Source organism: Streptomyces marinisediminis, from assembly GCF_026262575.1.
Lineage (GTDB): Bacteria > Actinomycetota > Actinomycetes > Streptomycetales > Streptomycetaceae > Streptomyces > Streptomyces marinisediminis.
Genome location: NZ_JAPKFL010000005.1, coordinates 1 through 55184, shown reverse-complemented (window position 1 = coordinate 55184; position 55184 = coordinate 1). Strand labels below are relative to the sequence as shown.

Annotated in this window: 50 protein-coding genes (1 of these 50 running past the window's edge); 16 read left to right on the top strand and 34 right to left on the bottom strand. The window is 76.2% G+C overall.

Going from position 1 to position 55184, the window contains the following annotated elements; genetic code table 11:
* Positions 1-487, top strand: partial view of a hemerythrin domain-containing protein gene (locus OSB71_RS05690; RefSeq protein ID WP_265944873.1) — the 3' portion only. The gene continues 74 nt to the left of window position 1, outside the view; 487 of the gene's 561 nt are visible here — the last part of the coding sequence; its start codon lies beyond the left edge, outside the window; it ends in the stop codon at positions 485-487.
* Positions 488-608: 121 nt separating this feature from the next.
* Here the strand turns inward: OSB71_RS05690 and OSB71_RS05685 are convergent, their stop codons facing one another.
* From OSB71_RS05685 to OSB71_RS05670, 4 genes are read right to left on the bottom strand one after another with little or no spacing between them, the layout of a single operon-like run.
* Positions 609-1121 (bottom strand): DUF3574 domain-containing protein, encoded by a 513-nt coding sequence (locus OSB71_RS05685; RefSeq protein WP_265944872.1) that lies wholly within the window; start codon positions 1119-1121, stop codon positions 609-611.
* Between the two features lie 2 nt (positions 1122-1123).
* Positions 1124-2062, bottom strand: coding sequence for an NsdA family TPR-like regulatory protein (locus OSB71_RS05680; RefSeq protein WP_265944870.1), 939 nt, complete (start codon positions 2060-2062; stop codon positions 1124-1126).
* Positions 2063-2102: 40 nt separating this feature from the next.
* On the bottom strand, positions 2103-3323 hold the full coding sequence (locus OSB71_RS05675; protein ID WP_265944868.1) for an MAB_1171c family putative transporter: 1221 nt from the start codon (positions 3321-3323) through the stop codon (positions 2103-2105).
* 3 nt (positions 3324-3326) lie between these two features.
* The gene (locus tag OSB71_RS05670) at positions 3327-3830 is read right to left on the bottom strand and encodes an ImmA/IrrE family metallo-endopeptidase (protein WP_265944866.1); all 504 of its coding nucleotides are present in this window, start codon (positions 3828-3830) and stop codon (positions 3327-3329) included.
* Positions 3831-4212: 382 nt separating this feature from the next.
* On the opposite strand from OSB71_RS05670, the gene OSB71_RS05665 reads away from it, so the two are divergent.
* Both OSB71_RS05665 and OSB71_RS05660 read left to right on the top strand, forming a co-directional pair.
* Positions 4213-6261: a hydantoinase/oxoprolinase family protein gene (locus OSB71_RS05665; protein ID WP_265944864.1), complete on the top strand. Its 2049-nt coding sequence runs from the start codon at positions 4213-4215 to the stop codon at positions 6259-6261.
* Positions 6258-8069 (top strand): hydantoinase B/oxoprolinase family protein, encoded by a 1812-nt coding sequence (locus tag OSB71_RS05660; protein WP_265944862.1) that lies wholly within the window; start codon positions 6258-6260, stop codon positions 8067-8069. Before OSB71_RS05665 ends, OSB71_RS05660 begins: the two co-directional genes overlap by 4 nt.
* Here the strand turns inward: OSB71_RS05660 and OSB71_RS05655 are convergent.
* The 6 genes from OSB71_RS05655 to OSB71_RS05630 all read right to left on the bottom strand — a co-directional run bounded on the left by OSB71_RS05655 (position 8010) and on the right by OSB71_RS05630 (position 14497).
* Positions 8010-9584, bottom strand: coding sequence for a PucR family transcriptional regulator (locus OSB71_RS05655; RefSeq protein ID WP_265944860.1), 1575 nt, complete (start codon positions 9582-9584; stop codon positions 8010-8012). The two genes, OSB71_RS05660 and OSB71_RS05655, sit on opposite strands and share 60 nt — an antisense overlap.
* The gene (locus OSB71_RS05650; protein ID WP_265944858.1) at positions 9581-10687 is read right to left on the bottom strand and encodes a DUF917 domain-containing protein; all 1107 of its coding nucleotides are present in this window, start codon (positions 10685-10687) and stop codon (positions 9581-9583) included. The genes OSB71_RS05655 and OSB71_RS05650 overlap by 4 nt, the downstream gene beginning before the upstream one ends.
* Positions 10684-12039 carry a hydantoinase/oxoprolinase family protein gene (locus tag OSB71_RS05645; RefSeq protein ID WP_265944856.1) on the bottom strand — a complete coding sequence of 452 codons (1356 nt, stop codon included), beginning with the start codon at positions 12037-12039 and terminating at the stop codon, positions 10684-10686. Before OSB71_RS05645 ends, OSB71_RS05650 begins: the two co-directional genes overlap by 4 nt.
* A gap of 40 nt (positions 12040-12079) precedes the next feature.
* Positions 12080-12670, bottom strand: a complete 591-nt coding sequence (locus tag OSB71_RS05640) for a hypothetical protein (RefSeq protein ID WP_265944854.1) — start codon at positions 12668-12670, stop codon at positions 12080-12082.
* 545 nt (positions 12671-13215) lie between these two features.
* Positions 13216-13749, bottom strand: a complete 534-nt coding sequence (locus OSB71_RS05635) for a DUF309 domain-containing protein (RefSeq protein ID WP_265944852.1) — start codon at positions 13747-13749, stop codon at positions 13216-13218.
* Positions 13742-14497: a TetR/AcrR family transcriptional regulator C-terminal domain-containing protein gene (locus tag OSB71_RS05630; RefSeq protein ID WP_265944850.1), complete on the bottom strand. Its 756-nt coding sequence runs from the start codon at positions 14495-14497 to the stop codon at positions 13742-13744. Before OSB71_RS05630 ends, OSB71_RS05635 begins: the two co-directional genes overlap by 8 nt.
* Positions 14498-14850: 353 nt before the next feature.
* On the opposite strand from OSB71_RS05630, the gene OSB71_RS05625 reads away from it, so the two are divergent.
* On the top strand, positions 14851-16404 hold the full coding sequence (locus tag OSB71_RS05625; RefSeq protein WP_265944848.1) for an ATP-dependent DNA ligase: 1554 nt from the start codon (positions 14851-14853) through the stop codon (positions 16402-16404).
* A gap of 50 nt (positions 16405-16454) precedes the next feature.
* Here OSB71_RS05625 and OSB71_RS05620 read toward each other — a convergent pair whose 3' ends face one another.
* Positions 16455-16874, bottom strand: a complete 420-nt coding sequence (locus OSB71_RS05620) for an HIT family protein (protein ID WP_265944846.1) — start codon at positions 16872-16874, stop codon at positions 16455-16457.
* A gap of 195 nt (positions 16875-17069) precedes the next feature.
* Between OSB71_RS05620 and OSB71_RS05615 the strand changes: the two genes are divergently transcribed.
* Positions 17070-17306, top strand: a complete 237-nt coding sequence (locus OSB71_RS05615; protein WP_265944844.1) for a metallothionein — start codon at positions 17070-17072, stop codon at positions 17304-17306.
* Between the two features lie 62 nt (positions 17307-17368).
* Here OSB71_RS05615 and OSB71_RS05610 read toward each other — a convergent pair whose 3' ends face one another.
* Together OSB71_RS05610 and OSB71_RS05605 are read right to left on the bottom strand one after the other, a co-directional pair.
* The gene (locus OSB71_RS05610; protein WP_265944842.1) at positions 17369-19288 is read right to left on the bottom strand and encodes an AMP-dependent synthetase/ligase; all 1920 of its coding nucleotides are present in this window, start codon (positions 19286-19288) and stop codon (positions 17369-17371) included.
* A gap of 121 nt (positions 19289-19409) precedes the next feature.
* Complete coding sequence (locus OSB71_RS05605) at positions 19410-20726, bottom strand: acetyl-CoA C-acetyltransferase (protein WP_265944840.1); 1317 nt, start codon at positions 20724-20726, stop codon at positions 19410-19412.
* Between the two features lie 75 nt (positions 20727-20801).
* On the opposite strand from OSB71_RS05605, the gene OSB71_RS05600 reads away from it, so the two are divergent.
* Entirely contained in the window at positions 20802-22145 is a 1344-nt protein-coding gene (locus OSB71_RS05600) for a 3-oxoacyl-ACP reductase (RefSeq protein ID WP_265944838.1), read from the top strand.
* 5 nt (positions 22146-22150) lie between these two features.
* Positions 22151-23083, top strand: a complete 933-nt coding sequence (locus tag OSB71_RS05595) for a MaoC family dehydratase (protein ID WP_265944836.1) — start codon at positions 22151-22153, stop codon at positions 23081-23083.
* 42 nt (positions 23084-23125) lie between these two features.
* On the opposite strand, the gene OSB71_RS05590 is transcribed toward OSB71_RS05595, so the two are convergent.
* Positions 23126-23821: a TetR/AcrR family transcriptional regulator gene (locus OSB71_RS05590; RefSeq protein ID WP_265944834.1), complete on the bottom strand. Its 696-nt coding sequence runs from the start codon at positions 23819-23821 to the stop codon at positions 23126-23128.
* Positions 23822-23912: 91 nt separating this feature from the next.
* Here OSB71_RS05590 and OSB71_RS05585 point away from each other — a divergent pair, with 91 nt between their 5' ends.
* From OSB71_RS05585 to OSB71_RS05575, 3 genes are all read left to right on the top strand, one after another.
* A complete protein-coding gene (locus tag OSB71_RS05585; RefSeq protein WP_265944832.1) occupies positions 23913-24374 on the top strand; it encodes an SCP2 sterol-binding domain-containing protein in 462 nt (153 codons plus the stop codon).
* Positions 24375-24402: 28 nt separating this feature from the next.
* Positions 24403-25617: an acyl-CoA dehydrogenase family protein gene (locus tag OSB71_RS05580; RefSeq protein WP_265944830.1), complete on the top strand. Its 1215-nt coding sequence runs from the start codon at positions 24403-24405 to the stop codon at positions 25615-25617.
* Positions 25618-25686: 69 nt separating this feature from the next.
* Entirely contained in the window at positions 25687-26952 is a 1266-nt protein-coding gene (locus tag OSB71_RS05575) for a PucR family transcriptional regulator (protein ID WP_265944828.1), read from the top strand.
* A gap of 92 nt (positions 26953-27044) precedes the next feature.
* Here OSB71_RS05575 and OSB71_RS05570 read toward each other — a convergent pair whose 3' ends face one another.
* The 3 genes from OSB71_RS05570 to OSB71_RS05560 all read right to left on the bottom strand — a co-directional run bounded on the left by OSB71_RS05570 (position 27045) and on the right by OSB71_RS05560 (position 31531).
* Positions 27045-28271 (bottom strand): lipase family protein, encoded by a 1227-nt coding sequence (locus OSB71_RS05570; protein WP_265944826.1) that lies wholly within the window; start codon positions 28269-28271, stop codon positions 27045-27047.
* Between the two features lie 7 nt (positions 28272-28278).
* Positions 28279-30036 (bottom strand): polyketide synthase dehydratase domain-containing protein, encoded by a 1758-nt coding sequence (locus OSB71_RS05565; protein ID WP_265944825.1) that lies wholly within the window; start codon positions 30034-30036, stop codon positions 28279-28281.
* 379 nt (positions 30037-30415) lie between these two features.
* Complete coding sequence (locus tag OSB71_RS05560) at positions 30416-31531, bottom strand: DUF6801 domain-containing protein (RefSeq protein ID WP_265944823.1); 1116 nt, start codon at positions 31529-31531, stop codon at positions 30416-30418.
* A gap of 516 nt (positions 31532-32047) precedes the next feature.
* On the opposite strand from OSB71_RS05560, the gene OSB71_RS05555 reads away from it, so the two are divergent.
* Positions 32048-33343 (top strand): DUF6801 domain-containing protein, encoded by a 1296-nt coding sequence (locus OSB71_RS05555; RefSeq protein ID WP_265944821.1) that lies wholly within the window; start codon positions 32048-32050, stop codon positions 33341-33343.
* An 839-nt stretch (positions 33344-34182) separates the two neighbouring features.
* Here the strand turns inward: OSB71_RS05555 and OSB71_RS05550 are convergent.
* The 17 genes from OSB71_RS05550 to OSB71_RS05470 form a co-directional block, all read right to left on the bottom strand.
* The gene (locus OSB71_RS05550) at positions 34183-35238 is read right to left on the bottom strand and encodes an HTTM domain-containing protein (RefSeq protein WP_416237198.1); all 1056 of its coding nucleotides are present in this window, start codon (positions 35236-35238) and stop codon (positions 34183-34185) included.
* Between the two features lie 185 nt (positions 35239-35423).
* Entirely contained in the window at positions 35424-36119 is a 696-nt protein-coding gene (locus OSB71_RS05545) for a DUF5819 family protein (RefSeq protein WP_265944817.1), read from the bottom strand.
* A 9-nt stretch (positions 36120-36128) separates the two neighbouring features.
* Entirely contained in the window at positions 36129-36761 is a 633-nt protein-coding gene (locus OSB71_RS05540; RefSeq protein ID WP_265944815.1) for a hypothetical protein, read from the bottom strand.
* A gap of 49 nt (positions 36762-36810) precedes the next feature.
* The gene (locus OSB71_RS05535) at positions 36811-37554 is read right to left on the bottom strand and encodes a hypothetical protein (protein WP_265944813.1); all 744 of its coding nucleotides are present in this window, start codon (positions 37552-37554) and stop codon (positions 36811-36813) included.
* Between the two features lie 25 nt (positions 37555-37579).
* On the bottom strand, positions 37580-38131 hold the full coding sequence (locus OSB71_RS05530; protein WP_265944811.1) for an Rv1363c family protein: 552 nt from the start codon (positions 38129-38131) through the stop codon (positions 37580-37582).
* A gap of 9 nt (positions 38132-38140) precedes the next feature.
* A complete protein-coding gene (locus OSB71_RS05525; RefSeq protein ID WP_265944809.1) occupies positions 38141-38800 on the bottom strand; it encodes a hypothetical protein in 660 nt (219 codons plus the stop codon).
* The gene (locus OSB71_RS05520) at positions 38797-39318 is read right to left on the bottom strand and encodes an Rv1363c family protein (RefSeq protein ID WP_265944807.1); all 522 of its coding nucleotides are present in this window, start codon (positions 39316-39318) and stop codon (positions 38797-38799) included. The genes OSB71_RS05525 and OSB71_RS05520 overlap by 4 nt, the downstream gene beginning before the upstream one ends.
* Positions 39315-40532, bottom strand: a complete 1218-nt coding sequence (locus OSB71_RS05515; protein ID WP_265944805.1) for an MCE family protein — start codon at positions 40530-40532, stop codon at positions 39315-39317. The genes OSB71_RS05520 and OSB71_RS05515 overlap by 4 nt, the downstream gene beginning before the upstream one ends.
* 7 nt (positions 40533-40539) lie before the next feature.
* Positions 40540-41733 carry an MCE family protein gene (locus tag OSB71_RS05510; RefSeq protein WP_265944803.1) on the bottom strand — a complete coding sequence of 398 codons (1194 nt, stop codon included), beginning with the start codon at positions 41731-41733 and terminating at the stop codon, positions 40540-40542.
* Positions 41730-42878, bottom strand: coding sequence for an MCE family protein (locus tag OSB71_RS05505; RefSeq protein ID WP_265944801.1), 1149 nt, complete (start codon positions 42876-42878; stop codon positions 41730-41732). The genes OSB71_RS05510 and OSB71_RS05505 overlap by 4 nt, the downstream gene beginning before the upstream one ends.
* On the bottom strand, positions 42875-43888 hold the full coding sequence (locus OSB71_RS05500) for an MCE family protein (protein ID WP_265945201.1): 1014 nt from the start codon (positions 43886-43888) through the stop codon (positions 42875-42877). The genes OSB71_RS05505 and OSB71_RS05500 overlap by 4 nt, the downstream gene beginning before the upstream one ends.
* A gap of 113 nt (positions 43889-44001) precedes the next feature.
* The gene (locus tag OSB71_RS05495; protein ID WP_265944799.1) at positions 44002-45030 is read right to left on the bottom strand and encodes an MCE family protein; all 1029 of its coding nucleotides are present in this window, start codon (positions 45028-45030) and stop codon (positions 44002-44004) included.
* Complete coding sequence (locus OSB71_RS05490) at positions 45027-46397, bottom strand: MCE family protein (RefSeq protein ID WP_265944797.1); 1371 nt, start codon at positions 46395-46397, stop codon at positions 45027-45029. The genes OSB71_RS05495 and OSB71_RS05490 overlap by 4 nt, the downstream gene beginning before the upstream one ends.
* Positions 46394-47275 (bottom strand): MlaE family ABC transporter permease, encoded by an 882-nt coding sequence (locus OSB71_RS05485; RefSeq protein WP_265944795.1) that lies wholly within the window; start codon positions 47273-47275, stop codon positions 46394-46396. Before OSB71_RS05485 ends, OSB71_RS05490 begins: the two co-directional genes overlap by 4 nt.
* Positions 47276-47277: 2 nt before the next feature.
* Entirely contained in the window at positions 47278-48078 is an 801-nt protein-coding gene (locus OSB71_RS05480) for an MlaE family ABC transporter permease (protein WP_265944792.1), read from the bottom strand.
* Complete coding sequence (locus tag OSB71_RS05475; RefSeq protein ID WP_265944790.1) at positions 48075-49166, bottom strand: ABC transporter ATP-binding protein; 1092 nt, start codon at positions 49164-49166, stop codon at positions 48075-48077. The genes OSB71_RS05480 and OSB71_RS05475 overlap by 4 nt, the downstream gene beginning before the upstream one ends.
* A gap of 58 nt (positions 49167-49224) precedes the next feature.
* Entirely contained in the window at positions 49225-50778 is a 1554-nt protein-coding gene (locus tag OSB71_RS05470) for a DUF6801 domain-containing protein (RefSeq protein ID WP_265944789.1), read from the bottom strand.
* A 615-nt stretch (positions 50779-51393) separates the two neighbouring features.
* On the opposite strand from OSB71_RS05470, the gene OSB71_RS05465 reads away from it, so the two are divergent.
* From OSB71_RS05465 to OSB71_RS05445, 5 genes are all read left to right on the top strand, one after another.
* Positions 51394-52641 carry a PucR family transcriptional regulator gene (locus OSB71_RS05465; protein ID WP_265944788.1) on the top strand — a complete coding sequence of 416 codons (1248 nt, stop codon included), beginning with the start codon at positions 51394-51396 and terminating at the stop codon, positions 52639-52641.
* A 352-nt stretch (positions 52642-52993) separates the two neighbouring features.
* The gene (locus OSB71_RS05460) at positions 52994-53263 is read left to right on the top strand and encodes a DUF1876 domain-containing protein (protein WP_265944787.1); all 270 of its coding nucleotides are present in this window, start codon (positions 52994-52996) and stop codon (positions 53261-53263) included.
* A gap of 59 nt (positions 53264-53322) precedes the next feature.
* Positions 53323-53967: an IucA/IucC family C-terminal-domain containing protein gene (locus tag OSB71_RS05455; protein ID WP_265944786.1), complete on the top strand. Its 645-nt coding sequence runs from the start codon at positions 53323-53325 to the stop codon at positions 53965-53967.
* Between the two features lie 19 nt (positions 53968-53986).
* On the top strand, positions 53987-54196 hold the full coding sequence (locus OSB71_RS05450; RefSeq protein ID WP_265944785.1) for a DUF2277 domain-containing protein: 210 nt from the start codon (positions 53987-53989) through the stop codon (positions 54194-54196).
* Between the two features lie 654 nt (positions 54197-54850).
* A complete protein-coding gene (locus OSB71_RS05445; RefSeq protein WP_265944784.1) occupies positions 54851-55165 on the top strand; it encodes a hypothetical protein in 315 nt (104 codons plus the stop codon).
* Positions 55166-55184: the final 19 nt, after the last annotated feature.

The following is a 55184-nucleotide window of genomic DNA, read 5'->3' as shown; positions in this document are numbered from 1 at the left end:
CGAGGCGCTGCCGCCCGGTGACGGCCAGCGCAAGACCTACGCGGAGCAGGCCACCATCGAGCTGGTGCGGCACTCCGTCGCCGAGGAGGAGTACCTCTACCCGGCCGTCCGCAAGCACGTACCGGGCGGGGACTCCATCGCGGACAAGGAGATCGCCGACCACGCGGAGGTCGAGCAGGTCATGAAGGACCTGGAGCGCTGCGAGGCGGACGACCCGGAGTTCGACCGGCTCGTGGGCAAGCTGATGGCGGAGGTGCGCGAGCACGTCAGGGACGAGGAGGAGAACCTCTTCCCCGCGCTGCGCGCGTCGACCACGCCCGACGAGCTGGACCAGCTCGGCGAGAAGGTGCGCACCGCCAAGAAGACGGCGCCCACCCGGCCGCACCCGGCCGCGCCGGACACGCCGCCCGGCAACAAGCTGCTCGCGCCGGGCGCGGGCATGGTCGACCGGATGCGCGACGCGCTCTCGGGCCGCGGCAAGTCCTGACCGCGCGCGGCCCGACCGCCGCGCGGTCCGACCGCCACACGGCCTCGCGGGGGCCGGACCACGGGTCCGGCCCCCGCGGCGCGTGCGACCGCCACGTCCCCGGCGGAGCCGGCCAGGCGCCCTACCAGGACACGCGGACCTCGTCGTCCACCCGGCCCACCGACTCCATGCCCCAGCGCTCGGTGTACCGCGCGCGGATCTCCTCGATCAGCTTGTCGCTCTCCTTCGCCTTCGTGGCCGGATAGAGCAGGACCAGCTCGTAGGAGCGCTCGCTGTTGATGTCGCCGGCCCGGTCCCGCCACTGGCCGTAGCCCTCCTGCAGCGTGAGCCCGGCCGGGAAGCGCGGCGTGATCTCACTGTCCAGGAAGGCGTGGAACTGCTGTTCGGTGACGGGCGGTTCGCCGCCGTGCCGACCGGTGCCGAAGAACAGGCGGGTCTCCACGTAGGGCTCGCCCGGCGCGGGGCCCGCGCTCGGCGGCGCGCCGGACCCGGCGCGCGCCGGGGGCGCGGACTGGCCGCCCCAGGCGTTCGTCCCGGCGGCGGCCAGCGCCAGGCACAGCGCCGACGCGCAGACGGCGAGCAGGAGGACGAGCCGGGTTCGGTGGCGGCGCGGCGCTGCGGACAGGATGGACACGTTCAGGTGCTCCTTGCGGTCGGACCGTCGCTCGGACGCAGGTGTGCGTCGAGCCAGTGCACCGCCTCCCGCACCCGCGGCGGGACGGCGGGCGCGAGGTGTGGCGCGGCGAGCAGGGGTCGGTAGGCGCGGTACAGGGCGGCGACGGCGCGGCCCGAGCCGAGGGTGCGGGCGCGCGGGGCGAGCCGCGCGGCGAGTCCGCAGGCCTCGTCCCACGCCCCGCCGCGGAGCTGGGCGGCCAGGAGCTCGGCGTCGAACAGCGCCCGGAAGCCCTGCGCCCCCGTCACCGAGGTGAGCTGGTCCACCGCCCGGTGCCAGGCGCCCAGTGCGGCGTAGGTGAGGCCGAGGTGGCCCGCGGCCTCCTCCGCGTCCACCCACCAGGCCCACGCGGGATCGCGGCGACTGGGCCCGTCCAGGACCAGGCTGTGCGCCCGGCGCGCCGCCCGCAGCGCCGGCTGCGCCAGGCCCCGGCGCGCGTGCGCCTGAGCCTGGCGCAGCCGGAAGACGGCGGCGACCCGGGGCGTCAGCCGGGGCGCCGCCAGCGCGGTGTCGGCCAGCCGGAGCGCGGCACCGGGGCGGCCGAGGTGGGCGGCCTGCATGCTCAAGGTGGCGAGGGCGAGGTGCTCGCTGGCCCGGTCGCCACTGGCTCGGGCGAGGGTGAGGGCGCATCGGCTGAAACGATTCGCCCCGAGGTGGCGCTCGGCGTCGAACAGCAGCCACCCGGTCACCTGGGTGAGTTCGGCCAGCGCCGCCCCGGCGTCGCTGCCGGGGCGCAGCCCCCCGTCCGCCGGCCGGTCGGCGGCGGCCAGCGCCCGGGCGGACAGCCGGGCGGCCGCACCGGCCGCCGCGAGCGCGCCGGCGGACGCCTCCAGCGCGAGGACGCGGCGGGTGGCGCGGCGCACCCGGCAGGCGTAGGCGGCCTCGCGCGCGGCGGACGTCATGCGCGGGCTCCTCCTTCGCGTACCGGTGCGGCGTGCGCGGTCACCCGGTGCGGGAGCCGGCCGGGACGCGCGCCGGGTCCGCGGGGGCGGGACCGGCGTCCAAGAGCCTGAAATGCCGCGCGACCTGTGTCAACCACGCGACCTCCTCGGCGATGTCACCGTCCGGCGCGTGGGTGACCGGCTCCGCCGCGCCGCCGGGCGCGGTCACCCCGGCGGCGCGGGCGCGCAGGGCGCAGCGCAGCAGCAGCGCCTCGCGCGCGGTGGGCTCGGTGTCCGCGGGCAGCCCCAGGCGCGCCGCCGCGGCGCGGACGGCCGCCGGGTCCATGTAGGGACGCAGGGCCAGTTGCCCGTCGCGGATCTCGATGACGCGCCGGTAGAGGCGGTACTCCAGGTCGCGCGGCGGCACCCGGCCGAGCAGGCCCGTGCGGGGCGCGTCCAGCGCGATGCCCGGAGCCGCCTCGTACAGCGCCAGCCACAGCGGCCGCAGCCGCCGGTAGGCGCGGTAGGAGGCCGGCCAGCGCGCGGCTTCGGACAGGCGCGGGCCCCAGGAGGGCACCGTCCAGCCGACGACCTGGCAGATCGAGCCGACGCTCCCGGCGATCCAGTACAGGTCGCTCCACGGCTCGGGCAGGCCGGTGTGGAGCGCGGCGATCTGCAGGTAGCGGATCAGGCAGTAGGCCAGGATGAGCGTGCCCCCGACGGCCACCGCCCACATGCCGAACCGCAGCCACGAGCGGTTGGCGATCCCGGCGTAGCGCAGGGACAGCCGCACCGCCTCCACCTGGCCGACGGCGCAGACGGTCAGGTAGAGGGCGAAGTAGCCCGCGTAGGCGGGGTTGTGGAGGTTGAGCAGGACGGCGACCTCGGCGGTGCCCTGCCGCGTCGGCGGGTTGACGAAGAAGAACAGCACGGCCAGGGTCAGCAGCGCCGCGCCGTAGCCGAGCAGGCGGCGGCGGGCCTTGCGGCGGGCCGTGTCCGGCGGGTGCGCCCAGTGCACGAGGACGACCTGCTGGGCAGCGGTGAGGGCGACGACGAACGCCTGGCACAAGAACGTGGTGATGTTCGGGTAGTGCAGGAACGCGGCGATGTGCCCGCGCAGTTGGTCCAGCTCCACGAAGAAGCTGAGCCCGGAGCACAGGAAGTACACGCACAGGGCGATGAAGGCGGCGTCGCCGCGGTGCCGGGGCAGGGCGGGCAGCTTGTACAGGACGGCCACCAGGCCGACCAGCGCGCTGGTCCAGGACAGGATCTGGTAGGCCATGGCTCAGCCGCGCTCCTGGGGGGAGTCCAGCCCGATGACGCTCTCGATCCGGGCGATGGTGGGGCCGGCGTCGTCCGGCGGCGCCCACGTCGTCTCGGCCGAGCGGCGCTGGACGCGGGTGAGCAGCAGGGAGGCCATCAGCTCCGCCTCCTGCTCCTCGGCCGCCAGGTAGCCGCAGCGCCCCAGCATGCCCCGCACGGTGGCCGGTTCCAGGCTGGGGAAGAGCGCCTGGAGGGTGGCGTCGTCCAGCGCGCCGTCGCGGTGGTGGTCGCACAGGATGTGCGCGAGTTCGTGGGCGACGATGTGCTCTTGGTGCAGGCGGCTGGTGCGCGCCTCGTAGAGCACGACGTCCTCGGCGTGGGTGGCCAGCCACAGGCCGTAGACGCCGGTGGCGCGCAGGTCCACGGGTGCAAGGCGCACCGGGCGCGAGCGCCGCTCCCCCACCACCGCGCACAGCTCGAACACGTCGCCGACGCCGGCGCCGTCGAGCTGGAGGGCGTCCAGCATCCGGGCGCAGTCCTGGCGCAGCCGTCTGAGGTGTCGCCCTCGGTGGTGCCGTGCGTGCCTGCGAGAAGAGGCGGCGTTCATCGCGTGCTCCGTCGGCTGGTGCGGGCCTCGTCGGGAGCTCCAGCGTAGTGCGGTCGCGGGCTCCGTGGGATCGGTTCGCCGCGTCACCCGGGCGGGCCGGGCGGCGGCGGCCCGGTGCGGCGCCGGTGCGTCCCGGGTCGCGGCGGACTGCCGTGCCTCCCGGGGCCTGTCTCGGCCGCCCCTGCGCCACCTGGGCCCGCCCGGGCGCGACATGGCCGGGAAAGCGCGCCCGCCCCCCGCCCCGGCGACCGCCGGACGCGTAGCCTGGGCGGGGCGCCAGGCGAGGTGAGGAGGAGCGCCGATGGGTGACTTACGGGTGGCGATGGACATCGGGGGCACGTTCACCGATGTCGTGGTCTACGACGAGGGGACGGGGGGCTACCGCGCGGGCAAGGCCGCCACGACGCCGCAGGATCTGACGCGGGGCGTGGTGACGGCCCTGGAGTCCGTCGTGGGCCCGGGCGACGAGGTGGGTTTCCTGGTGCACGGCACCACTCAGGGGCTCAACGCCCTGCTCCAGCGGACCGGGGCCCGCGTCCTGCTGCTGGCCAGTGCGGGCGCGGCCGACACCTACCACATCGCGCGCGGCCCGCGCGAGCGGCTGTACGACCTGCACTACCGCAAGCCCGAACCGCTGGTGCCGCTGCGGGACGTCGTGGCCGTGGGCGGGCGGCTGGACGCGGCGGGCGCGGAGATCGAGCCGCTGGACGAGGACGCGGTGCGCCGGGCCGCCGCGCGGTTCCGCGCCGAAGGCTTCACCGCCCTCGCCGTGGGCTACCTGTTCAGCCACGTCAACCCCGCCCACGAGCTGCGCACCCGGGAGCTGCTCGTCCAGGAGCTGGGCGAGGACCTCACCGTGTCGCTCTCGCACGAGGCGGCCAACGAGTGGCGCGAGTACGAGCGGACCTCGTCGGCGGTGCTGGAGGCGTACATCGGCCCGGTGGTGCAGCACTACCTGACCGGGCTCACCGGCACGCTCACGCGGCGGAAGGCGACGGCCGGGGCGCCGCTGCACGTGATGCAGTCCTCCGGCGGCGTGATCAGCGCGGAGACCGCGCGCCGGCGCCCGCTGCAGACGCTGCTGTCCGGGCCGGTCGGCGGCACGATGGGCGGGGTCGCCCTGGCCCGCACGCTGCGGCGGCCGAACCTCGTCTGCGTGGACATGGGCGGCACCTCCTTCGACGTGTCCCTGGTGGTCGACGGCGCTCCGGACGTGGCCGCCGAGGCCCGGCTGGAGGGCCTGCCGGTGCTGATGAGCGTGGTGGACATCCACACGATCGGCGCGGGCGGCGGCTCGGTGGCGTACACCGAGGCGGGCGGGCTGCGGGTGGGCCCGCGCTCGGCCGGCGCCGACCCGGGGCCGGTCTGCTACGGGCGCGGCGGCACCGAACCGACGGTCACCGACGCCAACCTGGTGCTGGGCCGGCTGGACGGCGCCGGGTTCGCGGGGGGCCGGCTGCCGCTGGACGCCGACCGGGCCGAGGGGGCGCTCGGCGCGCTGGGCGAGCGGCTCGGCCTCTCGGCGCGGGCCATGGCCGAGGGCGTGTGCGACGTGGCCAACGCCAAGATGGCGCAGGCCATCCGCACGATCACGGTCTCGCGCGGCATCGAGCCGAATCGTTTCTCTTTGGTCGCCTTCGGAGGCGCGGGTCCGATGCACAGCGTCTTCCTGGCCCGGGAGCTGGGCATCGGGGAGGTCATCGTGCCGCGCTTCCCCGGCGCGCTGTCCGCCTGGGGCATGCTCCAGACCGAGATCCGGCGCGACTTCGCCGAGCCCTACCTCAGTCGGGACGCCGACCTGGACGGCGCCGACCTCGCGGCCCGGCTGACCCGGGCCGCCGAGCGGGCGCTGCGCTCGCTGGACAGCGAGGGCGTCCCCGCCGACCGCCGCCGCGCCCGGGCCTTCGTCGACATCCGCTACGCCGCGCAGGAGTACACCCTCACGGTGCCGCTGACGAGCCCGGAGGAGCCCGCGGGCGCGGACTTCCCCCGCGTCGTCGCCGAACGGTTCGCCGCCCAGCACCGGGAGCGGTACGGGCACGCCAACCCCGGCGCGCCGATCGAGTTCACCACCCTGCGGGTCACCGCGCTCGGCGACCTCGGACGCGCCGCGCCGGAGCCGCTGGCCGCCGCCTCGGACCCCGCGTTCCCCGTACGGCACCGGCCGGTCGTCTTCGGCGGGGCGCCCGAGCGCACGGCGGTGGTGGCGCGCGCGGACCTGCGCGCCGGGCACGCCTTCGCGGGGCCCGCCGTCGTCACCGAACCGACGGCCACCACGGTCGTGCCGCCCGGCCACCGCGTCGCGGTGGACGCCTTCGGCTCGCTCGTCGTCCAGGAGGAGGCCGCGTGAACGGCGCGAACGCAAGCGCGGGCGACCCGCGGCACCACCCGGGCGCCCGGGGCCGGGACGGCGCCGCGGACGGCGCGGAGCACGCGCCGGGGCCGGCGGTGGACCCGGTCACCGTGGAGATCGTGCGCAACGCGCTCATCGCCGCGGCGGACGACATGAACGCCACCTTGATGCGCTCGGCCTACACGCCGGTCATCTACGAGTGCGGCGACTGCGTGGTGGCGCTGCTGGACGACGAGCACCAGGTGCTCGGCCAGTCCGCCGGGCTGCCCATCTTCCTGGGCAACCTGGAGAGCTGCACGAGGGCGACCGAGGAGCGGTTCGGCCGGGACGCGTGGCGGCCGGGGGACGTGTGGATCCTCAACGACAGCTACCTGGGCGGGACGCACCTGAACGACGTCACCATCTTCGGCCCGGTGTTCGTCGGCGGGGAGCTGGCCGGGTTCACCGCCACCCGGGCGCACTGGATCGACGTCGGCTCCAAGGACCCGGGCGGGTCGATGGACTCGGTGACGATCTTCCAGGAGGGCCTGCGCATGGGCCCGCAGAAGCTGGTGGCCGGCGGGCACGAGGTGCCCGGCGTCGTCGACACCATCGCCACCAACGTCCGCTTCCCCTACCCGACGACCGGTGACATGAACGCCATGGTCGCCACCATCCGCATGGGACAGGTGCGGCTGGCCCAGATCGTCGAACGCTTCGGCCTGGCGACGGTGCGGGCGGCGCGCGAGGAGATCTTCCGGCAGACCGAGGCGCTGGAGCGCGCGGTGATCGCGCGCATCCCGGACGGCGTGTACACCGCCGAGGGGTTCCTGGACAACGACGGCATCGACCTGGACACCCCGGTCGCGGTGCGGCTGCGCGTCACCGTGGCGGGCTCGGAGCTCACCTTCGACGTCACCGAGTCCGCCGACCAGACCACCGGCCCGGTCAACTGCGGGGTGGCCCAGGCGGTCTCGGCGTGCCGGGTGGGCTACAAGCTGCTGGTGAGCCCGGACGTGCCGGGCAACGGCGGCTCGTTCCGGCCGCTGCACGTGCGGGTGCGGGAGGGATCGGTCTTCGGCGCCCGGCCGCCCGCGGCCTGCCAGTGGTACTTCTCGCACCTGGGGCTGCTGATCGACCTGGTGGCCAAGGCGCTGGCCCCGGCGCTGCCCGACCGGGTGGCCGCGGCCAGCCACGGCGACTCGATGGTGGTGATGTTCGCGGGCACCGACCCCCGCGTGGCGCGCGACTACGTCAGCTTGGAGGCGACGCTGGGCGGCTGGGGCGCCTGGCGCGGGTCGGACGGGCAGGACGCGCTGATCAACAACGTCAACGGCTCGCTCAAGGACCTGCCGGTGGAGGTGTTCGAGGCGCGGTACCCGCTGCGCGTGACCCACTACGGCATCCGGCCCGACTCCGGTGGTCCGGGGCGCTGGCGGGGCGGCAACGGGGTGGTGCGCGAGTACACGGCGCTGGCGGACTGCACCGTCTCGCTGTGGTTCGAGCGCTCGGTGACCCCCGCCTGGGGGCTGGCCGGCGGGCGGGACGCGGTCGGGCCCGAGGTGGTCGTCAACCCCGGGCGGCCGGACGAGCGGCGGATGCTCAAGTGCAACGGGCTGCCGCTGCGCGCCGGTGACGTGGTGCGCTGCGCCACCGGCGGGGGCGGCGGGTACGGCGACGCCGCCGAGCGCGCACCGGAGGCGGTGCGGGCGGACGTGCTGGACCGGCAGGTCTCCCCCGGGTACGCCGCCCGCGTCTACGGGGTCTCAGACCCCGTCCCCGGCGCCGGTGCTGAGGAGGGCGTGGCAGGCCAGGTGCAAAGCTAGCCGGTCGTCGGGCGCGTCCGGGTCCACGCCGCGGGCCCGGATGCGCTCCAGCCGGCCGAGCACGGTGTTGCGGTGCACGCCCAGCCGCGCCGCGGCGGCCCCGGTGGAGCCCGCGCAGTCCAGGAAGGCGGCCAGCGTCGTCAGCAGCACCGGGGACTTGGCGTCGGTCAGCAGCGGGGCTAGCAGCGTGCGCGCCGCGGCGGCGACGTCGGCGACCGGCAGCGCGGCCAGCACCGCGCGCGGTCCGAGGCTGCCGTACCGCTCCACCGTCCCGCCGCCCAGCCGGCCGGCCGCGGCGGCGGCGAGCTTGGCCTCGCCGACCGAGCGGCGCAGCCCCTCCACGCCCTCGCCCCCCTCACCGACGCCCGCGACCAGCGGCAGCGGTATGCGGGCCTGGGCGAGCCTGCGCCGCACCAGCCGGACGACCTGTTCGACGTCGGTCCCGGTGAACCAGGTGGTCCAGCCCTCCGGCCCGGGCACCAGCGGGGCGGCGAAGCGGCCGGTCTGCCAGGCGGCGATGACGCCGGGGGCGACGCCGTCGAGGTCCGTGGAGCCGGGACGGGCCGGGCGGAGCTGGACGGCCACGTGCCGCCCGTCCACCGGCCACCCGGCCTCCCGGGCGATCTGCTCGGCGGGCAGCCCCCCGCCGTCGGCGGCCCGGCCGCCCTCGGGACCCCGCCGCCCGTCGGCCGTGGCCGCCGGTTCCCCGGGCGGGCAGGTCTCCCCGCGCAGCAGGGTCTCCAGCAGCAGCCGGTCCCGGCCGGCCTGGTGCGACAGGGACAGCCGCACCCCGGCCCCGGCCGCCGTGATCGGGGCCCGGGCCAGCTCCAGGATGGTGGTGACGGTCTCCGCCCAGGCCGGCGCGGACTCGTTGAGCTGGGCGACGAGCACCGCCCAGGGCCGCCCCTCGGGGCCGGGCACCGGCACGGTGACCCGCTGGCCCTCGGCGGGCGCCGCGTCCTGCGGCCCGCCGGCGGCCGCCCGGCCGGCCAGCAGGTAGCCGTCGTGGGTGAGCAGCGCGGCGACGGCGCCGGGCACCTCGGCGTTGATGACGCCGACGATGCCGCGCAGGCTGGAGCGCTGCCCGAACAGCACGGCGCAGCGGGCGATCAGCCGGGCCCGGGCCGCGTCGGTGTCGGCGATGGCGACGGCCAGGTCCAGCGCCAGCCGCGGCGGGTCGGCCACCGACAGCAGCGGCATGCGCAGGCGTTCGGCGAGCTGCGGGGTGGAGCCGGTGACCGGGATCGCCGAGGGCGCCACCACGCAGGAGGCGTTGCGCTCCCAGGCGAACCGCAGCGCCGCCTCCAGCGCCCAGCTCCCCTGGGCGGCGGCCGGGTGCAGCACCATCGCCGTCTGCGGGGTGCAGCGGCGGGCCTGGTCGAGATCGGAGACGAGGCTGACCCCGGTGACCGGCCGGTCCAGGTGGGCGTCGGCGTACGTGCGGGCGCCGCTGAGCGGGCCGAAGCGCACCAACTCGGCCACGGTCAGCGCCTCCGAGGGCCGGCTGGGGCTCATCGACTGCCTTCCTCGTTCGGGTGGCGCACCGGGAAGCCGAAGGCGCGCGGCCCGGCCAGGGCGAGTCCGGCGGCGCTGTGCCACATCGGCGCGGCCGGGACCACCAGGACGTCCACATGGTCCCCCACGGCGACGCCCTCCAGGCCGACGGGGCGCAGCTCCTGACGGTCCAGCAGGCACACCACGTCCGGCACGGCGGCGACGACGGCGCCGTCGATCAGCGCCAGCAGGATCTCGTTCTGCGCCTCCAGCCGCACCACCGGGCCGTCGGCCGCCGGGTCGGAGACCACGATGCTGGTCGGCATCGAAGGGTACTGCTGGGCGGACGCGGTGGGGTGGGGCAGGTCGAGCGCCGTCACCCGGCCGCTGGCCAGCAGCCGGGCGCCGACGGTGCGGGCCAGCCCGGCCAGGACGGCGGGGTGGCGGGTCTGGGTGGTGAGCAGCTCGCCCATCCGCATGATGCGGCTGGTGGAGCCGCGGATGGCGGCGTGGCGGAGCTGCCCGGCCGTCGCCGGGTACATCGCGCAGGTCATCAGGCCGCCCGCGGCGTCGACGACACCGCGCAGCAGCGGGTCGGCGCGGGCCGTGGAGGTCTCCAGCAGCACGCTGTCCCCGGCGGCGCTGACGGCGGCGAGCGGGGTGATGGGCAGCCCGGCGAGCGCGTAGGTGGTCTGGTGGATGAGCGGCAGGATGCGGCCCATCCCGTCGCAGTCCACCAGCGGCAGGCCCAGCGCGGCCGCCGCGGCCAGGGGGACGAGCGCGTTGGGCCCGGCGGCGTTGAGCGCCACGACCGCGTCCAGGCGCTGGCCCGTGCGGTCCTGGAGCGCGTGCACCGCGGCGGCGAACTCGTCGCCGCTGAAAGGCAGTTCCATCAGCGGGGCGAAGCCGCCGACGGCGCCGACGGCGGCGCAGCGGGCGTCGGGCGAGAGCCCGTCCAGCGGCATGAGCGGGACGGGTCCGTGGCGTTCGAGGAGGGCGGCCACGCACAGCGCCAGCCCGTCCAGTCCGCCCGCGCCGCGGCCGGAGCTGAGCAGCTCGTTCCCGGCGACCAGCAGGGGTACGTCGGCGGCGGCGATGTGCCGCAGCGGTGCGGCGTCGGTCACGGGGCGGCCTCCGTGGCCGGGGCGCTGCCCGCCCGTATCTGGAGCCGGTAGATGCGCAGGTAGCCCACGGCCGTGGCGGAGGAGCGCACGATGCGGGCGGCGCCGGGCTCCGCGCCGTGCGCGGCGACCAGGCCCAGGGCGCGCTGCTCGGCCTCCCGCTGCACGTCGGGCAGCGTCTGTCCGGAGCCGACCGGGACGAGCAGGTCGAGCCAGGCGCCCGGCTCGGTGCAGGCGGCCCCCGTGGCGGCGAGGTCGGCCTCGGGACGCAGCAGCACGGCGCGGCCGTGCGCCGTGCGCCGCAGCTCCTCCGCGACGCGGCCGCCCGGCTCGTCCAGCGCCGCGAGCACGTCGGTGGTGTGCCGGCTGCGTCCGGCCAGCAGCGCGGGGCCGCCCGTGCGGGCGGGCACGGTGGTCAGAACGGGCTGGGGCGCCGCGGTCCGGACGCCGCCGATGCCCGGCAGGTCCGCCTCGACGTGCGGCAGCCCCTCGCGGACCTGGCCGACGGTGAGCGTGCCGCCCGTGACGAGCAGCACCAGGGCGTCGGCGCCGCCGGCGAGCCGGGCGGCGGCGATGAGGGCGGCCGCCTCGGTCGCGGCGAGCCCCAGCACGGGCAGCCAGCTCAGGCGGCGGGCCGAGACCCGGCCGCCGTCGCCGGTGGCGAACCAGCAGGCCGGCGCCCCCGGCAGCGCCCGGGTGACCTGTTCGCACCCGGTGACCAGGGCGTCGGCCGGGTCGAGCAGGGCGGCGTTGAAGACGGTCGTGGCCTCGCGTTCGAGCAGGCCCAGCCCGCCGGTCTCGTGGGACAGGCACAGCCGCAGGTGCGGGAAGCGGCCCAGGATGGCGGCGGCGGCCTCCAGTTCGTGTTCCGGGCGGGCGGTGGCCCCGGTGGCGGTGACGGCGACGGTGGTGATCCCGGCCCCGCTGAGCGCCTCCGCGCGGCGCAGGACGGCGGCCACGTCCAGCGGGGCCAGTTCGGTGCCGAACAGGTCGTGTCCGCCGGGGGCGGTGCCGCGCCCGGCGACCAGCGCCCGCACGAGGGCGGCCGGGTGGCCGCCGGCGGCGGGCACGGCCGGTGGCCGGGGCACCAGCCGCAGCGCGCCCACCGGCGGAGTGGCCCCGCCCTCGGCGGGCGAGGTCAGCGCGGCGGCGAGGCGGGCGGAGACGTCCCAGGTCACCGAGGTGACCTGGGCGGGCGCGGCGGGCAGCAGCGCGCGCAGCACCCGGGCCGCCTCCGCGGGGAGCGCCGCCGCGCCCGGGGCGCCGAGGCAGGCGGTGGCGGAGCCGCGGACGCGCTCGCCGTCGAGCAGCGCGGCGCGGAGCTCGCGGGCGCCCAGCCGGACCCCGATGCGCATGCGTTCCCTCCGTACGGGCCGTGGCGGCGGTGCGCGCGCGTCACGACGTCCAGCGGTAGTACTGACCGTCCACGTCCCGCGCGTGGTACGCGGGGTCCCGCGGGTCCAACCCGTGGGACCCGTGGGGCCCCTGGGGCGATTCTTGCGGACCTACGGCGCCGTAGGGTACGCCCTCGACGGACGGGTCGAAGCCGGGGGCGTCGGCGGGACGGCCCGGGGGCGTGCGCCGGCGCAGCGAGCGGACGCGGCAGAGGGTGTCGTAGAGGGTGTGGCCGTCGGTGAGCACCCCGGGCGTCTCCGGCGGCCGGAGCCAGAAGCGGGCGGCGCAGGGGCGGTAGTCCACGCCGTCGCCGTCGACCGTGCTGCACCGGGTGGAGCGGCGGCGGCACAGCGCGCTGGGCGGCGGCCACTGCCACGGCCCGTCCTCGGGGGTGATGGGGATGTGGGCGAGCTCGTGGACGAGGCAGATGAGCACCGCCCCCACGTCGGCGCCGTGGTGGCGCATGGCCAGCAGCGACTCCACGGCGCTGCCGCGCGGGGCCTGCACCACGCTCCCCTGGTAGCCGCGCAGTTCGGCCGGGGGCGCCTCGCCGAAGCTGACGAGCCACGGTAAGGGCGACGCGGCGATCACGAGGCGCTCCCCGGCGGACGGCGCGCGGCACGGACCCGGACGCGGGCATGGGAGTGGACCCGGGCGCGCGCGGCGGGACGGCGGAGCGCGCGCGGGCCTGTTCCGTCACGGCGTGCGCGGCGGTACGGTGACTGCTCGACCATCCTCTGCATGACTGCCCCCAGCGGTGCGGCGCAGCTCCCGCCGCCGGCGGCGGTGGGCAGCGCTGCGCGTGTACGGTGCACGGTCGCCACGGACGCTAGTGGGGCACCGGGCACCACCCCTGTGCACGCCGCACACCTGCCGCACCGCATCCTGGGCGCACCGCCCACCCGGGGCCGCGGAGGCGGTCGCTCCACCGGAATCGGCGCAGCTCACCGGCTCGTTACCTGTGGTTACAACGAGAGGTCAAGAGTCCGCACCTTCCGTGACGACGGCGCTCGGGAACGTCACCACGGGCGCGGTCCACACGGCGCGGTCCACGCGGCGCGGTCCACGCGGCGCGGTCCACGCGGGCGCGTTCACGCGGGTGCGGTTCACACGGGCGCGGTTCACACGGGCACGGTTCACCCCCGCAGCCGGGGCGCGACGGCGGCGGCCTCCGGGGCCCCGGAGGCGGTGGCCGGCTCCGCGGCGAGCGCCTCCGCCCAGGCGATGAGCCCGGCCACGTCCACGCCGTGCGGCGGTGCGGCGCGACAGGGCTCGAGGGCTCCGGCGCCCCGGCGCAGCAGGGTGGTGGCGCCGCGCGCGTTGCCGCGCGCCGCGTGCGTCACGCCGACGGCGAGCTGGGCCAGGCCGCGCCACAGCCCGCGCTCCTCCTGCGGGCCCGACTTCCAGGCGTCCTCCAGCACCTCGTGGGCGTGGAAGGGGCGCCCGGCGTCCAGCAGGCGCTGCGCCTCGGTGAGCGTCTGCCCGGCGGTGCGCACGACCCCCTCCGGCTGCCGGTCGACGCCGGGGCGGCCGTAGGGCAGGGGGCGGCCGAGTCCGTCGCGCGGGCGGGCGTTGCGGGCGCGGCCCTCGGCATCGCGGTCCCGGGAACGCGCGCGCTCGCCGCTCCGGGGGGCGGGGCCGCCCCCGGGGGGCTGCGTCGGGTCAGCCATGCGCACGCTCCCGCACCAGCGCCTCGATCCCGTCCAGCACCCGGCCGAGCCCGAAGGCGAAGTCGGCCTCGGGCTCCCCCGCGTCCGCCAGGGCCCGCGAGGCCAGGGCCCGGCCGACGGCGGGAAAGCGCCCGGGGTCGGCGAGCCGGGCCAGTAGCCGCCCCTGGCCCACCGCGGCCTCCTCCAGCGTCCGCCCGGCCGCCCGGGCGGTGGCCGCCAGGTCGGCCCGCGCGCCGGCCTCCATCCGCACGAACCCGTTGACCAGCATCAGCGTGCGCAGCTTCTCGCCCTCCTCGAACCCGGTTCCGGCCAGCGCCCGCAGCCCCTGCTCCAGCCAGGCCACGGAGTTCGGGGTGAGCGGCGGGGTGCCGACGGGCATGCGCACCAGCCACAGGTTGCGGTGCAGTACCTCGCGCTGCCCGCGCGCCCAGGCGGTGACCAGGTCCCGCCAGCCCACGTCGCCCTCCGGCGCCGCCGGGGGCGGCCCGTAGGCGGCGTCCTCCATCAGCACCAGCAGTTCGTCCTTGGAGCCGACGTAGCGGTAGAGCGCCATCGCCGAGACCCCCAGCTCCCCGGCGACCTTCCCCATCGAGACGGCGCCGAGCCCGCCGGCCGCGGCCACCGCGATGCCGGCCGCGACGACGCGCTCGGCGCTGAGCCCGGGCCTGGCGCCCTTCCCGGGGCGCTCCCGCAGGCCCCACGCCGCCTCGACGGCGGGCGGTACCGTGGCCGCGCCGTGGTCCTCCATACCGGCGTGTATAGCATAAACAGCGGGGTTTATGGCCTATACACGCGCCGCGGTGCCCGCCCACGGGCCGGGCACGGCGCCGCGGCCCACGGCGCCGCGCACGCGCGCCACCCCGCGGGCCACGCCTCACGGACCACGCCGTGCGGGCCGCGCCACCCGCGCCGACCGTGCCGCGCCGGCCGCGCCGCGTCCGTGCGCAGGGCGGGGTGGGGCGCCCGCGCGCGGGCCGCACGGCCGAGCGCGGGAGCGGCGGCCGGGCGGCGCGGCTGTCCCGGCCCCCGGGTCCCCCGGGCGGCGCGCCCGGGGGCCGGGAGAGGAGGGCGCGGCCGCCGGGGCTGCGCGAGGATGGGGGCATGCTGCTCGCCGACCTGGCCCGCACGTCCCGCGCCGTGGCGGCCACCTCCGCCCGGTCCGCGAAGGTGGCCCACCTGGCGGACCTGTTCCGCGCCGCCGAGCCCGCCGAGGCCCCCGTCGCCGTCACCTACCTGGCCGGACGCCTGCCGCAGCGGCGCATCGGCGTCGGCTGGCGCACGCTGACCGAACAGGTCCCGCCCGCCGGAGCGCCCCGGCTGACGGTGCGTGAGGTGCACGCGGCGCTGGACGGCATCGCGGCGGTGGCCGGGAAGGGCGCGCAGGGCGAACGGCGCGCACGCCTGCACGCGCTGCTGCGCGCCGCGACCGGGGAGGAGCAGCGGTTCCTGGTCCGGCTCATCGCCGGCGAGCTGCGCCAGGGCGCGCTGGACGCGCTCGCGGTGGAGGCCCTGGCCGCGGCGGCCGGGGCGGAGGTCGCCGAGGTGCGGCGCGCGGTGATGCTGGGCGGCTCGCTCGGTGCCGTCGCCGAGGCGCTGCTCGCGCGGGGGCCCGCGGCGCTGGACGCTTTCCGGCTCACCGTCGGCCGCCCCGTCCAGCCGATGCTCGCGCAGACCGCCGCCGACGTCGACGAGGCGCTGGACCGGCTCGGCCCGTGCGCCGTGGAGGAGAAGCTCGACGGCATCCGGGTGCAGGTGCACCGCGACGGCGACCGGATCGGCGTCTACACCCGCACGCTGGAGGAGATCACCGACCGGCTGCCCGAAGTGGTGGACGCCGCGCGGGAGCTGGCGGCCGACCGGGCGGTGCTGGACGGCGAGGTGATCGCGCTGGACGCGGCGCGGCGGCCCCGGGCGTTCCAGGACATCGCCGCCCGCGTCGGCTCGCGCACGGACGTGGCCACCGCGCGCACCGCGCTGCCCGTCTCGGCGGTCTTCTTCGACCTGCTGGCCGTGGCCGGACGCGACCTGCTGGACGAACCGGCGGCGCGGCGGCACGAGGAGCTGGCCCGGGCCGTGCCGGAGCCGCTGCGCGTGCGCCGGCTGGCGGTCACCGACCCCGGGGACGACGGCCAGCGCGCCGCCGCCCGCGCCTTCGCCGGGGAGGTCCTCGCCCGCGGCCACGAGGGCGTGGTGCTCAAGGCGCTGGACTCCGCCTACAGCGCGGGGCGCCGGGGCGCGGCGTGGCTGAAGGTGAAGCCGGTGCACACCCTGGACCTGGTGGTGCTGGCCGCCGAGTGGGGCCACGGGCGGCGCACCGGCAAGCTGTCCAACCTCCACCTGGGCGCGCGCCGCCCCGACGGCTCCTTCGCCATGCTGGGCAAGACGTTCAAGGGGCTCACCGACACCCTGCTGGCGTGGCAGACGGACCGCCTGCGGGAGCTGGCGGTGGCCCGGGAGCCGTGGGGGGTGCGGGTGCGGCCCGAGCTGGTGGTGGAGATCGCCTTCGACGGCGTCCAGCGCTCGCCGCGCTACCCGGAGGGCCTGGCCCTGCGGTTCGCCCGGGTGCTGCGCTACCGCGAGGACAAGCGGCCCGAGGACGCGGACACGGTCGAGACGGTGCGCGGCTACGCCCTGGGCGCGCCCCGGGACCGCTAGCGGCGGCCGGAGCGTCCCCCGGACGCGGGGCGCGCGCCGCGGGGCCCGGGTCAGGGCTCGGGGGTGAGGGCGGCGCGCACGCGGGCGGCGACGCCGGCGGCCTCGGCGTCGTCCGCGTAGGCGGTGCGCGGCCAGAAGAAGCCGCGCAGTCCGTCCCCGGGGTTGCGCGGGACGACGTGCACGTGGAAGTGGGGCACCGACTGGCTGACGCCGTTGTTGGCCGCCACGAACGTGCCGGCCGCGGCCATGCCGTCCCGCACCGCAGCGGCGACGCGCTGCACCCGGGCGAACAGCGGGCCGACCTCCGCGGCGTCGAGGTCGGTCAGCGTCGGGCGGTGCTCGCGGGGCACGACCAGCGTGTGGCCGGGGAACAGCGGGCGGACGTCGAGGAAGGCGACGACGTGGTCGTCCGCGTACACCCGGCGCGCGGCGGCTTCCCCGCGCACGATCCGGCAGAAGGCACAGCTCATCTCCCCAGTGTGGCCCGCCGCCGCCCCGGCGCGGGCCCTCCCTGCCAGACGGGGCACGGGCCTAGGCCTATGGGGTGGTGCGGGCGGAGGGGCGCCGCGTCGCGCCGGTGCCCGCCGGTCGGCCGCGGCCATCCTGGTGCGGGCGCGGGTCCGGCAAGGGGGCCCGCGCCCCTCCCCCGAAAGGTGACAGCCGCCATGGCCGTGTGCGAGGTCTGCAGCAACGACTACGAGATGTCCTTCGAGGTGCGGGCCCAGGGCGGCGCCGTGCACGTCTTCGACAGCCTGGAGTGCATGGCCCAGCGCATGGCGCCGATCTGCGAGAACTGCTCGTGCCGCATCCTCGGCCACGGGGTCGAGTCGGACGGGCGGTTCTTCTGCTGCGCGCACTGCGCCCGGGTGCAGGGGCACGCGGAGCTCGTCGACCACGTCTGAGCCCGCCCCGGCCCGGCGGGGCGCCGCGCACCGGCCGGGCCGCGACCGGCGCGCCGCACCCCTCAGCCGCCGCCGTAGAGCGCCTCGATCTCCTCCCGGTAGGCCTCGTACACCGCCTGCCGCCTGACCTTCAGCGAGGGAGTCAGCATGCCGTTCTCCTCGGTGAACTCGCCGGGCACGATGCGGAAGGCGCGGATGGACTCGGCGCGCGAGACCGCCTCGTTGGCGTACGCGACGGCCCTGCCCACCTCCGCGCGCAGCTCGGGGTCCTCGCGCAGCTCGGCGACGGGGGTGTCGCGCGGCCGCTTGCGGACGGCGAGCCAGTGCTCCACCGCCTCGGGCTCGAGGGTGACGAGGGCGGCCACGTGGGAGCGGTTGTCGCCGACGACGACGCACTGGCCCACCGGAGGGCGGCTGCGCAGCCGGTCCTCCAGCACGGCCGGGGAGACGTTCTTGCCGCCCGCGGTGACCAGGATGTCCTTCTTGCGCCCGGTGATGGTGAGGTAGCCGTCGTCGTCCAGCGCGCCGAGGTCGCCGGTGGCGAACCAGTCGTCGCGCAGCGCGGCGCGCGTGGCGGCCTCGTTGTTCCAGTAGGACGTGAAGACGATGCCGCCCTTGACGAGCACCTCGCCGTCGTCGGCGATGCGCACGGCGGTGCCCGGGACGGGCTGGCCGACCGTGCCCGGGCGCGGTCCGAGCGGCGGGATGACCGTGGCCGCGGCGGTGGTCTCGGTGAGTCCGTAGCCCTCGTAGATGACGATGCCGCAGGCCAGGAAGAAGAGGTTGAGCCGCCGGTCGAGCGGGGAGCCGCCGCTGATGGCGTAGCCGAGCCGGCCGCCCAGCTCCTTGCGCACCCGCCGGTAGACCAGCAGGTCGTACAGGCGCCAGGCGAGGGTGAGGCCGAGGCCGGGCCCCTTGCCGGTGCCGTGGAAGTCGGCGAGCGCGGCCTCGGCGAAGCGGACGGCGACACCGTCCGCGCGGTCGAAGGACGCGCCGCGGCCCATCCGCTCGGCGGTGGCCCGCCCGGTGTCGTGGATCTTCTCGAACAGGTACGGCACGCCGACCACGAACGTCGGCTTGAACGCGCGCAGTTCGGGACGCAGCTCATCGGGCTTGATGCTGGGCCAGTGCCCCAGCTCGATGCGCGCGCTCATGCAGGCGATCTGGATGACGCGGCCGAGTATGTGCGCCAGGGGCAGGAAGAGCAGGGTCGCGGCGCGCTCACCGGTGACCGCCTCGAAGACCGGGTGCAGCAGTTGCACGGTGTTCGCGGACTCGGCGTGCAGGTTGGCGTGGGTGAGGACGCACCCCTTGGGGCTGCCGGTGGTGCCGGAGGTGTAGCACAGGGTGGCGACGGAGGCGGGGGTGAGCGCGGCGCGCCGCCTGGTGACCTCCTCCTCGTCGACCTCCCGGCCGAGCGCGGTGAGTTCGGCGACCGCACCGGCGTCGAACCGCCACACGGTGGGCGCGTCCGGGAGGCCGTCGGCCGCCTCGCGCACGGTGGCCGCGTTCTCCTCGGTCTCCACGGCGACGAACCGGGCCCCGGAGTCGCGCAGGATCCAGCGGACCTGGTGGGCGGCCGAGGTGGCGTAGACGGGCACGCTCTGGCCGCCGGCGGCCCAGACGGCGAAGTCCAGCAGGCACCACTCGTAGCTGGTGCGGGCCATCACCGCCACCCGCCCGCCCGGTTCGAGCCCCGCGGCGAGGAGGCCCTTGGCCACGTCCGTGACCTGGCGGGCGAAGGCGGCGGCGGTGACCGGCCGCCAGACCCCGTCCTCCTTGCGGCGCAGCACCACCGCGTCGGGCGCCTCGGCCGCGTTGGTGAACGGGATGTCGGCGGTGCTGCCGGTCGTCGGCGTCGGCGCGAAGGACGAGGCGCGCGCCTCGCGCACCACGCCGTTCTCCCGGGTGACCTCGACGGTGACCCGGGCGGCCAGGTCGCCGTGGCGCCGTGCCTTCTTCAGATCCTTGCGTACTCCCATGGACGTGTCTCCTGATCGCGGCTCGCGGGCGGGTAAGCGGGGCTGCTGGACGGAAGGCGCGCGCCGGGCCCGGAGCGGGCCTGCGGCCGGGCGCGCGGGGGGCCGTGCGGGCGCCGGGCGGTCAGCGCTCCAGCAGGGCGGTGACCCCCTGGCCGCCCGCGGCGCAGACGGAGATCAGGCCCCGGGCCCGGACGCCGGCGGCGTCCGGCCGCGGGTCGTGCTCCGCGACGTGTTCGTGCAGCAGCGCGGCCAGGGTGGCGACGATCCGGCCGCCGGTGGCGGCGAAGGGGTGGCCGACGGCGAGCGAGGAGCCGACGGCGTTCAGCCGCTCGCGGTCCACCGCGCCCAGCGGCTGGTCCAGGCCGAGGCGCTCGGCGCAGAACGCCGGGTCTTCCCAGGCCGCCAGGGTGGCCAGGACCTGCGAGGCGAACGCCTCGTGGATCTCCAGGTAGTCCAGCTCCGCCAGCGTGGTGCCGGCGGCCCGGAGCAGCGGCGGCACGGCGTAGGCCGGGGCCGTCAGCAGGCCGTCGGGGCCGGCGACGAAGTCCACGGCGGCGGTGCGCGCGTGAGTGAAGTAGGCGAGCACGGGCAGGCCGTGGTCGCGGGCCCACTCCTCGCTGGCCAGCAGCACGGTGGCGGCGCCGTCGGTGAGCGGGGTGGAGTTGCCCGCCGTCATGGTGGCGTCCGGCCCGTCGCCGAAGACGGGGCGCAGCCGGGCGAGCCGTTCCACGCTGCTGTCCGGGCGCAGGTTCTGGTCCCGGTCCAGGCCGCGGTAGGGCGTCAGGAGGTCGGTGAAGAAGCCCCGGTCGTAGGCGGCGGCCAGGCGCTGGTGGCTGGTGGCCGCGAGGGCGTCCTGGGCGGCGCGGGGGATGTTCCAGTGCGCGGCGGTGCGGGCGGCGTGGTCGCCCATGGACAGGCCGGTGCGGGGTTCGGCGTTGCGCGGGATGTCGGGCACCAGGTGGCGCGGGCGCACGGCGGTGAGCGCCCGGAGCCGTCCGCCGGCGGTCTTGGCGCGGCGGGCGCTCAGGAGGATCCGGCGCAGCTCGTCGTTGACGCCCAGCGGGGCGTCGCTGGCGGTGTCCACCCCGCCCGCGACGCCGGCGTCGATCTGCCCGAGCGCGATCTTGTTGGCCACCAGGATCACGGCCTCCAGCCCGGTGCCGCAGGCCTGCTGGACGTCGTAGGCGGGGGTGCGGTGGTCCAGGGCGCTGCCGAGGACGACCTCGCGGGCGAGGTTGAAGTCGCGGCTGTGCTTGAGCACGGCGCCCGCGACGAACTCCCCCAGCAGCTCGCCGCGCAGCCCGTACCGGTCGACGAGCCCGGCCAGCGCGGCGCTGAGCATGTCCTGGTTTCCGGCGCTCGCGTAGGGTCCGTCGGCTCGGGCGAAGGGGATGCGGTTGCCTCCGACGATGGCGACGCGGCGTCCGGGGGAAGTCATGGCCAAGGCTCCTTGTGGTCCGCGGTACAGGTTCTTACTCTTGGGTAAACTTACTTGTGCGTAAGGAGAAAATCCATGGCCGATCGCTACCAGAGGCTGACCGCCCGCGGTCCGGGCGCCGTCCTCGCCAGGAAGCTCGGGCTGCCCCGGCCGGAACCGCTGGTGCGCCACCGGCCCGGGCGGCCCGTGGTCACCGGCCCGGTGATGCTCGGCGGCGCGCCGGGCGGGCGGCTGCTGGGCCCGCTGCGCACGGTGCTGGACGGGGTCGGGGCCCGGGTGGCCGAGGGCGAGCAGCGGCCCGAGCAGCCCGCCGCGCTCGTCTTCGACGCCACGGGCGTCACCGACAGCGCCGGCCTGCGCGCCCTGCACGCCTTCTTCCAGCCGCGCGTCCGCTCCCTCGCCCCGTGCGGGCGCCTGGTGGTGCTGGGCACGCCGCCGGAGCGGGCGCAGAGCACGGCGGCGGCCGTGGCGCAGCGCGCGCTGGAGGGCTTCGTGCGGTCGGCGGGCAAGGAGCTGCGCCGCGGGGCGACCGCCCACCTGCTGCTGGTGGCGCCCGGAGCCGAGGGCGCGCTGGAGTCCCCGGTGCGCTTCGCGCTGTCCGCCCGCTCGGCCTACGTCTCCGGACAGGTGCTGCGCGTCGAGCCGGCCGGCGGGGCGGCGCCGGCCGACTGGGCGCGCCCGCTGGCGGACCGGGTCGCCCTGGTCACCGGGGCCTCGCGCGGCATCGGCGCCGTGGTGGCCGAGACGCTGACCCGCGACGGGGCGCGCGTGGTGTGCCTGGACGTGCCCCAGCAGGCCGACGCGCTGCGCGCGGTGGCCGCCCGCTGCGGCGGCGAGGCGCTGGAGCTGGACGTCACCGCCGACGAGGCCCCGCGGACGCTGGCCGACCACCTGCGGCGGGCGCACGGCGGCGTGGACGTGGTGGTGCACAACGCGGGCATCACCCGGGACAAGACGCTGGGCAGGATGGACGCCGCGCGCTGGGACGCGGTGCTGGCCGTGAACCTCACCGCCGTGGAGCGGATCACGCACGAGCTGACCACGGGCGCGCGGCCGGTGCTGCGCGACGGCGGGCGCGTGGTGTGCACCTCCTCCATCAGCGGCATCGCGGGCAACGCCGGGCAGACCAACTACGCGGCGAGCAAGGCCGGGCTCATCGGGCTCGTCCAGGCCCTGGCCCCCGGGCTGGCCGACCGCGGCGTCACCGTCAACGCGATCGCACCCGGGTTCATCGAGACCCGGATGACGGCGGCCGTGCCCCTGCTCATCCGGGAGGCCGGGCGCCGCATGAACAGCCTCGCGCAAGGGGGCCGGCCGGTGGACGTCGCCGAGGCGGTGGCGTTCCTCGCCTCGCCGGGCAGCTCCGGGATCAGCGGGCAGGTGCTGCGCGTGTGCGGCCAGGCCCTGCTGGGAGCGTGAGGGCGATGAGCACCGTGCCGGTCCGCGAACTGCGCTCCGTACCCCGTCTGGCCCCGCTCTACGCGCGCGCCGTCCGGCCCAGGCGCCGGGCGAGCGGGCCGCCGCCCCGGGCGGAACTCCTGGTCACCGCCCGTCCCGACGCCCGCCACGTGCGCCGCTACGCGCGGGTGTGCGGCTTCGCGGAGGGGCCGTGGCTGCCCCTGACCTATCCGCACGTGGTGGCGTTCCCGCTGTCGATGGCCCTGATGGCGCGCCGGGACTTCCCCTACCCGCTGCTCGGCCTGGTGCACGTGGCCAACCGCGTCGAACGCGTGCGCCCGCTGGAGGCCACCGAGTCCCTGACCTACCGGGTACGCCTGGGCGACACGGTGCCGCACCGCCGGGGGACGGCGTTCGAGGTGCTCGCCGAGGCGGCCGACCCCACCGGGGTCGTGTGGCGCTCGGCCAGCACCTACCTGCACCGCGGCCGCCCCACCGACGGCGCGTCCGGGGCGCCGTCCGGCGGCGGCGCGGCGGCCGGCCCGGCGGCGCACCACGACGCCGCGGCCGCCGGGCCGGACCCCGCCGCCGGCCCGGACGAGGGCGCGCCGGACCGGGACGAACGCTGGCGGGTGCCCGCCGGCACCGGGCGGGCGTACGCCTCCGCGACCGGGGACCGCAACCCGATCCACCTGCACCCGCTGACCGCGCGGCCGTTCGGCTTCCCGAGGGCCATCGTCCACGGGATGTGGTCCAAGGCCCGCTGCCTGGCCGCGCTGGAGGACGTGCTGCCGCCGGCCTGCCGCGCCGAGGTCTCCTTCCGCGCGCCGGTGCCGCTGCCCGCCCACGTCCGCTTCACCGCCGTCCGCGCGGCCGGCGGGCACCGCTTCGCGCTGCGCTCACCGGACGGGGACCGCGAGCACCTGCGCGGGCTGCTGACCCCGGCCGACCCGGGCTGACCCCGGAAAGACCCCGGTCGGCCCCCGCGCCGCGCACCGCCGTCAGGTCTCGGTGCGGCCGGCGGACACCGGGAAGACCGCCGCCTCCTCGGGGGATCCCGCGGGCGGGACCCACACCTCGCCCTCCAGCACGTTGCGCATGCCGACCCAGGCCATGTTCATCAGGCGCAGGGTGACGCGCTCGCTGGACTCCCCGGGGTGGCGGTCCAGCCAGTCCGTGAGCGAGTCGGCCGCGCCCACCAGGGCGTGCGAGACGAAGTCGGCGTCCTCGGCGTCGAGTCCGGCCGGGTTGGGGCTCTGCGAGATGCCCTCCCAGACCAGCCCGGCCACCTCGCTCATCACCATGCGCCGGGCCTGGGCCACCTCCCGGGTGATGGCCTCGGTCAGCTCCGCGGCCTGCCGGTGCAGCACCACCCAGCTCTCGCGGTGCTCCTGGACGAAGCCGAAGAAGGCGCCGAGGCCGGCGCGCAGCCGCATGTCCGGCGTGACGTTCCCCTTCGCCGCGCCCTGGAAGGCCTCCGCCAGCCGCTGCGCCTCACGCCGCACGCAGGCGACGAAGAGTCCCTCCTTGGAGTCCATGTAGAGGTACACCATCGGCTTGGAGACCCCCGCCAGGTCGGCGATCTCGTCCACCGAGGCGGCGTGGTAGCCGCGCTTGGCGAAGACCCGAACGGCCACGTCGATCATCTGCTGCTCCCGGACCTGCCGGGGCACGCGTCGCCTGCGTTTGTCCGTCACCCTTGCCAGCCTACCTACGTTGTCGTAATCTTACTACGCAGTAAACTTACTTCACAGTAAGCTCTTGTCGAGCGAACGAAGGACGTCCCCCATGGCCGATACGACCGGCGGCGACCTGGCCGACCTGGACTTCGCGAGCGTCTCCCCCGAGGAGTTCGCCCGGCTGGTGAAAAAACTCTCCGCCAAGGAGATCAACGAAGTGATGCGGGGTGACTTCCGCGCCCGTGCGCTCTCGGAGATCTTCTCCCGCATGGAGCGGCAGTTCCGCCCCGAGCGCGCCGGCACGCTCACCGCGCTCATCCGGTGGAAGATCACCGGCGAGTCCGAGGCGGTGTACGAGACGCTCATCGACGCGGGCACCTGCACCGTCCGCGAGGGCCGCGGCGAGACCGAGCCCCGCGTGAGCCTGATCATGGGCGACGCGGAGTTCCTCAAGCTCGTCTCCGGCAACGGCTCCCCGGTGACGATGTTCATGACCCGCAAACTCACGGTCGCCGGTGACGTGGGCCTGGCCTCCGGGCTCACCCGCCTGTTCGACCTGCCCACACCGTGAACCGGGCGGCACCCGAGGAGGCAGCGGCGTGAACGGATTCTCCCTCGACCTGACCGAAGAGCAGCAGGACCTGCGCGCCTGGGTGCACGGCTTCGCCGCCGACGTGGTCCGTCCGGCCGCGGCCGAGTGGGACGAACGCGAGGAGACCCCCTGGCCCGTCGTCAAGGAGGCCGCACGGATCGGCCTGTACGGCTTCGAGTCGCTGGCCGAGATGTACGGGGACCCCTCCGGGCTCTCCCTGCAGATCGCCAACGAGGAACTGTTCTGGGGCGACGCGGGCATCGGCATGGCGCTGTTCGGCACCTCGCTCGCCGCCGCCGGGATCTTCGCCTCCGGCACCCCGGACCAGATGGCCGAGTGGCTGCCCCAGTGCTACGGCGACGCCGCGCGGCCCCAGCTCGCCGCCTTCTGCGTCTCCGAGCCGCAGGCCGGCTCCGACGTGTCGGCGATGCGCACCCGCGCCCGCTACGACGAGGCGCGCGACACGTGGGTGCTCAACGGCCAGAAGGCGTGGATCACCAACGGGGGCATCGCCGACGTCCACGTCGTCGTCGCCTCGGTCGACCCCGAGCTCGGCGCCCGCGGCCAGGCGGCGTTCGTCGTGCCGCCCGGCACCGAGGGGCTGGTGGGCAACCGCAAGATCAAGAAGCTGGGGTTGCGCGCCTCGCACACCGCCGACGTCTTCCTCGACGACGTCCGGGTGCCCGGGCACTGCCTGCTGGGCGGGCGTGAGCGGCTCGAGGCCCGCCTGGCCCGCGCCCGGGAGGGGCGCGGGGCCAAGGGGCAGGCCGCCATGGCCACCTTCGAGGTCAGCCGGCCCACCGTCGGCGCCCAGGCCCTGGGCATCGCCCGCGCCGCCTACGAGTACGCCCTGGGCTACGCCGGCGAGCGGGAGGCGTTCGGCCGTCCCATCGTCGACCACCAGGCGATCGCCTTCGCCCTCGCCGACCTGCGCACCGAGATCGAGGCCGTGCGGCTGCTGATCTGGCAGGGCGCGTGGATGGCGCGCACGGACAAGGAGTTCACCGCCGCCCAGGGCTCGATGGCCAAGCTGCGCGCCGGCGAACTGGCCGTGGCCGCCACCGGGAAGGCCGTCCAGATCCTCGGCGGCGCCGGTTACAGCCGCGAGCACCCGGTGGAGCGGATGTACCGGGACGCGAAGATCTACACCATCTTCGAAGGCACCAGCGAGATCCAGCGACTCGTCATCGCCCGGGCCATCTCGGGCAGGAACATCCGCTGACCCGTGCGGGGGCGCCGCCCAGCCGACCCATGGCGGTGCCCCCGCACGGCAGTGGTGAGGGGAGAATCCATGCCGACGCACCCGCCCAGGCCCGCCACGCGCCCCGCCCGCGTCGCCCCGCAGGAGGCGCCGTTCCCGCTGCCCCGGGAGCTCGCGGACACCCTGCGCTCCGAACTGCCCGCGCTCATCCAGGAGATCTGCGCCGAGATCAAGCGCGGTGTCCCCCACTACGCCGACTACCTCGAAGGGCCCTACTCCCGCGCCTGCCGCCTCGGCGTGGAGCTGACGATCACCTCCTTCGCCGAGCGGGTGCGCTCGCCCGCGGCGTCCACCGCGCGCCGCGACGCCATGTGGCGGCGCATCGCCCGCTTCGAGGCCTACGAGGGCCGCAGCCTGGACGACCTCCAGGCGGCGTTCCGCATCGGCGCGCGGGTGGCCCTGCGCCGCGCCCGGGGGCTGGGCCAGCGCTACCGGCTGTCCTCGCACGCGCTGCTGTCCTTCGCCGACGCGCTCTTCGGCTACGTCGACGAGCTGAGCGCGGTCGCCCGCGAGGGGTACGCCGAGGCGCGCGCCGAGATGGGCAGCGGCCAGGACGGGTTGCGCCGGCAACTGCTGCGGCTCCTGCTGGCCGGGCCCGCCGTGCCGCACACGCGGCTCAGCGCGCTCGCCGAGCAGGCCCGCTGGCCGCTGCCCGCCGAGGTGACGCTGGTGGCCTTCAGCCCGCAGGCGCCGCCCCGGCGCAGCATGCTCGGCGCCGACGTGCTCGCCGACCTCACCCACGCGGCGCCGCACGCCCTGATCCCCGGTCCGGTCGACGCCGACCGCCGGGCGGTGCTGGAGACGGCGCCGGCCGACATGCTGGCCACCGTGGGGCTGACCGTCCCCACCGGCAAGGCGGCCGAGTCGCTGCGCTGGGCCCGGCAGGCGCTGGAGCTGGTGGACACCGGCGCGATCCCGCGCCGCCCGGTCACGTTCTGCGAGGACCACCTGCTCACCCTCTGGCTCACCGCCGACCGGGCGCTGACCGACCACCTGGCCCGCCGTCAGCTCGCGCCGCTCGCCGCGCTGACCGAGACCCGCCGCGAGCGGCTGCTGGAGACACTGCGGGCGTGGTTGGCCACCCGCGGCAACGCGGCGCAGATGGCCGAGGTGCTGCACCTGCACCCGCAGACCGTGCGCTATCGGCTGCGGCTGCTGGAGCGCGCCTTCGGCGACCGGCTGGGGGACCTGGGCCAGCGGTTCGCCACCGAGAGCGTGCTGCGCGCCCTGGAGCTGCGCGGCGAACCGGTGCTGCCGCTGCCCGGCTCCGGGCCCCGGCCGCACCCGGAGCACTGAGCCGGCGGTCCCCCGGCCCACGGCCCGGCCCGGCGCCGTCCGCGCACGGCCGAAGCGGCCGGCGTCCGCCCGGGTGCGGACGCCGGCCCCGGTCAGCAGCCGCCCTCCACCGGAGCGCCGGCGAGGCGGTCGGCGATGAAGGCCATCGCGTCGGCGTTGCCCCGGATGACGCCGGTGATGTGGTCGGCGGCGTACTCGCGCCAGACGACCTCGGTGCCCTGCGCGCAGTAGGCGTCCCGCAGCGTGGTCGCCTGCCGGTAGGGCACCAGCTCGTCCCGCGTGACGTGGTACTGGAACACCGGGACGGGGACGGGCTCGCCGCCCAGCCGGTTCTGCGCGACCCGCTCCAGCCACGCCGGCTCCAGGAACGGGCTGCGCGTCAGGTAGTCGCCGGTCGCCCGGCCCCGGTAGTCCAGCAGCAGCTCCACCGTGCAGTCGCCCGCCTCCATGTCCGCGAAGGCCGCCCGCCCGGCGTCGTTGAGGTAGGCGTCCAGGCGCAGTTCCGGGTACGCGTTGTCCAGGCCGATCAGCGAGTAGGCCAGCAGCCCGAAGCCGTCCGCGCCCTCCAGCGGGAGCGCCACCTGCACCAGATCGGCCGGCACCCCGCCGCCGACCACCCCGGCCACCTCCAGCTCGGGGGCGTAGCCCGGCTGGAGCTGTCCGGCCCACAGCGCGGCGCCGCCGCCCTGGGAGTAGCCGCGGAAGACCACCGGCGCGTCCTCGGCCAACCCGGCCTGCGGCAGCCGCTGGGCCGCCCGCACGGCGTCGATGAGGGCGGGGCCCATCGCGTGCCCCACCACGTAGGTGGTCTCCGGCTCGGGCCGGTATCCCGCGTAGTCGGTCACCGCCACGGCGTACCCGGCGGCCAGCATCTCGTTGAGCGCGGGCTGTTCGTAGAACATCCCCTCGTCGATCATGCCGGACGGCGCGCAGCGGAACGCCGGGCCGTGGGTGCCCGGGCCCATGCCCACGATCGGCGCGGCGGCGGGGTCGACCGCCTTGGGAACGAGCACGGTCCCGGTCACCGCGGCCGGCTCGCCCAGCGCGTCGGTGGAGTGGTACATCACCTGCCAGGCGTCCGCGAGCCGCCGCGCGGTCGGCGGCCCCGCCTGCGCGGGGCGGGCCCGGATGACGTCGCCGGGGCGGCCCTGGGGCAGCGGCTCGGGCGGCAGGTAGAAGTCGTCGGCCGCCTCCGCCGGGGCGGCGGCGGAGCGGTGGGCCGGCGCGGCGTCGCGCGGTGCGGCCAGGGCGCTGCCCGCCGGGGCCGCCAGCGCGAGGGCGGCCGCGGCGGCCAGGAGACGTGTTCGGTAGCGGTGCATGCGGACCTCAGTTCTCTGCGGATGCGGTGTCGGGGGCGGTGTCGGGGGCGGTGTCGGGGGCGGTGAGGGGTGCGGTGACGGGGTCGGGAGCCGCGCCGGGTGTGGTCGCGGGGTCGGAAGCGGGGGGCGGCTCGGTGGTCCAGGCCACGGTGTAGCGGCGGGCGGGCGCGCCCGGGGTGTGGCTGGTCACCTCCGCGCGGCGGACCTCGCGGCGCCGGTGGCCGGCGGCGAGGGTGAGGCGGTCGCCGTCCACGGCGAGGACGGCCGTCTCCCGCGGCCGGACGCCCTCGGCGGCCGCGGCGGCCCGGCGCGCCGCGCGCAGGTCCGCGGGGCCCGGGCCGCCGGACGCCGCGCCGCCGGGCTCCGGCGCGGCGTCGGGCTCCCGGGCGGCGTCCGGCTCCCGGGCGGCGCCGGGCCCGCGTGGCGCGTGGCGGGGGGCGAGCAGTTCGATGCCGATGCCCGGTCCGCGGTGATCGCGGGCGCCAGGGCGGCGCGGGCGGACCAGGGCCACGGCGGCGTCGGCCCGGTGCGCGAGGTCGACGTCGAGGTCGGGGAGGGCGCGCCCGTGCAGGCCGCTGACCCGCACCCGGCCGTCCGGGTCCTCGCGCACCCGGAGTTCGGCCGGGAACACCGGGCCCGCGCCCCGCTCCCACAGCCAGTGGCGCACGGCGTCCTTGACGGCGATCCGGCCCAGCAGCCACTGCCGCCGCCCGTGCGGCGACCGCCGGGCGTACTCCGCCCGTTCCGCCCGGCCCAGTTGGGTGCGCATGACGACGTCCCGCGAGGCCGGGTCGGGCCAGGCGTCGCGCACCAGCACCCAGCCCCCGGGCTGCGGCACCGACAGCGCGCGGTGCTCGGGGTAGCCGCCCGGCGCCCGGGTGTCCGGCCCCGCGAGCAACCGCGCCTGCCAACCGCTGACCTGGGCCCACACCTCCCCGGAGATCAGGAGCTGGGCGTCGGCCAGGACGGCGGTCGCGGTGCGGTGGGTCACCCGCAGCCGGCACTCCAGCGCGGTGCCCACCGGCGGGGCGGGCCCGAAGAAGCGCACGCCGCGCACCCGCACGGGCACCGCGACCGTCCGGGCGCTCGCGGCGTCGGCCAGGACCGCGTACACGAGCACCTGGCCCACGGCGTCCAGCAGCCCGCCGGGCGCGGGCGGCACGACCAGGCCCGCGCGCACCTGGCCTGCGCCGGAGCCGAGCAGCCGGGCGATGCCCCGGTACCCGGGGCCCGCGCACAGCCAGCGGTCGGCGTACAGTTCCTCGGCCGTCTCCCGGGGCAGCCGCTCGGCGCGCGGTGGCGGCCACGGCGCCGGGGGCGCCGGGTAGCCGCCGGCCAGCTCGACGCCCGCGCGGGCGTGGGCGCCGAAGGCGACCGCCATCCGGCCGCGGCCCTGCGGCGCGGCGGCGAGGGTCACCCGGGAGGCGGGGACGGCGTCCACCCACCGGTCGAACCTGACCTGCCGCAGACCGACCGCGCGGGCGCCGGGAGCCGCTCGTTCGGCCCCGTCCAGCAGGTGCCGCAGCACGGTGCCCGCCGGTACGACCGGGCGGCGGTCGGCACTCTCGGGCCAGCCCGGCCGCTGCGGGACGACGCAGTGGTGCAGCAGGTACGGCATGGCCGAGGTGGAGATCTCCACCGTGGTGCGGCGCGCGCCCGTGGCGGGGCCGTCGGCCCGCCGCCCTCCGGCCCGGGGCGGAACGGACGCGCGGGTCGGCCACGGAGTGGCCCCGAGGGCGTCACGCGTCTGCTGGGCACCGGTCACGATCACGCTCCGGGAAGTGGGGAATTCCTCGACCGCACGGCCGCCTGGAAGAATTCGCGCACCGTACTGAGATTTTCGACAAAGGGTCAATACAACGGCTGGGAACACGGCGGAAGAACGGAGCCGGAGAACCGAATTCTCGTTTCGGTGAGCACCGCCCGGCGCGCCTTGCTGTACGGCCGACAAGGAATGACGCAAACGCGCGGGAGGGGCGCGGCACGGCGGTTTACCGGCACCGGTGGGCGAAAGCGGACGCGGTGTGCGGAACACGGAAAGGCCGCGGCCGCGCGACGTCGGTCGTCGTGCGGCCGCGGCCGGGGCCACGGCACCGCGGCCGGCCCCGCCGCTCAGCGGCGGGGCCGGCTCAGGTGGTGCGGCGTCAGGGGTTCTGACCGCGCCGGATGAGGCGCGGCAGGTAGCGGTACGCGGCGAAGCCGCCGCCCAGCACGAGCGCGCTGGCCGCCGCCAGCCCGCCGACGCCCGTCGCGCCGGTCAGCGCGAGCTGGTCGTCGCCGGCCGGCTTCTTGTCGCCGCCGAGCTGGGGGTCGGGGTCCGTGCCGCCGGTGGTGGCGCCCGCCGTGTCGTCACCGCCGCCGTCGGCACCGCCGCCGCCCGCGTCGCTGCCGCCGTCGTCGGTGCCGCCCGCGTCCGCGCCGCCGGTGTCAGCGCCGCCCGCGTCGGTGCCGCCGTCGTCCGCACCGCCGGTGTCAGCGCCGCCCGCGTCGGTGCCGCCGGCGTCCGCGCCACCGGCGTCGGCACCACCCGCGTCGGCACCGCCGGCGTCCGTACCGCCGGCGTCCGCGCCGCCGGCGTCGGCACCACCGGCGTCCGCGCCGCCCGCGTCCGCGCCACCGGCGTCGGCACCGCCGTCGCCGCCGCCCTCACCGGTGATCTCGAAGGTGTGCAGGACGTTGTCCTGGCCCTCGATCAGCGTGCAGGCGGAGTCGAACGTCCCCAGACCCGTCTCCCCGCCAGCGGCCGTGCGCGGCGTCAGGGTCAGCAGCAGGTCGTTCACCGTGATCTCGGCGCTGCCCGGCTGCGAGAAGGTGATCGCGGGCGCGTTGCCGGTGGCGGCGATGGTGAAGGAGCCGGACGTGGGCACGTCCGTCTTCTCCAGCTCGACGGGGACCTTGAGGTCCAGTCCGCCCTGCGGCGCCTCGATGCGCGAGTCGGCCACGGCCGAACCCTCGATGGTCTTGGCCCCGACGAGGGACAGCCCCTGCGTCGCGGTCGGTGGCACGGTCGAGACCGTGTTGATGAGGAACTCCGGCGTGGCCTCGCCCACCGCGATCGTCCCGGGCAGGTCGGCCGATATCTCGACCTTCAGCTCCTGCGTTCCGATGAGCGGGAAGGGGCAGCTGTAATTCAGCGTGAGTGACGCGGGCTCGGCGGCGGCCGGCGCGGCGCCTGCCACGCCGATCGCGCCCGCCGCGGCCACGACCGCGGCGGCGGCCAGCGCCGCCTTGGTCCTGCGTCCGTGTGTGGTGGCTGTCATGACTCCCTCGTACCGGTACTGGTTGGGGGTGTGGAGAGCCGTAAGCTACGCACGTCGGCCGGGTGCGCCAAGCACACCGCCGCCCTTTTCCCTTCCTTGCTCACCGGGTGAGCACAGCGCCCCGGAATTTCGTCACCGGGACACAGGAAAAGACGCGTGCCCACGCCCCGGGCCGCACCGGCCGACGGTTACTCGGGTCACATGAACGCCGCCGCGACCGTACTCACTCGGGGACGAAAATACCCCGGTGATCGCTTCCGGGTGGTGAATCCCCTTGCCCCGCCCGAGTACCCGTGAGTAAGTTCCCGGCCGAAACACAACGGAAATCGGCCGGACACGCCGAGGTCCAGGTGACCCCCCACGGGCGCCACGGCTCCAGCCGCCCGCACCACTCGGTGCCCGTTGGCATTCGCGTTCCAGCCACCCGTCCCCTCCGTGGCGAGGAGGTGCCGTACCCGCCACCACACGGCGGGATGCGATTCCCGCACGTTTTCCGTTCAACGCGAAAGGCAGCTCATGCCAGCAAAGAGCAACACGCGTCGGTTCAAGGCCGCCGCCGTCGCGGCCGCGGTAGCGGCCGGCGGCCTCATCGGCGTCGCCACCACGGGGTCCGCCTCGGCCGACCCCGTCTCCCTCACGCTCCAGTACCAGTGCCCCTTCCCGCTCATCGGCCAGCAGACCCTGTCGGTGGAGATCAACACCGACATGCCGTCCGCCATCGCGGTCGGGGAGCCGACCGGGGCGTTCGTCATCGACACCGTCTCCACAGTGCCGGAGACGGCGACGCAGGGGTTGAACCTCGTCGGCGCGACGACCCTGGAAGGCTCCGGAGTGGCCTCCTCCGAGGTCGACACCCCCGAGGCCACCCTCCCGGTCTCCGTGCCGGTGGAACTGGAGAAGACGGACGTTCCGGCGTCCGGCTCCTTCACCATCAACGCCGGCGGCGAGACCCCGTCGCTGACGTTCTCCCAGCCGGGCACGGCGACCATCACGGTCAACGACCTGCTGCTCACCCTCACGCCGCGCAACGCGGCGGGCGAGGAGACCGGTCTGGGCACCTTCGAGTCCGCGTGCACCCTCGTCCCGGGCCAGGACAACGTCCTGCACTCCTTCGAGATCACGCCCGCGAGCGGCGGTGACGAGGGCGGCACCGACGTCGGCGGCGACGAAGGCGGCACCGACGAAGGCGGCACCGATGTCGGCGGCGACGAAGGCGGCACCGACGAAGGCGGCACGGACGTCGGCGGCGACGAAGGCGGCACCGACGAGGGCGGCAGCGACGTCGGCGGCGGGAGCGACCCGATCGAGATCGGGTTCGGCCTGAGCGGCTCCAGCCACATCAAGGCCGCCAACGGGGACGTGGCGCTGGACGGCACGATCGACGCCGACTTCGACCTGGCCTCCGGTTCGTACGAGGCCGACATGACCCTGGCCGACACCTCCGGGGAGTTCACGGTCTTCGGCTTCCTGCCGGCCACCGCGGACATCCGGTTCAACCCGACCGAGAAGGTCACCGGCACCCTGTCGAACGACGGGAAGCTGACGGCCAACGCCACCACCGAGGTCATCCTGCCCTCGGTGAAGGTCTTCGGCCTCCCCGTGGGCGGCGGCGAGAGCTGCCGGACGGTGGACGCGGCGGAGATCCCGCTGGAGTCCGAGGGCCGCTTCGACCCCTTCGACGGCGGCACGCTGACCGGCACGTACACCCTGCCCCAGCTCTCCGGCTGCGGCATGCTGAACGGCATCATCAGCGCGGTGACGGCCGGTCCCGGTAACACCATCGAGCTGAACCTCGCCTCGCGCGAGAGCTGACGCCCGGACGCTGGGGGCCCCACCGTGCGCGTGCGCGGTGGGGCCCCCAGCGCTGTTCCCGGTCGCGCGCCCCTCTCCCCCGTCCCGTCGCGGGCGTCCGCAACGGGGCGGGCGGAAGGGCGGCCCCTCCCGCCCCGACCCTCCCCCGAGCGCCCGGCAGCAGGCCCCGGGCCACCGGGCCGCGCGCACGAGGCCGTCGCCGAGCCCCGGCCACCAGCCCCCGAAGCCATCGGCACCCGGGCCCCGAAGGCGAGCCAGGACCGCGCGCCGCCCCGGGAAGCCTTCCCGAGCGCTTCGCCGCACCCGAGCGCCACCCCGGCGCGCACAGCACCCACCCACCCGCCGCCGACGCGCGCAACCGCGAGGACGCGCACCGCACGTCGCACGCCTCGGGCCCGCCTCCAGGACGCTTCGCCGCACCCGAACCCCCACCCCGGCGCGCGCAGTTTCCACCGGCCCGCCGTCGACGGCGCTCGGCCACGGAGGGGGCGCCGACCGAGGGCCCCGCTCCCCCGCGTCCTCCGGGCGTCCGGCACGCGGCCCGCGCGCGGGGCCCGACGCCAGGAGTCACCGCCGGCTCCCAGCGAGCGTAACTCGGTCGCCGGCGCGCCGACGGGGGCGCCCGGTCGGGATGGACCGGGGCGTCTCGGCGGCGGCGCTTCCGACGGTCGGCGCCCCGCCCGGGGACGCGGCGCCACTCCGGGTGGGGCGCTCGGTGGCCGTGCTCGGTCCGCGCCCCCGGTACCTCGGTGGAGTCGCGCGGCACCCGGCGGCCCGGGCGGTCGCGGGACGGAACGCGGGCGGCGGGGCGGCCGGGACGCGCCGGCGCCGGCGAGCGGTCAGGGGCTCCCGCGTGCGGCCAGCTTCTCCTCGCACCAGCGGAAGAACGCGCGCGGCAGGAAGACGGCGTCGACGGCGATCATCGCCAGGGAGAAGAACGGCAGGCCGAGCAGGACGGCGATGCTGAGGTGCTCGGCGATCATGACGACCAGCAGTGCGTTCTTCAGCGGCCGGTGGAAGACGGTGAACGGGAAGGCCACCTGGACGGCGACCGTCGCGTAGGTCATCGCGAGGATCAGCAGGCCGTTGTCGGCGATGGCGTCGGAGAGGACGGGCCAGGGCCGGAAGTGGTCGACCATGAGCGGGAAGTACGCCGCGGTGCCGTCCTGCCAGCGGCTGCCCTGGATCTTGTACCAGCCGGCCGTGGCGTATATGAGGCAGACCTCGACCATGATGACGAGCAGCGCGGCGTTGTGCACCAGGGAGGCCAGCGCCTCCGCGACGGCCCTGGGCTCCCCCGGCGCGTACCGGTGCACGGCCCACCAGGCCCCCTGGGCGAGCCACAGCCCCCACAGCAGCAGCGCCCAGCCCGGGGTGAGCGGCCCGGCGGTCAGCGCGGCCAGCGCGGCCCCCATGCCCACCCACAGCACCACGCCGACGGTGTCCGGCCCGGAACCGCGGTCGCGGCGCGCGCGGCGGGCGTCGAGCGACCACACCCGGCCGCAGCGCGTGAAGACCAGGTAGATCGCCATGATGTGGATGACGTTGTCGCCGCCGTCGCCGACGAAGACGCTGCGGTTCTGCAGCGACAGCACGCCGAGCATGAACAGCACGGAGGCCGTCCGGGTGCGCCAGCCCAGCGCGAGCAGGGCACTCGCGACGAGGGCGAAGGCGTAGCAGAACTCGAACCACCAGGTGCTGCCCGACCACAGCAGGGCGGAGAACGCCCCCGTGCCGGTGGTCATGCGGTCGGCGAGGGCGAGGCTCCACGGGCCGTCGGGGCCGTAGAGCGCGTGCCGGTGGGGCCATTCACGCAGCAGGAACAGCAGCCAGGTCCCGGCGATGCCGATGCGCACGGCGGCGCTCTGGTGCGCGCCGAACGTGTGGCGCGACACGCGCTGGACGAACGGCTCCCGCGGCCCGACGGCGCGGTCGTGGCCGGTCGTCGATCCGGGCGCCGGTCCGCGCGTCGGTCCGCGCGCCGGTCCGGGCGTCGATCCGGTCGCCGCTTCGGGCGCCGCGCCGGGCTCCCGGTCGGGCGTCGGTGACGGACCGGTGGGGGGAGGCGGGGGGCTCGTGGTCATGGTCGGCCGCCCTCCGGCTCCTGCGAGCGCACCTGCCACCACGGCAGTTCCGTGTAGCGGGTGCCGGGCGCGCGGGCGCCGGGGCGCCAGGGCGGGTCGGGCACGGGCGTGACGGCCTCGCGGAGCTGGAGCTGCTCGACGGCACCGGCGTCGGTCCCCGTCATCTCGGCGAGACGGCGCACGGCGACGCGCTCCAGGTAGGCGCGCATGAGGTGGCCGCGCGGGCCGACCGGGCGGTAGGCGTCGTCGTGCGAGCCGGTGAAGGCGTCCCAGCCCTTGCGCAAGTGGTTGCGGGTGTGGCTGGGCAGGAGGTGGCCCCGGGTGGCGGCGATGTCCGGCGCGGAGAGGTCGTGCCAGTCGGTGGTGGTGAGCGTGCCGTCGTCGTCGCGGACGCGGGCGCGGGCGTGGACGCGTTCGGTCCGGTAGAGCGGTTCGGGGGCGAAGAGCTTCCAGTTCTGGTCGAGTTCGGGATAGATCCAGTCGTCGATGGCCTCGCCGTGCGCCTCGGTGACGGCGTTGTCCGGGGCGAGGTGGAAGAAGACCGCGCCCAGGTGCCCGGCGGTCAGTACGCCCACGAGCACGACGGCCCCGGCGACGACGAGGCGGGCGGGGCGGGAGAGGGCGGCGCCGTCCGCCGACCCCACCGGGTCGGCGGACGGGCCCGCGGCGGCCGGGTCAGCGGCGTCGTTCATGCCGCGCCCTCACGGAGCCGGGGGCGCCGAGGCCGGGCCGCCGTCCAGGTTCCGGCAGGCGGGCGACTCCTCGAACGCGGCGTTCAGCTCCGGGCTCTGCTTCAGCTCCTCGGCCGGCCCCTCGTAGGCCGCGGCCGCGCTCATGTCCTCGCCGGCCTGGGTGAAGGCGCGCTGGAGCGTCGCCGCGTCGTCGACCTCGGCGCCCTCCAGCGTGGTGAGCGCCGTCCGGACCGACTCGCGGGTCTCCTCCAGGGTCCGCAGGGCGTCCGCGTAGGCGTCCTCGCCCCCCTCGGCGGGCGGCGGGCCCTCCCGCTCCAGGTTCTCCGCCAGCGTGCCGAGCTGCTGGGAGAGCCCGTCGAGGAAGGTGACGGCGTTCTCCCGGGCGCTCTGCGGGTCGTCCGCGCCGGAGCTGGGCATGCTGAGCTGCCGGCCGCCCGCCTGGAGGTGGCCGCAGACGTCGCCCGCCCAGGTGACCAGGGCGGACTCGGTGGCCGGCGAACCGCCGTCGCCGCCGTTCCCGCCGCTTGCGCCGTTGCCGCCGCTCCCGCCGTCTCCGCCGGACGAGCAGCCCGCGGTGGCGAGGGCGGTGACGAGGGCGACGGTGGCGGCGGCGCGGGCGCGCCGGTGCGTGGGTCGGGTCATGGAAGGCTCCTGACGCTGGGAACGGAGGCGAGCGCGGCCGGGGGCCGCGTCACCGCGGGAAGGTGTCCAGGGCGGCGATCCGCCAGGTGCCGCCCTCGCGCGCCGCGTCCACGGCGAACATGGCGGCGGCGTAGGTGGTGTCGCCGTCCTCGCCGGTGCGGGTGCTGCGCTGGTCGGCGAAGAGCAGGACGCGGGCGCGGTCGCCGTCGATCAGCTCCACGCCGCTGTGGGTGACGGTGGTGGTCAGCACGAGCTGCTGCTCGGGTCCGCGCTCGGTGACCGGCGCGAGCAGGGCGTGGTGCTGCTCGACCGCCCGGCCGGTCAGCACGGCGCGGGCGGCGGCGGCCGTCTCGTCGGGCGCGGTGTAGTCGTAGGAGAAGACGTCGGCCACGGCCTGGCTCACCGTGCCCTGGACCTCGCTGGTCAGCGCGGTGTCGGTGAGCGCGGTGTTGCGGGCGGCCGGCGCGTCGCGCAGGGCGGCGCTCTGGGTGGCGGCGTGGGTGGCGAGCGCGCCGAGCAGGAGGGCGAGCGCGGCCAGCAGGACGGGCAGCGGCAGGCGCGGGCGGAGCCGTCGGACGCCCGGGGAGTGCCGGACCCGGCCCGGGTTCCGCCCGCTCCCCCCACCGCGGTCGTCGGCGCCGGGCCGGGGCGCGGGCGCGGTGCGGCCGGGGCGGCGTTCGCGGGGCCCCGCGCCCCTGGCGCGGGGGCCGGAGGCGGGGGCCGGCGCGGCCGGGGGCGCCGGCGCTGCGGTGACCCGGCGGCGGCGGTTGAGCGTGTGGCGCGTGGTGGCCATGGGCGGTCGTCCTCTTCGCGTGGTGTCACTCGGCGGGGGCGGGGGCGCTCTCGCCCAGGGGTGCCGGGCTCAGGGCGCTGAGCTTCCAGCCCGACTCGGTGCGGGTGAGCTCGGCCAGCAGGCGGCTGTCCTTGACCGCCGGGTCCTCCTCGGGGGCGTCGACGGTGATGCGCACCGCGACCATGACGCCCGCCTTGCCCGCGCGTTCGTCCAGCTCGGTCACCGCCGTGGCGAGCACCTCGGCCGTGGTGACGGTCCGTGCCTCGCGCACCTGGGCGGTGAACGCCTCCCGCCCCTCGGTGAGCTGGGTGTGCAGCTCACCGGTGGTGGAGTCCTCCCAGGTGTCGTAGCCGTCGGCCACGTCCCGGTGGTCGAGCGTGTTGAGGTCGCGCACGCCCTGCCCGGCGGCGGTGGCGACGGCGTCGCGGGCCCGGGCGAAGGCGAGCGCGTCGTCGTGGGCGGCGCCGTACCAACCGGCCCCCGTCCAGGCGGCGGCGCCGAGGGCCAGCGCGGCGGCGGCCCCGGCAGCGGCGGCCAGCGGGCGGCGGCGTGCGGACCTGCTCGTGAGCGGACGCATGGGTTCCTCCTAGCGCGGGGTGAGGTCGGTGATCCGCCACCGGCCGTCCCGCAGTTCGGCCTCGACGGTGAGCTGGGCGGCCGTGGTGGTCGGCTCGTGTCCGGCCCGCCGCGCGGTCTGGTCGAGGAAGACCAGCAGCCGGGCGCGGTCGGCGGTCAGCTCGGTGACCCCGGCGCGGACGGTGTGGGTGGTCAGCGTGAGTTCCTGGGCGCCGACCTCCTGTTCGACGCGGGGGAACAGTTCCGCGTAGTCGGCCGCGGCCGGGCCCGTCAAGAGCGTTTCGGCGTCCCGCTCGGTGCGCTCCAGGGTGTCGGGGCCGTAGGAGAAGACGCGGTGCAGGGCGTCGCTGACCTCGACCGTGACGCGGTCGGTCGCGGCGGTGTCGGTGAGGGCGCGGTTGCCCGCGGCGTCCCCGGCCGTCAGGTGGCGGGCGTGGGCGAGCAGCAGGCCCCCGGCGGCCAGCAGCGCCACCGTCAGCGCGACCGCGGCGGCCGCCCGCAGGCGGCGCGGCAGGCGGCGCGGCAGGCGGCGCGTCGGTGGCGCGGCCGGGCCGGAACCAGCCGCTCCGGACGACGCCGCCCCGGACGCCACCACCTCGGACGCCACCCCTTCCGGCGCCACCACTTCGGACGCCACCGCGCCGGACGCCCGCGTCTCCCGCCCGCTCATGCCGCACCGACCGGGACCGTGGTCACCTGGGTGAGCTTCCAGCCGTCGGCGGTGCGGGTCAGCGTCGCCTCGCAGCGCTTGCGGTCGGTGGTGGGCTCGCCGTCGCGCGGGGTGAGCCGGACGCGGACGGTCGCCAGCACCCGCGCCGTGCCCGCCCGGGTGTCGAGCGCGGTGAGGGCCGCGTCGGTGACCGTGCCCCGGGCGGTGGTGCCCTCCTGTTCCAGCACCGCGCCGCTCTCCCCCCGGGTGCGCTCCAGCTCCGCGCGCAGCGGCCCGGCGGTCGCGTCCAGCCAGCCGTCGAGCCCGTCCCGCACGCTCCGGCTCTCCAGCGTGTGCAGCCGGGCGATGTGGCGGCGGCCGTCGGCCAGCGCCGTGTCGCGGGCGCGCGCGTGGGCCAGGTCCTCGTCCGCGCGGGCGCGCCAGTCCAGCCAGCCGGCGACGGCGCAGAAGACGAGGGCGGCCGCGAGCGCGGTACGCAGCAGCACGGTGCGGCGCGGCGGGCCGGCGGCGGCCCTCACCGGTCCTCCTCCAGCCCCAGGAGGCCGCCGAGGTCCCGCGGCCCCTCGCCGGACGGGTCCGGGGCGCCGGCCGCCCCGGGGCGCACGGGGTCGGGCACCGGGCCGCCGTCGGGCGCGTTGGCCGAGCCGCGCACGTTCTGGCCGCTGCCGGGCGGCGCGGTGCAGCGGGCGTCGGTGTTGAGCGGCGGCGCGGGCGAGGTGTCCAGTCCGTTGCGCAGGACCGTGTCCTCGTAGCCGGCCGTGCAGGGCAGCGGTGCGAAGAAGGTGAGCGCCATGCCCAGCCGCAGGTCTCCCTCCTGGGTGACGGCGGTGGCGGCCGCGGCGACGGCCCGGGGCGCCTGGATCAGCAGTTCCTCGACCCCGCGCTGCCGGGTGACCAGCAGCTCGGAGGTGGTGGTGAGGTTGGCCAGCACGACGCTGAGGCCGGGGTCGACGTCGCGCAGCAGGGCGGTGACCTGGTTGACGGCGCCGGGGGTGGCGCTGATGAGGCGGCGCAGGTCGGAGTCGTGGTCCCGCAGTTCGGCGGCGAGCTCCTTGGTGCCGGCGGCGAAGGAGCGCAGCGCCTCGCCCTCCTCGCTCTGGGTGCGCAGGACGGTCTCCGCGTCGGTGATGAGGGCCGTGGTGGCGGGCAGGGCCTCGTCGGCGGCGGCCAGGAACTCGCCGGAGGTGTCCAGGAGGGTGGCCACGTCGTCGCCGCGGCCGTCGAAGGCCTGCCCGAGTTCGTCGACGACGGTGCGCAGTGACGCGGTGTCCACCGAGGCGACGAGGGCGTCCAGGCTGGTCAGCATCTCGGTGACGTGGGCGGGGGTGGTGGTGTCCTGGCGGTCGATGACGGCGCCGTCGGCGAGGTAGGGGCCGACGTCGGTCGCCGGGACGAGGTCGAGGTACTGCTCGCCGACGGCGGAGAGCGCGGCGACCTCGGCGGTCAGGTCGGCGGGGACGCGGGGCGCGTCGTCGTCGATGTGGAGTTCGGCGACGACCGCGGTGTCGGTGAGGTCGATGGCGGCGACCCGGCCGACGGACACGCCCCGGTAGGTGACCTTGGCGCCGGTGAACAGCCCGCCGGTCTCGGCGAGTTCGACCTGCACCCGGTAGTGGTCGGGCAGTCCGACGAAGCGGCCGAGGTCGGCGTAGACGGCGCCCAGGTAGGCGACGGCCAGGGTGCCGATCACCAGGAAGGCGAGGTTCTTGAGCTTCGTTGCGGTGGTCAGCATCGGCTGCTCACTCCCCTTCGCCGGTGGTGGCGGTGGTGCCGGTGGTGCCGGTGGTGCCGGTGGTGACGGTGACGGCGGGCAGCGGCAGGGCCGCGGCGGCGGGCTCGGCGTTCTCCGCGCCGCCTGCCGCGTCGGCGCCCGCCCCGTCGGCGCCGGGGGCCGCGGCCGGGCCGAGCGGCGGGATGATCGTCGTGCCCGGCCGGGCGGTGACGTCGAGGTAGACGTTCAGGTAGTCGCCCTTGACGCCGCGCAGCACCTCGTCGGTGAACGGGAAGGTGGCCAGCGCCTCCAGGGAGTCGGGCAGGTCCTGACCGGCGTCGGCGAGGTGCTCCAGCGTGGGCGCGAGCGCCTTCAGGTCGGCGACGATGTCCTCGGCTCCCGCGTCCAGGGTCTCCACGGCCACGTCGGAGAGGCCGTCCAGCGCGCGGAGCATGCCCACCAGGGAGCCGCGCTGCTCCTCCAGCACGGCCAGCCCCGGGCTCAGGCCGCTGAGCGCCTGCTCGATCTCGGGCTGCCGCGCGCTGAGCCGTGCGGAGAGGCGGTCGACGCTGTCCAGGGCCGCGGTGATGTCGCCCTTGTGCTCGTCGAGGTTGCCGGTGAGCTCCGCGACGCGGCGCAGGGCCGAGCGGGCCTCGGGCTCGTTGCCCTCCAGCGCCGCGTTCAGCTCGCGGCTGATGGTGCGGATCTGCTGCACCCCGCCGCCGTTGAGCAGCATCGACAGGGCGCCGAAGACCTCCTCGACCTCCGGGTTGCGGCCCGTGCGCGCCAGCGGGATCGTCGCCCCGTCGCCCAGGGCGCCGCTCTCCTCGCCCGCGGGGGGCGCCGCGAGCTGGACGTACTTCTCCCCCAGCAGGCTGGACTGCTCCAGGTAGGCGTAGGCGTTGGCGGGCAGGTCGACGTCCCCGTTGACCTCCATGGTGACGGTGGCCGTCCAGCCGTCGTCGGCCAGCGAGACGCCGGTGACGCGGCCGACCGCGACGTCGTTGACCTTCACCGAGGAGTGCGGGAACAGGCTGAGCACGTCGGCGAACTCGGCGTGCACCCGGTAGGGGTGGTCGCCCAGGCCGGCGCCGCCGGGCAGTGGCAGGTCGGCCAGGCCGGTCAGCCGGGGCGGGGTGCAGCCCGCCGCGCCGAGGCCGAGGACGGCGGTGAGGGCGAGGGCGCCGGCCAGGCCGGTGCGCAGGGCGGTGGCGCGCTTCACGGCCGCACCTCCGCCTCGCGGTGGACGTCACCGACGACGGGCAGCCCGAAGGTGGTCCGCTCGGCCTCGCCGGGCGGCAGCCGCTCCAGCCGCGGCCCGGCGCCCAGGCTCAGCTCGTTGAGGTTGACGCGCCCGTCGATGGTGCCGGTGCGCGGGTTGTAGGCGCGCACGGCGTTGCCCGCGGCCAGCGGCGCGGTCTCCAGCGCCTCGGCCAGCGAGTGGCGCTGGTCGACCAGGGACTGGGTGAGGGTGGTGAGCCGGTCCACGTTGCCGGCGACGGCGAGTCGGTGGTCGGCCAGGAAGTCGCCCACGTCCCCGAGCGCGGTGCTCAGTTCGCGCAGCGCGTCGCCGAGGTCTTCCTTGTCGTCGGCGAGGAAGTCGGCCACGTCCCCGAGTTGCCGGGCGGCGGTGCGGACGGTGTCGTCGTTGTCCTTGAGCATGCCGGTGAACGTCTGGAGGTTCTTCACGGTGCTGACGAAGTCGCCGCTGCTGTCGCTGAGGACCTGCGAGGCGGCGCCGAGGCTGCTGAGGGTCTCGCCGAGGGGCGCGCCGTTGCCCTTCAGGTTCTCGGCGCCGACGTCGAGGAGGTCCCCGAGCGCACCGTCCCGGCCCGCGCCCTCGGGGCCGAGCGTGTCGCTCAGCTCGGTGAGGCTGGCGGCGAGCTCGTCGATCTCCAGCGGGGTCAGGGTGCGCTCGGCCGGGATGACGTCGCCGTCGGCCAGCCGCGGGCCGCCGGTGTAGGCGGGGGTGAGCTGGAGGAACCGGCCGGAGACGACGCTGGGGGCGACGACCACGGCCTGGGCGGACGCGGGCACCGCCACGCCCTCGTCCACCTCCAGGGTGACCCGCACCCGGGTGCCCTCGGGGTGCACGTCGGCCACCCTGCCCACCGTCACGCCCAGCACGCGCAGGTCGGAGCCCTCGTGCAGCCCGATGGCGCGGGTGAAGTAGGCGGTCACGCGCAGGGTGTCGCCGCCCAGCCAGGCGCCGGCGGCCAGGACGACGGCCGCCAGCACCGCGGCGGCGGCCACCAGCGCGACCGGGCGGCGGGCGCGCGGCGTCCGGCGGTCGTCCGGCGCGCGGCGCGCGGGGGTCAGGCGGTGCCGGGCGCGGGTCAGGCGGCGGCGGATCACCGGACGTTTCATCGGCGGCCTCCTTGCGGTTCGGACCCGGCGGGCCGCGGAGGCACGCAGCCGCGCTCCGGCGGTGTCCCGGCGGGCAGGTAGCGGTCGGGAACCACGCCGCAGAGGTAGGCGTCCAGCCAGTGGCCGCTGCCGGTGGCGTTGCCGATCAGCCGGTAGTAGGGCCCGGCGGCGGCGAGCGTGGCGTCCAGGTGCTCCTTGTTGTCCTCCAGGACGGTGGTGACCCGCGTCAGGGCGTCCAGGGTGGGCTTGATGCGGTCCTCGTTGTCCGCGACCAGGCCGCGCAGTTCGGTGCCCAGGTCGCGGCTGCCTTCCAGCAGGGCCCCGATGGCGTCCCGGCGTGCGCGCACTTCCGCCAGGAGCTGGTTGCCGTCGGCCAGCAGGTTCTCGAACCGCTCGCCCTGGTCGCTCAGGGTCTCGCTGAGGGTGCTGCTGCCGGAGAGGAGTTCGGCCAGTTCGGCGTCGCGGTCGGCGATGACCCGCGAGAGGTCGGCGAGCCCGGTGACGGCCTCGCGCACGTCGGGCGGGGTGTCCCGGAAGGTGTCGGCGAGCGTGGTGAAGCTCTCCGCGAGCTGGTCGGTGTCGATCGCCCCGGCGGTCTCGCCGAGGCCCTGGAACGCCTCCACGACGTCGTAGGGCGAGGTCGTGCGCGCGGCGGGGATGCGCTCGCCGGGGTCCTGCTCGGCGGTGCCCAGGGGCCGCAGGGCGAGGTACTTGGCGCCCAGCAGCGTCTTGATGGCGATGCCGACGGTGCTGGCGTCACCGACCCACACGTCCGAGACGGTGAAGGTGACCGCCACCCGGTCGCCGTCCAGGGCCACCTCCTCGACCTCGCCCACCCGGACCCCGGCCACCCGGACCTCGTCGCCGGAGCCGAGCCCGGCGGACTCGGTGAACTCGGCGGTGTAGCGGGTGCCGGAGGCGAACGCCCCGGCGTGGTAGGCGAGCACGCCGACGAGCGCGAGCAGCAGCAGGCCGACGGCGCCGACGAGTGCGGGACGGCGCTCCCGCAGCGGGCGGCGGGCGACGGCGGGCCGGGCGGCGCCCCGGGACCGGGCGCGGCGGAACGGGAGCGTGCGGGACAGGCGCGGACGGGGCAGGCGCAGCCGGGGCAGGCGGGGGCGCGTCACGGGCGGCACCTCGCCTCGGTGACGGGCAGCCCGGTGGGCGGCGGGCCGTCCGCGGACTCGGCACCGGTCAGCCGCGCCTGGCACAAGTACAGGTTGAGCCAGGACCCGTAGGACGCCAGGCGGCCCAGGGTGCGCATCTTCACCGGCGTGCGGGCGAGGAAGTTCTCCACCAGCGGCGTGTTGTCGGCCAGGTGCTCGCTGAGCCGACCGAGGTGGCGGATGTCCTCCTTGAGCGGGGCGCGGCCGTCCTCCAGCAGTCCGGCGGTGGAGGTGGCGAGCTCGGACAGGCCCTCGACGGCCTCGCCGATCGGTTCGCGGTCCTCGGCGAGCCCGCTCACCAGCGACTCCATCGTGGCGACGAGTTCGGTGAAGTCCTCCTCGTGCTCGTTGACGGTGGCGATGACGTCGCCCAGGTTGTCGATCACCGCGCCGATCACCTCGTCCTTGTCGGCGAGCGTGCTGGTCAGGGAGCCGATGGTGCGGACGAGTTCGCCGACGGTGCCGCCCTCGCCCTGGAGCACCTGGACCAGCGAGGCGGCGAGCGCGTTGGTGTCCTCGGGCGAGAGCCCCGCGAACAGCGGGCGGAAGCCGTTGAAGAGCTGGGTGAGGTCGAGCGCGGGCACGGTGCGCTCCAGCGGGATCGTGCCGCCCGGGGGCAGCGTCGCGCCGACGGCGTCGCCGCCGCGCCGCAGGTCCAGGTAGCGTTGGCCGACCAGGTTCAGGTACTTGATCGACGCGGTGACCGAGGCGGGCAGGTCCCGGTCGGCCTCCACGGTGAACGCCACCTCCGCGTGGCGGCGGTCGACGACGCGGATGCCGGTGACCTTGCCGACGGTGACGCCCGCGACGCGCACGCTGTCGCCCTCGATGAGCCCGGTGGCGTCGGTGAACCGGGCGCGGTAGGTGTCGGCGTCGCCGGTGCCGCGTCCGGAGATGCTGACGGCGAGCATGGCCGTGGTCAGCGCGGTGAGGAGGACGAAGAGCACCGACTTGACCAGGGGCGCGGTGATGCTTGACCCGGTCACTTCAGCCGCACCTCCGCTCCGCGCAGGGTGGGGCCGGCCAGCAGGCTGGACCAGTCGGGCAGCGCCGCGGGGTGCTGGGCGCTCGGCGCGGCCAGGATCTCGTTGACAAGGGCGTTCTCCTGCGGTGAGTTGGGCACGCCGAGCCCGCCGGGGACGCCGGTGGGGACGGTGGGGCCCGGCCGTGCGCCGGCCTGGTCGGCGTGCCCGGCGTGCCCCGCCTGGGAGGCGCGGTCGGCGTCGCGGGCCCCGCCGGTGAGGGGGACGGGGTAGCACTGCGGGCCGCCGGAGGCGTCGTAGCGCGGGGTGTCGGTGCCCGGCCGGTAGGCGCCGCGCGAGGGGACGACCTCGACCTCCACGTGCAGGCCGGGCTGGTCGGTGCCCTGGCCCAGCGCGCGGTCCATGGCGGGCACGAAGTCCGCGAGGGTGCGCAGGGTGCAGGGGAAGGCGGGGGCGTGCCGGGCGAGGGTCTCCAGGGTGGGCCGGCTGGTCCGCGCGAGGCGGATGAGGTTGTCCTGGTTCTGCCGGAGGAAGGTGTGCAGGTCGCGCGAGCCGGTGGTGACCGAGGCGTACACGGTGTTCAGCTCGGCGCGGTGTTCGGCCAGGGTGGCCGTCGTGGTGGTGAGGTCGGCCAGGGCGTCGAGCAGGTCGGGGGCGGCGTCCTGGTAGACGCGGCCGACTTCCACCAGGTGGCGCAGGTCGCGGTTGAGCGCGGGCAGGTGCGGGTTGAGCTCGGCGAGGTAGGAGTCGAGCCGCACGAGCGTCTCGCCCAGTTGCTCGCCGCGCCCGGACAGCGCCTGGGCGACGGCGGTGAGGGTGGCGGACAGGTCGGCCGGCTGCACGGCGGTCAGCAGCGACTGCAGGTTGTCCAGGGCGTGGGCGAGCTCGACGGCGTTCTCGCTGCGGTCCTGCGGGATGACGTCGCCGGGCGCCAGGGTGCGCGACGTGGGCTCGGGGGGCGGCACCAGGGCCACGTAGCGCAGTCCGAACAGGGTGGTGGGCAGCAGTTGGGCGCGCACGTCGGCGGGGATCGCCGCCAGCGTCCCGGGCCGCATGGCCAGGGTGAGCCGGGCCCCGTCGCCGTGGGTGGTGATCTCCTCGACCCGGCCGACGACGACGCCGCGCAGCTTGACGTCCGCCTGGGGGTGCATCTCGCGCCCGGCGTTGTCCGTGCGCACCGTGAGCGTGGCCGAGTCGGTGAACGCCTGCTGGTAGACGGCCAGCGACAGCCCGGCCAGCAGGACGGGGACCAGGAGGAAGACCACGCCCGCCAGGCGGCGGCCCGCGGTGCGGCGCCGTTCGCGGCGGCGGGCGCCCGGGGGCGGCGGGGCGGGTGCGGGGGGCCTGGGGCGGGTGGCGTGCGTGGTCATCCGGCCACCTTCACGGTCGTCGTGGCACCCCAGAAGGCGAGGCTGAGGAAGAAGTCGCTCACGCTGATCAGCACGATCGCGGTGCGCACCGAGCGGCCGACGGCGACGCCGACGCCGGCCGGGCCGCCGGCGGCCCGGAAGCCGTAGTAGCAGTGCGCGAGGATGACCAGCACGCTGAAGACGGACACCTTCACGAAGGACAGCAGCACGTCGTCCGGGGAGAGGAACAGTTCGAAGTAGTGGTCGTAGGTGCCGGTGGACTGGTCGTTGAAGACGACCGTCACCAGGCGGGAGGCGGTGTAGGAGCCGAGCAGCCCGATCGCGTACAGCGGGATGATCGCGACGGCGCCGGCGATGACGCGGGTGCTGACGAGGTAGGGCATGCCGCGGATGCCCATGGCCTCCAGCGCGTCGACCTCCTCGTTGATGCGCATCGCCCCGAGTTGGGCGGTGAAGCCCGCGCCGACGGTGGTGGACAGCGCCAGCGCGGCCACCAGCGGGGCGATCTCGCGGGTGTTGAAGTAGGCGGAGACGAAGCCGGTGAAGGCGTCGGTGCCGATCTGGCTGAGCGCGGCGTAGCCCTGGAGGCCCACGACGGTGCCGGTGAAGACGGTGATGCCGATCATCACGCCGACGGTGCCGCCGACGACGCCGAGGCCGCCGCTGCCGAAGGTCACCTCGGCGAACAGCCGCAGGCACTCGCGGTAGTAGCTGCGCAGCGCCTTGGGGATGCCGAGCAGGGCGCGCAGGTAGAACAGGAGCTCGTCGCCCGGCCGGTCCAGCCAGGCCAGCCACCGGCCGCGCGGGGCGCGGGGCGGCGCGGGGCCGCGGCGCGGCGGCCGGGTGTCGGCGGGCGCGGGCGCGCTGGTCGGGGCCATCGTCAGATCCCCTTCGCCGGAACGAGCTGGAGGTAGATGGCCGTGATGACCATGTTGACGAAGAAGAGGATGAGGAAGGTGAAGACGACCGACTGGTTGACCGCGTCGCCCACGCCCTTGGGGCCGCCCTTGGGCCGCAGGCCCCGGTGGGCGGCGACGATGCCCGCGATGAACCCGAAGAGCAGCGCCTTGAACTGGCTGACGTAGAGGTCGGGTAGCTGGGCGAGGGCGGCGAAGCTGGACAGGTAGGCGCCCGGGGTGCCGTCCTGGAGGATCACGTTGAAGAAGTAGCCGCCCAGGGTGCCGACGACGGAGACCAGGCCGTTGAGCAGCACCGCCACCAGGGTCACGGCCAGCACCCGGGGCACGACCAGGCGGTGCACCGGGGAGACGCCCATGACCTCCATCGCGTCCAGCTCCTCGCGGATGGTGCGCGAGCCGAGGTCGGCGCAGAGGGCGGAACAGGCGACACCGGAGACGAGCAGGGAGACGATGAGCGGACTGGCCTGCTGGATGAGCACCAGGACGCTGGCGCCGCCGGTGAAGGACTGGGCCCCGAACTGCTCGATGAGCGAGCCCACCTGGAGCGCGATGACCGCGCCGAACGGGATCGTCACGAGCATGGCGGGCAGGATCGTCACGCTGGCGATGAACCAGAACTGCTCGACGAACTCGCGAGCCTGGAAGGGGCGCCGGAACGTCTCGCGCAGCACGGTCAGGGCGAGGGCGAACAGCGCCCCGATCTCGCGCAGGGCGCCGGCCCCGGGCAGCGGGCGGCTCCTGGGCCCGGCCGGGGCGCTCACCGGTGGTTCCCCAGCGGCGGCAACGGCGCGGTGCCGGTGGGCCCGTGGCCGGTGGGCCCCTGGCCCGCGGACGCCGGTCCGGCGGGCCCCGGCCCGGCGGGCGGGGCCGCGTCCGGCTCCGGGTGGGCGGCGTGGGCGGCGCGGATGGCGGCCTGCGCGGCCGGGGTGAGCTGGTCGAGCATGCCGAGCACGCGCCGCCGGCGCCGCTGCACGGCGCTGCGCGGCGGCAGCCCGGGCGAGGGCTGGAGCTGCGGCCGGACCGTCTGCGGCACGGCGCGGTAGTCGTGGGCGCCGAGGAGCTGCTCGCGCTCGACCGTGGCCTGGTCCTTCTCCTCCGACATGCCGATGGGCCCGGCCATGTGCCCGCCGAGGAACTGCCGCACGACGGGCTCCTCGCTGGTCAGCAGCGCCTCACGGGGCCCGAAGGTGACCAGTCGGCGCCGGAAGAGCATGCCCATGTTGTCCGGTACGGTGCGGGCGATGTCGAGGTTGTGGGTGACGATCAGCATCGTCGTGTCGAGCTGGGCGTTGAGGTCGATCAGGAGCTGGGAGAGGTAGGAGGTGCGCACCGGGTCGAGGCCGGAGTCCGGTTCGTCGCACAGGATGATCTGCGGGTCCAGCACGAGCGCGCGGGCGAGCCCGGCGCGCTTGCGCATGCCGCCGGATATCTCGCCGGGCAGCTTGTCCTGCGCTCCGGTGAGCCCGACCATCTCCATCCGGTCCAGCACGATGCGCCGGATCTCGGACTCCTTTTTCCTGGTGTGCTCGCGCAGCGGAAAGGCGATGTTGTCGAACAGCGTCATCGAACCGAACAGCGCGCCGTCCTGGAACATCAGGCCGAAGAGCTTGCGCGTTTCGTAGATGTCCTTGGCCGGGCTGTTCACCATGTCGACGCCGTTGATGAGCACCCGCCCCCGCTCGGGCTTCAGCAACCCGATGACGGATTTCAAGAACACCGTCTTCCCGGTCCCCGAAGGCCCGAGCAGCACGCTGACCTCGCCGGGCGGCAGGACGAAACTCACGTCCTGCCAGATCTCCTGACGGCCGAAGTGTTTGCTCAGCCCCTCGATGGCGACTTCGACTCCCATGGCACCTCCCGGCGGATTGCGCGTGCGTGACGGTGGACCGCGTCGTTTCTGACGGAGATCACCGCTTCGGCAGCGCGGGGACGGTGATCTCGGTGCAGGGCTCGTTGCAGACGGGTCCCTGGTTGAGCCTCAGGTGGTTGCCGGGGCCGGAGACGGACGCGGTGAACAGCGGGTCCAGGTCCTCCCCGACGCCGCAGCCGGTGAAGGCGGGCAGGTCGATCTCCCCGGTGAGCAGGCCGCCGCCGAGCACGTCGTAGTGCGGGGCCTGTCCGCTCAGCCGCACCGGGATCGGCTCGCCGGTGCGGCAGTCCGGGCCGACCGGGAGCGGGACGCCGTTGACCCGGGCCTCCGCGATGCGCACCTGGAGGTCGTAGCCGACGGTGGTGCGCGTGGGCTCGCCCGTGCGCTGGACCATCACGATGGTGGCGGGCGTGAGCGAGACCAGCTCCACGCGGGCGGTCACGGGCATGAAGTCGAAGTTCACGAAGGTGCTCGTCGCGGGCGGCATCGCGATGTCGCCGACGTGGGCGGCCTGGAGGTAGCGGCCGTCGGGGGTCTGCGCCGACCGCACGAACACGCGCAGCCCGGAGACCTCCACCTCGCCCGACGGGTCGTTGAGGACCATCGCGGCCCGCTGCTTGTCGACGTTCGCGTAGCCGACCGGGACGGTGCAGCCGATCCCGCCCTCGGCCTCGAAGACCTGGGCGTCCGGGGGCGGCTCGGGCAGCAGGCTCCGGTCCAGCGCGTCCTTCGTGGGCGGCTCGGGGCAGCCCTCCAGGGGCCGCCCGCCCGGTTCCCGACGCGGCCCGGGCGCCGCCTCGCCCTCGGCGCGCGCCGTCGGCGACTCGCTCCCGCCGGGTGTGTCCCGCGCGCTCGGCGCGGGCGTGGCCGCGGGGCCGGGCGACCCGTCCGGCCGGGCGGAGGGCGCCGGTTCCGGCTCGACCGCCACGGTGGCGAGCGTGGGGTCGGCACCGTCGGCCGGCGCGCACCGGACGGCCGTCCGGGCCGCGCCCGCGCCGCCGCTCCCGCCCTCACTCGCGTCCCCCTCCACGCCCGGGCCCGGGTCCGCGCCCGGGTCCGGGTCCGCGCCCTCGTCCGCGCCCGTGCCGAAGGTGAGCGGTCCGGCGGTGAACACCGCCGCACCGGAGCGGGCCGGCGTGACGGGGGCGGCCTCGCCGGTGTGGGTCAGCTCGACGGAGGCGCCACGCCGGGTCGGCGCGCCGGCCGCGGTGAACTCCGCCTCCCACGGCACCGGCGTGGCCTCCGGCGGCCCCGCACTGCCCGCCAGCGTCGCCGGGCGGCCGGCCTCCCCCTCCCCGGGGAGGCCGGCCGCCGCCTCGGCCGGGAGCACCGTGCGCAGGGTCAGACCGCGCACCCGGACGGCCTCACCCGGTGCGACGCTCCGCGGGAAGGTGCCGGTGAGGGTCACCTCGGCGTCGTGGGTCCCCGAGGGCAGCACGCACCGGTAGGCGAGGGTCGCGCTGACCGGCGACGGCGGCCCGGGGGACGGCGCGGGCGGACCGCCCGGCACCAGGCCCTGCGCGGCGGGCAGGCCGACCAGGAGTGCGGCCGCGCCCAGGGCCGCCACCCCCGCCGTGCGCCGTGTGACCATGCCGCCTACTCCCTTGTCGGAAAACGAACCGGAGAGCGTCACCGCCGCCACCGGCGGTGCACGCGAACGCGTCGCGGAAAGCGGGGGACTTCGCTTTTTCCCGTTCCCCGGTGCCGACCCTGACCGGTCTTGGTCGGCGACGCGGATGGCACGTTACGTACGGGTAACCCGGCGGGGCAACGGCGCTCGGCGAAATTCCGCGGACCTGCGCGGAAACGCGCTTTTCGTTGTCGGGTGAGCATCACTCGCGCGCCCGTCCTCATCGTCAGGTGAGTATTTCCCCCACCCCGTCTTGACGCGGCGGGCGGCGCGGCGCGCACCGGCGGCGAAAGCGGCTTCTTTGTGACCCCCGTACAACTTCGCACGCGCTTTTCATCCGCCGGTGAGCACGGAAGCGCACGCGGCTTGACCGGCGCCCGGCCGGACGGCCCCACTGCTGTCCAGGCCCCCGGAGCGCATCACGCGCACCGGGTACCACCGTCACGGCGCGTGCCCTACCGTGCACACCGCGACCACCCTCCCGTCACGCCGCGACCGGCGCCGCGTGTCCCGCCTCCACCGACGGGCTCCGGCTCCGGCGGAGCGGACGGCCGTCCGGCCGAGTGAGGAGTACCTATGACGAGCGCGACGCCCCAGCCGGGCCCCCGGGGGCCGGGGGCGGGGAGGACCGCGGGGGCCGCGGGACCGGTGCCGCTGCCCAGGGAGCTCGCCGCCGTCATGCGGCCCGAACTGCCCGGCCTGATGCACGAGATCGGCACCGAACTGCGCCGGGCCATCCCCGAGTACGCGCCGCTGTTAGACGGCCCGTACGGCCCGCTGATCCAGGGCAGCGTGGAGCAGAACCTGGTGACCTTCGTCGACAAGGTCGCCTCGCCCGCCGCGTCCACCGCACGCCGGGACCGGATGTGCCGCAAGCTCGGCCGTTACGAGGCCTACCGCGGCCGGAGCATGGACAACCTCCAGACCGCCTTCCGGATCGGGGTGCGGGTGGCCCTGCGGTACGGCAAGACGCTCGGGCGGCGCTACAACCTCTCCCCCGCCGTCATGCTCACCTTCGCCGACGCGCTCTTCGGCTACGTCGACGAGCTGATCGAGCTGGCCCGCGAGGGCTACCTGGCCGCACAGGCCGAACTGCGCGGCGGCCAGGACGAGCAGCGCAGGCTGCTGCTGGAGCTCATCCTGGCCGGCGGCTCCGTGCCGCGCTCCTCCCTGGCCGGGCACGCCGAGCGGGCCGACTGGCCGCTGCCGGAGCAGGTGACGCTCGTCGCCCTGCGCCCGGAGGGCCGGGCGGCCGCCCGCGAGGTGTTCGGCGACGACGCGCTGCTGGGCTTCGGCGATCCGCAGCCGCACCTGCTCGTCCCCGGCGGCCTGGACGAGCCCCGGCGCGCCGCGCTGGCCAGGGCGCCGTCCGGGCTGCGGGCGGCGGTGGGCCTGACCGTGCCGCTCGGGCAGGCGGCGGAGTCGCTGCGCTGGGCCCGGCAGGCGCTCACGCTGGTGGACGCCCAGGTCATCCCGGCCACGCCCGTCGTCCACTGCGAGGAGCACCTGCTGACGCTGTGGCTGTGCGCCGACTCCGCCCTCATCGACCAGCTCGCCCGCCGCCAGCTCGCCCCGCTCTCCCAGCTCACCCGCAACCAGCGCGAGCGACTGGTGGAGACGCTCCAGGCGTGGCTGGACACCCGGGGCAACGCGGTGCAGATGGCCGAACTGCTGCACCTGCACCCGCAGACCGTCCGCTACCGGCTGCGCAACCTCGACCGGGCCTTCGGGGACCGGCTGGGCGACCTGGACGACCGGTTCGCCACCGAGGTGGTCCTGCGCGCGCTGCGGCTGCGCCGCCAGCCGGGGCACCCCGCCGCCTGAAACGGGCCGCGGCGACGTGCTCCGCGGGCTCACCGCGAGCCGTGACGGGCGCGGGGAAACGGGGCCGGCCGTGGGGGAGCGGCCCCGTCGACGGTGACGTGCGCTGCCGCGCGCCCGGGCCACCGGAGCACGCCCCCACCGCGCCCCGGAGGTCTCCGTGGCCACCGCGCGCCTCCCGGGCGCTGGCCGACGGGCCGCGCCGGCGAGCGCGGATGGTCACCGGCGACCACCTGGTGCCGGCGGACGCCTCCCGGCACGGGCTCACCGGCCGCCCCGGCGGAGGGCGTCCCGAGTAGCCCGCCGCCCGGCGATGCCCCACCCTGGAAGGACCGACGCGGTGGAGGTGATGTCGATGGAAACGATCGTCGGGATGAACGTCGAGATGGAGTTCTGGGAGGACGGCGACAAGACGCGCTCCTCCTGCCTGCTGCGCCTGCAGGACGGCACCGAACTCCGGGCGCACGGCCGGGCCGACCGCTACCCGGGCGACCCGGCCCAGCAGCGGGTCGGCGAGGAGATCGCCGCGGCCCGCGCGCTGCGCGACCTCTCGCACCAACTGCTGGCCAAGGCCGGGCACGAGATCGAGTCGGCGACGCACGAACCGGCGCACCTCGTGCGCTGACCGGGCGGCCGGCGGGCCCCGCGCCCCCGGCCGCGCGGGCGGTGCGTAGGGTGCCGGGCGTGGACGGTTTCTTCGCGCTGCGCACCTCGACCCCGGCCGAGGGGGACGCGCCCGCGCTCGCCGCGCTGTACGCGGGGCGGACGGAGCCGCTGCGCGCACGCGTCGACCTGGTGCGCACCCGCCTGGGCACGGACGAGCCCCGGGTGGCGGCGTCCATCGCCTTCCTCGGGCTCGCGGCGCGGCTGTGGTCGATCGCCCTGGCGGCCTGCGTGCGCGGCGGACCGCTGCCCGACCTCTCCCCCGCGCTGCTGCGCTGGCGGCCGGACCGCAGCACACCGGACGACCTGCGGCTCACCCCCGCGCCGCCGCTGCCGCCGCGCGCGGACGCCGCCGGACACCTGCGGGCGGCGGTGCTGGAGGACCACCTCGTGCCGCTCGTCGCGGCGACGCGGGAGGTGGTCCGCGTCGCGCCGCGCCTGCTGTGGGGGAACGCCGCCTCCGCACTCGGCGGCGCGCTGGCCCAGCTCGGCCGGCCGGCCCCGGCCGAGGCGTGGGTGCGCACCCTGCTGTCCGCGCCGCCGCTGGCCGGGACGGGCGCGCTGGACAGCGCGGGGTTCCGCCGGTTCACCTGCTGCCTGTACTACCGCGTGCCCGGTGGCGGTGTGTGCGGGGACTGCTGCTTCGACGCGCCCCCCGGGCGCTGAACGGCGTACCGTCAAGGCCATGTGCCGAAGCATCAGGACGCTGCGCCCGCCGTACACCGAAGAGGTCACCGACGACGACGTGCGCGCCGCGGCGCTGCAGTACGTCCGCAAGGTGTCGGGCTTCCGCGCACCGGCGGCGCACAACGCGGTGGCCTTCGAGCGCGCGGTGGCCGAGGTCACCGCGGCCACCCGGCGCCTCCTGGACGACCTGACCGTCCGCGGCGGCTGACGCCGTCCGCCGCACACGCCGCCGCGGCCCGGGGCGGGAGGGGCCGCGGCGGCACTGAACGGTGCCCGCGGCGGCTCGCACCCCGACGGCGCCCCCGCGCCCGCCGGTGCCGTCACGCGCGCCCGGGGCCGCCCCGCACGTTCGGGCCGTCACGCCCACCCGAAGCCGTCACGCGCACCCGGGGCCCTCCCGCGCGTCCGGCGGGCGGGCCCGCTTTCCGCTCCCCGCCGCGGACCTGTCGCCGGGCCCCGGCCCGGCATTTCCGTAGAGCACTGGGAAGGAAATCACTCTGAGGCGAAGCTTTTGGTATGTTTCCCCTCGGGCTCGCGTTCCGTAATACGCGACCATATCGCGAGCCACGCGAGGTGCATTCCGCACACCTGTAGGCGGTGATGCGCGGGGCGTACACCCAGGGGCGGAAAGCTCTTAGTCGTATCTTATTGTTCACCTCTCCGCACGACCGGAACACCGCGGGCGAATCTTTATCGCACCGCCTCCGGTGGAAGAACCATGGCGAGCGCCTCCGACGACGACCGCATCGAAAAGACACGGCCGGTCGTATCGATTTCGGCCCCTCTTCAGCGAAAACGCGCCGGGTGTCCGAACCGTCGGAGCGATGCCACACGCACGGTATCCACCGCGGCAAGGGAGAACATGTCGAAGAAGAAGTCCACGGCAGCGCTCGGCCTGCTGGCCAGCTTCCTGCTGCTCGCCGGGTCGGCCTCCGACGCCAGTGCCGCCGCCGGTCACATCGAACTGGACGGTGAGCGGATCCCCTCCCCCATCGGCTGCTACAACGTGCCCGGGGACATGGGCACCGCGACGACGCTGCGGAACATGACCGGTCAGTACGTCTTCCTGCACTACCAGGAGAACTGTGCCGGCTCCAGGACCGCCTTCGCCAGCGGCAGGGAGGTCACCCAGGTGTACCCCGGCATGAGCGTCTACGTCGGCAACATCCCGCAGTGACCGGCGGGCGCCCGCCGTA

Excerpts from the sequence above, each read along its gene's own strand:
- OSB71_RS05575 (WP_265944828.1), top strand. The coding sequence starts at position 25,687 with ATGCCGACGCACCCGCCCAGGCCCGCCACGCGCCCCGCCCGCGTCGCC.
- OSB71_RS05540 (WP_265944815.1), bottom strand. The coding sequence starts at position 36,761 with ATGACCCGACCCACGCACCGGCGCGCCCGCGCCGCCGCCACCGTCGCC.
- OSB71_RS05625 (WP_265944848.1), top strand. The coding sequence starts at position 14,851 with ATGCTGCTCGCCGACCTGGCCCGCACGTCCCGCGCCGTGGCGGCCACC.
- OSB71_RS05545 (WP_265944817.1), bottom strand. The coding sequence starts at position 36,119 with ATGAACGACGCCGCTGACCCGGCCGCCGCGGGCCCGTCCGCCGACCCG.
- OSB71_RS05490 (WP_265944797.1), bottom strand. The coding sequence starts at position 46,397 with ATGACCACGCACGCCACCCGCCCCAGGCCCCCCGCACCCGCCCCGCCG.
- OSB71_RS05470 (WP_265944789.1), bottom strand. The coding sequence starts at position 50,778 with ATGGTCACACGGCGCACGGCGGGGGTGGCGGCCCTGGGCGCGGCCGCA.
- OSB71_RS05555 (WP_265944821.1), top strand. The coding sequence starts at position 32,048 with ATGCCAGCAAAGAGCAACACGCGTCGGTTCAAGGCCGCCGCCGTCGCG.
- OSB71_RS05670 (WP_265944866.1), bottom strand. The coding sequence starts at position 3,830 with ATGCTGGACGCCCTCCAGCTCGACGGCGCCGGCGTCGGCGACGTGTTC.
- OSB71_RS05560 (WP_265944823.1), bottom strand. The coding sequence starts at position 31,531 with ATGACAGCCACCACACACGGACGCAGGACCAAGGCGGCGCTGGCCGCC.
- OSB71_RS05525 (WP_265944809.1), bottom strand. The coding sequence starts at position 38,800 with ATGAGCGGGCGGGAGACGCGGGCGTCCGGCGCGGTGGCGTCCGAAGTG.
- OSB71_RS05505 (WP_265944801.1), bottom strand. The coding sequence starts at position 42,878 with ATGAAACGTCCGGTGATCCGCCGCCGCCTGACCCGCGCCCGGCACCGC.
- OSB71_RS05610 (WP_265944842.1), bottom strand. The coding sequence starts at position 19,288 with ATGGGAGTACGCAAGGATCTGAAGAAGGCACGGCGCCACGGCGACCTG.
- OSB71_RS05450 (WP_265944785.1), top strand. The coding sequence starts at position 53,987 with ATGTGCCGAAGCATCAGGACGCTGCGCCCGCCGTACACCGAAGAGGTC.
- OSB71_RS05460 (WP_265944787.1), top strand. The coding sequence starts at position 52,994 with ATGGAAACGATCGTCGGGATGAACGTCGAGATGGAGTTCTGGGAGGAC.
- OSB71_RS05675 (WP_265944868.1), bottom strand. The coding sequence starts at position 3,323 with ATGGCCTACCAGATCCTGTCCTGGACCAGCGCGCTGGTCGGCCTGGTG.
- OSB71_RS05665 (WP_265944864.1), top strand. The coding sequence starts at position 4,213 with ATGGGTGACTTACGGGTGGCGATGGACATCGGGGGCACGTTCACCGAT.
- OSB71_RS05620 (WP_265944846.1), bottom strand. The coding sequence starts at position 16,874 with ATGAGCTGTGCCTTCTGCCGGATCGTGCGCGGGGAAGCCGCCGCGCGC.
- OSB71_RS05475 (WP_265944790.1), bottom strand. The coding sequence starts at position 49,166 with ATGGGAGTCGAAGTCGCCATCGAGGGGCTGAGCAAACACTTCGGCCGT.
- OSB71_RS05485 (WP_265944795.1), bottom strand. The coding sequence starts at position 47,275 with ATGGCCCCGACCAGCGCGCCCGCGCCCGCCGACACCCGGCCGCCGCGC.
- OSB71_RS05465 (WP_265944788.1), top strand. The coding sequence starts at position 51,394 with ATGACGAGCGCGACGCCCCAGCCGGGCCCCCGGGGGCCGGGGGCGGGG.
- OSB71_RS05530 (WP_265944811.1), bottom strand. The coding sequence starts at position 38,131 with ATGCGTCCGCTCACGAGCAGGTCCGCACGCCGCCGCCCGCTGGCCGCC.
- OSB71_RS05635 (WP_265944852.1), bottom strand. The coding sequence starts at position 13,749 with ATGGCTGACCCGACGCAGCCCCCCGGGGGCGGCCCCGCCCCCCGGAGC.
- OSB71_RS05595 (WP_265944836.1), top strand. The coding sequence starts at position 22,151 with ATGAGCACCGTGCCGGTCCGCGAACTGCGCTCCGTACCCCGTCTGGCC.
- OSB71_RS05600 (WP_265944838.1), top strand. The coding sequence starts at position 20,802 with ATGGCCGATCGCTACCAGAGGCTGACCGCCCGCGGTCCGGGCGCCGTC.
- OSB71_RS05535 (WP_265944813.1), bottom strand. The coding sequence starts at position 37,554 with ATGGCCACCACGCGCCACACGCTCAACCGCCGCCGCCGGGTCACCGCA.
- OSB71_RS05655 (WP_265944860.1), bottom strand. The coding sequence starts at position 9,584 with ATGAGCCCCAGCCGGCCCTCGGAGGCGCTGACCGTGGCCGAGTTGGTG.
- OSB71_RS05680 (WP_265944870.1), bottom strand. The coding sequence starts at position 2,062 with ATGACGTCCGCCGCGCGCGAGGCCGCCTACGCCTGCCGGGTGCGCCGC.
- OSB71_RS05615 (WP_265944844.1), top strand. The coding sequence starts at position 17,070 with ATGGCCGTGTGCGAGGTCTGCAGCAACGACTACGAGATGTCCTTCGAG.
- OSB71_RS05515 (WP_265944805.1), bottom strand. The coding sequence starts at position 40,532 with ATGCTGACCACCGCAACGAAGCTCAAGAACCTCGCCTTCCTGGTGATC.
- OSB71_RS05630 (WP_265944850.1), bottom strand. The coding sequence starts at position 14,497 with ATGGAGGACCACGGCGCGGCCACGGTACCGCCCGCCGTCGAGGCGGCG.
- OSB71_RS05645 (WP_265944856.1), bottom strand. The coding sequence starts at position 12,039 with ATGCGCATCGGGGTCCGGCTGGGCGCCCGCGAGCTCCGCGCCGCGCTG.
- OSB71_RS05570 (WP_265944826.1), bottom strand. The coding sequence starts at position 28,271 with ATGCACCGCTACCGAACACGTCTCCTGGCCGCCGCGGCCGCCCTCGCG.
- OSB71_RS05445 (WP_265944784.1), top strand. The coding sequence starts at position 54,851 with ATGTCGAAGAAGAAGTCCACGGCAGCGCTCGGCCTGCTGGCCAGCTTC.
- OSB71_RS05585 (WP_265944832.1), top strand. The coding sequence starts at position 23,913 with ATGGCCGATACGACCGGCGGCGACCTGGCCGACCTGGACTTCGCGAGC.
- OSB71_RS05605 (WP_265944840.1), bottom strand. The coding sequence starts at position 20,726 with ATGACTTCCCCCGGACGCCGCGTCGCCATCGTCGGAGGCAACCGCATC.